Genomic DNA, 55,307 nt, shown 5'->3' on the forward strand with positions numbered 1-55,307 from the left:
AGGGCGATCACCACCCAGGAAGGTGCCGAATGAACCGCGACGACGCTGTCGCACTCGATCAGGCCGACCCGCTCGCTCCGCTGCGGGACCTCTTCGACCTGCCGGAGAAGACGATCTACCTCGACGGCAACTCGCTCGGCGCGCTCCCCCGCGCCACAGCCGGACGGGTGGCCGAGGTGGTCACCCAGGAGTGGGGGCAGGGGCTGATCGAGTCCTGGAACACCGCCTCCTGGATCACCCTCCCCCAGCGCGTCGGAGACAAGATCGCCCGGCTCGTCGGCGCAGGTGACGGCGAGGTCGTGGTCGCCGACTCGACCTCCCTCAACGTCTACAAGGTGCTCGCCTCGGCGCTCTCGATCGCCGCCGTCGACTCGCCGGAGCGCCGGGTCGTGGTCAGCGAGCGCAGCAACTTCCCGACCGACCTCTACATCGCCTCCTCGCTGTGCCGCGAGCGTGGCTACGAGCTGGTGCTGGTCGACTCGCCCGACGAGATCGAGGGGCTGCTCGACCGGACCGCGGTGCTGATGCTGACCGAGGTCAACTACCGCACCGGCTACCTGCACTCGATGGCCTCGGTGACAGCAGCCGCCCACGAGCACGGTGTGCTCGCCGTCTGGGACCTGTGCCACTCGGCCGGCGCGGTGCCGGTCGACCTCCGCGGCGCCGACGCCGACTTCGCGATCGGCTGCGGCTACAAGTTCCTCAACGGCGGCCCCGGCTCGCCGGCCTTCCTATGGGTCAACCCCCGCCACGTCGACCGCTTCGAGCAGCCACTGTCGGGCTGGATGGGCCACGCGGCACCCTTCGAGATGTCGCCGGGCTACCGGCCCGCGGAGGGGGTCTCGCGCTACCTGTCCGGCACCCCCGCCGTCATCGGCATCTCCGCCCTGGAGTGCGGGGTCGACACCCTGCTCGCCGCCGAGACCTACGGCGGTCTCGAGGCGCTCCGGGAGAAGTCGCTCGCGCTGACCCGGCTCTTCGCCGACCTCGTCTCCTCGCGGCTGCCCGGTTTCACGATCGAGTCGCCGCTCGACGACGCGCAGCGCGGCAGCCAGCTGTCCCTGAGCGTCGGAGACGACGGTGCGTACGCGATCGTGCAGGCGCTCATCGAACGCGGAGTCGTCGGTGACTTCCGCGCCGGCGAGCCCGACATCCTGCGCTTCGGCGTCACCCCGCTCTACACCCGCTACGTCGACGTATGGGATGCCGTCGACCACCTGGTCTCGGTGATGGACAACGACGAATGGCGCGACGAGCGCTTCTGGACCCGAGGAGCAGTCACATGAGCAGCACGCAGGACCTTCCGATGGACTACTCCGACTACCTCCACCTGCCGGAGGTGCTCGGCGCGCAGCACCCGCTCTCGGGCGACCACAACGAGATGCTCTTCATCGTGCAGCACCAGGCGATGGAGCTGTGGATGAAGCTCGCGCTGCACGAGCTGACCGAGGCGCAGCGGCTCCTCGCCGAGGATGCGGTTCGCCCGGCGTTCAAGGGGCTGGCCCGGGTCTCGAGGATCATGGAGCAGCTCGTGCACGCCTGGGACGTCCTCTCGACGCTGACCCCGACCGAGTACGACAAGTTCCGCCCCTACCTGGCCACCGGCTCGGGCTTCCAGTCGTGGCAGTACCGCTGCATCGAGTTCGCACTCGGCAACAAGGCCGCCTACACGCTCCGCGTGCACGAGGGACGGCCGCACGAGCAGGACGTGCTGGCGGCGTACGGTCGGCCCTCGCTCTACGACGAGTCGCTACGGCTGCTGGCCCGGCGCGGCTTCGACATCCCCGCCGACCATCTCGACAGGGACTGGAAGCAGGAGTACGCCGCCTCCGACGCCGTCGAGGCGGCCTGGGGAGAGGTCTACCGCGATCCGGAGAAGCATTGGGACCTCTACGAGCTCGGCGAGGAGCTCACCGACCTGGAGACCGCCTTCAGGGTCTGGCGGTTCCGGCACGTGACCACCGTCGAGCGGATCATCGGGTTCAAGGTCGGCACCGGCGGGACCAGCGGTGTCTCCTACCTTCGCAAGCAGCTCGACATCATCCTGTTCCCGGAGCTGTGGGGGATGCGTACGGGGCTTTGAGTCGGGACGGATGCTCACCGAGGTACCTCGGTCAGCATCCCGCCCGACCTCAGCGCGCGAGCTTGCCCCGGAGCCGCTCGGCGAGACGTACGGAGGCCTCGATCTCGACCTTGCGGATCGAGACCGACTCGATGTTGATGCCGAACGGCACCCCGAGCTGGCGGCAGAAGGACATCAGCTCGATGGCCGTCGCCTCGGCCTGCTCGAGCGAGGCGTCGAGGGTGTCGGTGGCGTGGCGCAGCTCGTTCTCGATCCAGCGCGGTACGTCGACGCCGAGCCAGCGGAGGAACTCGAGGGTCTTCATCGAGCCGCACACGGAGAAGGTGAACACGATCGGGACCGGCGCCAGGCCGCGGGTCTCGCACTCGTAGCGGTAGTCGGAGACGAGGTTCTTGGCGGCGTTGACGTCGTAGACGACCTGGGTGACGAAGTAGGAGCAGCCGGCCTCCTGCTTGGCGATCAGGCGCAGGTGCTCGTCGCCCTTGGCCGTGTGGCGCTCGGGGATCGCGACGGCGCCGAGGAGCAGGTCGGGGTTGGTCTGGGTCCGGATCTCGTGGGCGCGGCGCAGGCTGGTGGCGACGCGCTTCTCACCCGAGGAGGCACCGACGAAGACCGAGAGCGCCTTGGCCGGATCCTGGGTCTTGACCCAGTCGCGCAGCGTCGGCTCGTCGTACTTGCCGGTGGCCCGGTAGACGACGGCCGGCACGTCGAGACCGGCGAGGTTGCGCTCGAGGAAGTCGGCGGGATCGAGGGTGCGTACGAACGGGAACGGCCGCTCCTCGGGGTTGCGGTCGGACTCGTCGTCGATGTCGTAGAGGATCAGTCCGTCGACATCGAGGGGCCGGATCCGCTCGAGCGTGATCTCCGCGATCTGCTGCACCCGCTCGGGCGCCGTCGTCACTCTCGGCGGGGTGACGGCGAAGAGCAGAATCTCACCGGCCCGGTCATTGATGCGCTGCTGCAGATCCACGGCCTCAACGCTAGCCGAGTACGTGGGGACCCGGCGCGTGCGTCCAATCACACGCCGGGTCGGCGTCCTCAGTAGACGCTGGGCCCCGAGACCGGGTCGCCGTAGGTGTCCGGCTTGATCTTGAACAGCTCGGCACGACGCTTGATCGTCTCGGCACGGGCCAGGCGCGGCTTGTCGCTGCCGTCGCGGATCACGCGGCCGCCCTCCTCGAACTTGTGGAGGAAGTCGTAGGCCCAGGTCACGTCCGACGGGGACGGGCTGAACGACTCGTTGATCACCGCGGGCTGCTCGAGGTCGAGGCAGAGCTTGCCGGTCATGCCCATCGAGACGCCGTCGGCACCCTGCTCGCGGAGCAGCGGGTGGCTGCTGCCGACCGTCGGGCCGTCGATCGGGCCGGGCAGGTTGCCGATCCGCGAGCCGAGGACGAGCTTGGTCCGCGGGTAGGCCATGGCGAGCGGGTCGTTCTCCGCACCCGTGTCGCGGCGGTAGTCACCGGAGCCGAAGGCGAGCCGGTAGGCACCACGGGCGCGCGCGATCGTCGCGGCGTCCTCGATCCCGAGCGCCGACTCGAGCAGCGGGATCACCGGGGTCGAGCCGCCGAGCCGCTGGAAGGTGTCGGTCACTTGGTCGGGCGACTCGGTCTTCGCGAGCATCACCCCGGCGAGCGTCTCGATCCCGGCCAGCGCCGCGAGGTCCTCGCTCCAGTCCTCGGTGGTCCAGTCGTTGATGCGTACCCACGCCCGGCCGCCGCCCTTGAGCCAGCTGGTCACGTTCTCGCGCGCCTGCGACTTGAGCGAGGTGTCGATCGCGTCCTCCATGTCGAGGATGATCTGGTCGGCTCGGCTCAGCTGGGCGTCGTCGAAGATCTCGGTACGCATCGCGGAGACCAGCAGCCATGACCTGGCGTTGTGCCCCTCGACTCGGTTGGCTTCGCGCACCTCGCGCTTCTCGGCGATCTGGGTCGTGCTCATCGTTCGCGTATCTCCCTACTGGCGTCCTGGGCTGGGCGCAATTGGACGGTAAACCAACGCGCTGGTGACTCGCGAGTAGGCAGTCGGCAGCCTGGGCCGCGTGAGACATAACCCACATCAGGCCTCGGGCTCGCCGGCCAGGTCCGGCATCGGCTGGATGAGCTGGTAGACCGAGTAGAGCTCGAGGTCGTCGTCAGAGGACTCCCTGCCGACCTCTCGATAGCGGGCGACGACCTGGTTCAGCTCGCGCTGGAGCCGCTCGGCGTCGTCCTGGGTCAACCGCAGGGACGACTCGGAGACGATCCGCTTGGCCGGGTCGTCCTCGCGGGCGATCTGGAAGGCCTGGTCGACCAGGTGGTGGCCCCAGGCGACGGAGCTGCGCTGGAACACCGTGTACGCGGCCTCGCCCCCGGGCTGCTCGACCATCTCCCGGGGGCTGAGGGTGATGTCCTCGTCGACCAGCCTCCAGACCCGGTCGCGCTTGTCGCGGCCGGCATCGGGGGCGACCTCGACCAGGCCGTACTTCGCCAGCTGGCGCAGGTGGAAGCTGGCCTGGTTGGCGGGGATGCCGGTGCGCTTCGCGATGTCGGCGGCACGGAGAGAACCGGCCGCAGAGAGCTCGTGCAGCACGCGGTTGCGGGTCGGGTGGGCGATCGCGCGCAGGATCCGCGGGTCGTCGTACGTGGCCATGACCTCACCCTAGCCGAATCCCGCACCACTTAGTGCGCAAGAACTATTGCGCAATATATGTTGCGCACCTTACGGTGCGGGTATGCCCTCCTACCGCGAGCTCGCCCGCAACCACGACTTCACCGCTCTCTGGATCGGCGCCACCGTCGCCGAGCTCGGGACCCGGGTGAGCCTCTTCGCGATGCCCCTGGTCGCCTACGCGATGACCGGATCGGCGTTCTGGGCGGCGACGGCCGAGGCCGCCCACCTCGTCGGCATGGTCGGCATGCTGCTGCCCGCCGGAGTGATCGCCGACCGGCGCCACCGGCTGCGGATCATGCGGCTCGCCCACGGGTCGGGAGCGGTGCTGTACGCATCGCTCGCGGTCGCCGGGCTGCTCGGATCGCTCACTCTCCCCCACCTGCTCCTCGTCGCCCTGCTCACCGGAGTTCTCAACGGGCTCTTCCTCCCCGCCGAGAACTCGGCGATCAGATCGGTGGTCAGAGCCGAGGACCTGCCCACGGCGCTCTCCCAGCAGCAAGCGCGTCAGCACATCGCGGGCCTGCTCGGCGGGCCGCTGGGCGGCGTACTGCTCGGGTTCTCCCGATGGGCACCGTTCGCCGGGAACGCGATCGCCTACGCCGCCGGCTGGCTGCTGCTCGCCCGGGTCCGCGCCGACCTATCGGCGCCTCCGGTCGAGGAGCAGGACTCCCGACCCAAGCCGCTGGCCGATCTGCTCGCAGGCCTGGGCTACAGCTGGCGGCAGCCGTTCCTGCGTACGCTGCTCTTCTTCAGCCCTGCCGCCAACCTGGCCATCAACGCCCTCTTCTTCATCGCCCTGCTGCGGCTGATCGAGGCCGGATTCCCGGCCTGGCAGATCGGGCTGGCGGAGGCGGCGATCGGCGGCTGCGGCATCCTCGGGGCCATCGCCGCGCCCTGGCTGATCGACCGCCTGCCGACCGGCCGGCTGACGATCCTCGTCGCCTGGAGCTTCGTGCCGCTCTCGATCCCGCTGGCCTTCTGGACACACCCCGCGGTCATGGCCCTGGCCGCGTCGGCGGGACTCTTCCTCAACCCGGCGGGCAACGCCGGGATCGCCGCCTACCGGATGGCGACCACGCCGCAGGAGCTGATCGGGCGGGTCCAGGCGGCCGCGCAGTTCGTGGCGATGCTCTCGATCCCGCTCGCGCCCGCCCTGGCCGGGGCGCTGCTCGCCGTCACCGACGGCGCGACCGCGGTCCTGGTGGTGACGGCGATGACCGCCGCGGCAGCCCTGATCCCGACTCTCGCCCGGTCGGTCCGGTCGATCCCGCGTCCGGCGAGCTGGCAGCACCACCACGCGAACGAAGACAAGCCGCCTCACACCAGTGATTCAGAGCACAAAAGCGAGATGTTGCTCGGCTAGTCTTCCTGAGTCCCCCAACGCAATGTTTGCTGCTCGGAAGCAAAGGATCCCCTCCCATGTTCACAAGGGCCTTCTTGGCGTTGGCACTCCTGGCCGGAGCGTTCGTCGCGGTGCTGTCCCCCGGACCCGCTCACGCCATGACCGACTCGTGGGCCCAGTGGGCGCCCGTCTCCGGGACGTCGAACGACTACTCCACGATGATGACCCAGCGGTCGGCGGGCTTCCCGGCGGCGCAGATGGCCAGCGACTCGCGGGCCAACGTCGCCCTCCCCAGCGGCGCGAGCACGTTCCTCGACGCCAGCACGCCGCCGGGTGCGAAGTACGGCTCGAGCCGCGGCTCGGCCTACATCAACCTGCGCCCGAAGGCCGACACCCCGAGCGGCGCCTCGACCACCACGTACGCCTTCGACAACCCGACGCCCGACACCGGCTGGGCGTTCGTGCTCGGTGACATCGACTCCGACCAGGTCCAGATCCGGGCGACCGACGAGAACGGCGACCCCGTCTCGGCCGCGGAGATCACCTCGTGGTTCCAGGGGTCGTTCAACTACGCCGGCGAGGCCGACCAGCCGATCTGGAACGCGGCCACCTCGACGCTGACCGGCAACCCCACCGCCACCGACACCAACGGCGCCACCGGCTGGTTCGAGCCCGACATCCGGCTCACCAGCCTGACCTTCGTCTTCACCCGTCGCGCCGGCTTCCCGGTCTACCAGACCTGGTTCGTCAGCCGGGCGCGGCCGATCGGCGGCACCGTCGCCGACGTGTCGACCTCCGGGTCCTGCCCGGTCGAGGGCTCGGTGCTCACCCTCGTCTCGCCGTCCGGAGAGACGCTGGCGACCGCCAGCCCGGCGCCCGACGGCACCTACTCCTTCGGCGAGTTCGCGACCCAGGACGGCTACACCGTCCGGCTGAGCCACCCCGACGGCTGCGTGACGGTCGGGCAGACCGAGGCGAGCGTCAGCAACCGAGGCAACGACGAGGATCCCCCCTCGCGGGCCGACTTCGAGGTCCGCCAGGTGATCCCGCACGTGATCAGCGGCACCGTACGCGACGACGCCGGTACGCCGGTGCCGGGCGCGACCGTGACCCTCACCCGACCCGATGGTTCCACCGCGACCACGACGACCGAGGCGGACGGCAGCTACCTCTTCGACGACAACACGGTCGGCACGGGCTACTCGGTGACCCTCACCGTCCCCGACGGCTACACCCCGGGCCCCGACGGCACGACCCGCACCGACATCACCGTCATCGACAGCCCGGTCACCGACCAGGACTTCGTGGTGAACCAGCTGGCCAGCGTATCCGGCACCGTGACCGGCGGCGGCAAGGGTCTCGGCGGCGTCCAGGTGCGCCTGATCCCCACCGCTGGCGGGGACCCGATCACCACCGTCACCGACGGTGACGGCAACTACCTGCTCGACGGGGTGCCGCCGGGCGACTACACCGCCGAGATCGACGCACCCGAGGGCTACACGGGCGCCACTACGCGACCCGTGACCGTGGCCACGAGCGACGTGACCGGGGTCGACTTCGACCTGACCCGCCCCGGCGCGATCGGCGGGCGGGTCACCGACGCCTCCAGCGGCGACCCGGTCGCCGGTGTCACCGTCACCATCGAGGGCCCCGGCGGTCCGGTCACCGCCACCACCAACGCGGCGGGCGACTACTTCGTCGAAGGCCTCCCGCCGGGCGACTACACCGTCACCGTCACAGCTCCCGAGGGGACGCAGGTCGTGGGCGAGACGTCGCGTGCGGTCACGATCACCTCGGCCGGCGAGACCGAGGGCGGCCAGGACTTCCGGATCGATGAGGTCGCCTCGCCGAGCCCGACCCCGGACCCGAGCCCGACGCCGACACCGGACCCGACGCCGACCCCCGATCCGACCCCGGCGCCGGAGCCGGAGCCCAACGACATGCCGATCCCGGGCGGAGACGAGAATCCGTCGGCGGCCCCGAACCCGGGACCGCCGACGGAAATCTCACCTCAGAGCTCGCTGCCGGATACCGGCGGACCGACGTGGGTGTTCGCCGCGCTCGGCATCTCGCTCCTGCTCGCCGGCACGGTGCTCACCGTGACAGCGCGTCGCGCGTCCCGAATGCGAGGTTGACCTCCTCGTTGACCACCGAGGTCGCCCAGATCTCCCACCGCAGTGGGTGATCCAGGATGGCCTCGGGGAACCGCTCGCGGATCGCGGTCGGGAAGTACGCCACCAGGCGCTTCGTCATCTCGGGATCCGCGGCGGGGTCGGGAACTCCCTCGGCGACCAGCTCGCGCCGGCGCTCGATCTTGGTCCAGGCGAGCACGACGGCGAGCTCGGGGGCGGTGAGCCCCTCCCCCGCCTCCAGGCGGCGCGCGACCTCGGTCGCGGAGGGCAGGCCCTCCACGTCGCGGTCGAGCAGTCCGGCCGTGACCCACTCCGCGATCTGAGCCTCGTGAGCCTCCAGGAGCTGCGGGGCCGAGGCCACCGCGCGGGTCAGGGTCACGTTGTGGGCCTCGTTGTCGGCCAGCACCAGGGCGGCGACCTCGTCGGTCATCTCCTCGAGGAGCTCGTCACGCGCGGCGAGCGTCAGCGAGCCCGCGCGTACCTCTCGTTCCAGCAGGATCTTGAGGTTGACCTCGTGGTCGGAGGTGTCGACACCGGCGGAGTTGTCGATCGCGTCGGTGTTGATCAGCCCACCCTTGCGGGCGAACTCGACGCGGCCGGCCTGGGTGATCCCCAGGTTGCCGCCCTCACCGACGACCCGCACCCGCAGCTCGGCGGCGTCCACCCGGACCCCGTCGTTGGCGTGGTCACCGGCGTCGGCGTCGGTCTCGCCGGACGCCTTGACGTACGTCCCGATCCCGCCGTTCCACAGCAGGTCGACCGGAGCGCGCAGGATCGCGCTGATCAGCTCCTGCGGGGTGAGCCGCTTGACGTCGGTCGCCAGACCGAGCGCCTGCCGCACCTCGGGGCTGATCGGCACCCACTTCAGCTGCCGCGACCACACGCCGCCGCCCGCCGAGATCAGTGAGGTGTCGTAGGACTCCCAGGTCGACCGGGGCATCTCGAAGAGCCGCTTGCGTTCCTGGAATCCCACCGTCGCGTCGGGCGTGGGGTCGATGAAGACGTGCCGGTGGTCGAAGGCGGCCACGAGCCGGATGCGGTCCGAGCGCAGCATGCCGTTGCCGAAGACGTCACCGGACATGTCCCCGACGCCGACCGCGGTGATCTCGTCGGTCTGCGGGTCGATCCCGAGTCGCTTGAAGTGGTGCTGCACCGAGACCCAGGCGCCACGCGAGGTGATGCCCATGGCCTTGTGGTCATAGCCCGCAGAGCCGCCGGAGGCGAACGCGTCGCCGAGCCAGAAGTCGTACTCCGCCGCGACCGAGTTGGCCAGGTCGGAGAACGTCGCGGTGCCCTTGTCGGCGGCGACGACGAGGTAGGAGTCGTCACCGTCGTGGCGCACCACGTCGGCCGGCGGCACGATCTCGCCGTCCACCCGGTTGTCGGTGACGTCGAGGAGACCACGCAGGAACGTGACGTAGGCGTCCGGACCGGCCACGCCCTTGGGGACGAAGCCGCCCTTCGCGCCGCCCGGCACGATCACGGTGTTCTTGACCTGCTGCGCCTTCGCCAGCCCCAGCACCTCGGTGCGGAAGTCGTCGCGCCGGTCGCTCCATCTCAACCCGCCACGGGCCACGGCGTCGAAGCGCAGGTGCACGCCCTCGACGTCGGGCGAGTAGACGAAGATCTCGTACGCCGGGCGCGGCAGCGGCAGGTCGGGCAGCTGCTGCGGGTCGAACTTGAAGGCAAGGTAGTTCCGGCCGCGGTAGTAGTTCGTCCGCGTCGTCGCCTGGATCGTGGTGACGTAGCTGCGCAGGATCCGGTCCTGGTCCAGGCTCGCCACGTCGTCGAGGGCCTCGATGATCGCCTCGGCCCGCTTGGCCTCGTCACGCGCGGTGAGCGAGGGGTCGAAACGGGTCTCGAACAGCTCCACGATCTGCCGTGCGATGCCCGGGTTGGTGCACAGCGCGTTGCCGATCGAGAAGAACGAGTTCGGGGTGCCGGCCTGGCGCAGGTAGCGGCCGTAGGCACGCAGCATGGAGACCTGACCGTGGTCGAGGCCCGCCAGGACGAGTGCGTTCAGCCCGTCGATCTCGCTGCGACCGGACCACGCCTGGTGCAGGGCTGCGACCAGTTGGGTGGGCGCGCCGACCGGGGTGCCGGCGTAGGCGAGACCGAAGTCGTAGATGAACCACTCCTCCGAGCCCGAGGTGCCGACACCCTCGATGTCGTAGGGCCGCTCGTCGGTGACCTCGAAGCCGAACGAGGACAGGATCGGGAGCATCAGGGACAGCGAGAGCGGTCCGCCGGTGCGGTAGATCTTGATCCGGAACCCGCCGGCGCTCTCCGGGTCCTTGTAGAAGGAGAAGTCGACCGCCTCGCCCTGGTGCGAGAGCATCTCGAGCCGGGTCAGGTCGGCGGCGCCGGTGTCGGCGTCGAAGTCCTCCTTGTAGGCCTCCGGGAAGGCGTCGAGCACGTGCGAGAGCCGGGCCGCGCCGTCCTCGCCGGCGTGGGCGATGACCGCGCTGACCAGGTCGTCGCGCCAGCTCCGCGCTGCCTTGCGCAGCCGCGACTCGAGGCTGTCGACCAGCCCCGGGGTGTCCAGGGCCTTCCCCAGCGACTCGGTGGTGCCGTGGACCACGAAGTGCACCCGGGCGGTGGTCGACTCGCTGATGCGTACGGTGAACTCCAGGTCGGTGCCACCGAGGACGTCGAGCAGCACCTTCGAGAACCGCTCGCGGACAGTCGTGTTGTAGCGGTCACGCGGCAGCGAGACGAGCACCGAGACATAGCGCCCGTACGTGTCGGGCCGGACGGCCACCCTCAGGATGCGACGCTCGATGGCCCCCAGCGCGGCCTCGGCGAGGTCCATCAGCTCCTCGGTGGAGGCGTGGAAGAGCTCCTCGCGCGGGTAGGACTCCATCGCGTCGAGCATCGCCTTGCCGGTGTGGCTGCGGGCGTCGTAGCCGGTGTGGTCGAGGACCGCGGCGACCTTGCCGCGTACGACCGGGATCCGGGTCACCGACTGCCGGGCCGCCTTCGTCGTGAAGAGGCCGAGGAAACGGTGCTCGCCGATCACCTCACCGGCGCCGTTGAAGATCTTGATGCCGACGTGGTCGAGGTAGGCGGGCTCACCGACGGTCGAGCGGGAGTTGGCCTTGGCCAGGACGAGCATGACCTTGTCGCGGGCGTGGGCGGCGACCTTGGGCGGCATCTTGCCGTGGTCGGCGGCCTGCGGCGGGTCGGCGCGCAGGATGCCCAGGCCGGTGCCGGAACGACCGCGCAGGTAGTCGCCGTCGAGGCGGTACTCGCGGTAGCCGGTCAGCAGGAAGTGATCCTCGGCCAGCCAGGCCAGCAGCTCGGCGGCCTCGGCGGCCTCCTCGCGCGGCACGCTGTTGGGCGGGGTGTAGCGCAGACCGGCCGCGATCTCCGCCAGGCGGCGGTGCAGTCTCGGCTCGTCCTCGACGACCTCGCGTACGTCCTCGAGGACTCCCTCGAGTCCCGCGACGATCTCCTTGGCCGCGTCGGGGGCGAGGCGGTCGATCTCGATGTGCATCCAGGACTCGCGGATGTCTCCTTCGTTCACCCCCTCGAGCGCACCGGTCACGTCACGGGCGACATCGATGACGGGGTGGACGACGAGATGTACGTCGAGGCCACGACGGTAGAGCTCGGTCTTGACCGAGTCCACGAGATAGGGCATGTCGTCGACGACGATCTCGACGACGCTGCGGCCTCCGGCGGACCAACCGTCTGCGGCGGTGGTCGGGGTGAGGATGCGCACGGCGGCGGTGCCCTGCGGTCGGTTCACCGCCAGTGCCAGATGCGATCCCACCGCGCCCGCGAGGTCGGTCTCGCTGCGGCCGGTGAGCTCCTCGGGGGCTACGTGGCGGAAGTAGGTGGTGCTCGGCAGGCGGAACTGCTGGACGTTCTGCAGAGCTTGGACAGGTTTGATATGCGTCTCCGTTGACACACCTGTCACGGTATCCCGCGCCGACACCGAGTAGGCGGCTGGATCCGAAGGAATCGCCGATGTGAGTCATAGGCTCACCGACCACCTGCCGGCCCGGGGGTAAAGAGCATACTCCCAGAATGTGTCGGTTCTCTCGGTCGCTCCGCTGGTGACTCTGGCGGGACTAGGCGTCATGATGGGTTCTTATGAGCAAAGAGCTGTCGATCGACCTGGTTTACGACGCGCCGATCGCAGCCGTCTCCGGGATGCTCGCCGACACGGCGTTCCGCGAGCAGGTCTGCGACGCCCAGCACGCGCTGTCCAAGAGCGTGGCGATCACCGGGTCGACGGTGAGCATCCGCTACGCCCAGGCGGTCACCGGAGTGCCCGGGTTCGCGAAGAAGTTCGTCGGCGACACCATCGAGGTCCACCAGGACGAGATCTGGTCGGCCGACTTCACCTCCGGCGACCTCAAGCTCACCCTGCCGGGCAAGCCGGGCTCGCTCTCCGGCATCGCGCGGCTGGCCGAGAACGGCACGAAGACCATCGAGACGGTCACCCTGACCGCTACCGTGAATGTGCCCCTGATCAGCGGAAAGCTCGAGGATCTGATCCTCTCGATCTTCAAGAAGGCGCTCGAGAAGGAGCATGAGGTAGGCACCCGCTGGCTCGCTGTCCGAGCCTCCTGATCCACCGTCCCAACCCGCAGAAGAGCCCCAAAGGATTCGGCAATGACGACGACCCTTCAGTACGAGCTCGTCTACGACGCCCGCATGGGCGAGGTGTCCGCGATGCTCGCTGATCCGGGCTTCCGCGAGCGGGTCGCCGACGCCCAGGGAGCGCTCCGTCGCCGGGTGACCATCGGCGGTGCCCCGCGGGAGGTCCGGATCGACCGGGTGCAGTCGACCGTCGGCGTACCCTCCTTCGCGAAGCGCATCGTCTCCGGCGATGTCACCGTCCGTCAGAGCGAGGTCTGGTCCTCCGACACCGTCGCCGTCGTCGACATCACCGTCCCCGGCGGCCTGGCCACCCTGCGCGGCAACATCTCGCTGTCCGAGTCCGACGGACGCACCACCGAGAGCGTGCGACTGAACATCAAGGTGCCCGTGCCGCTGGTCGGCGCCAAGCTCGAGGAGTACGTCGAGGAGCTGATGCTCAAGGCCTTCGACCTCGAGCAGGCGGTCGGCGCCGCGTACCTCTCGCGATAAATTCTCCTCGGTCCGATGCAACCGGATCGAAAAGTTAACCGTCCCAATATGTGGCCGGCAATAAATTGCCGGTACTCGGGCCTCGGATCAGGAGGGATTCGGGCCACTCACTAGGGGGCATCTCGATGGTCAAACCTCGTACTCGCACGCGGCAGCTGGTCTCGGCCGGCATCGGGCTGGTGGCAGCCGCGCTCGTCGTCACCACGACGGTGACGGCGAACTCCGGTCCCGCGAGCGGCAGCACCGGCAAGGGAACACTGAAGCTCGTCGCCGCCTCGGACACCGTCGAGGTGGAGGCATGGGGCGGGGAGGCGTACGTCCAGCCGTCGGTCTGGCTGGCCGCCTATGACGCAGCCTTCGAGTTCCGCGCGACCCAGTCGTCCTACGACAAGCCGGTCAAGCTGACCAAGACCGTCATCCGGGGCAAGAAACGCACCACCACGACCGCGCCGGCCGCGATCGTCGACAGCATGAAGGGCTTCAAGAACGGCCTCCGGGTCACGCTCAAGAACAAGGCCGGCAAGGTGATCCTCGACGAGAAGCGCCCGCTGTGCCCCGGCGGCTACGACCGGCAGCGGGTGCAGACCGACGGCGCCACCGGCCCGGTCTACCCCGAGTTCTGCGGCGGCAACTGGTTCACCAAGGGGATTCTCTACGGGATCGAGCGCGGCATGGCGGTCCCGACCGTCTCCGACCTCGGCTTCCAGACCAAGGGCGAGACCGAGCTCATCATGACGATGAGCATCGACAAGCCGGTCGCCGACTTCCTCGGGTTGCCGAAGTCCAACCGCACCGCCAAGCAGAACCTGGTCATCGTCGACCAGTGCCCCGACGGCAACTGCGAAGGGGAAGGCGAGGAGGGCGTCGGCATGGGCGCCATGGCGGCCGACGGAGCCCACGGAGCCCACGACGACCAGGGCGCCCGCACCGTGGTGCCGCGAGAGAGCCTCGAAGGCGGCGAGAACGGCCGCGGCCGACTCCCGCTGGGCGGCGCCCGCGGCGAGATCAAGCCGGGCAAGCCCAAGAAGGACACCCTGCCCGACCTCATCTCGCTGCCCGCGTGGCAGATCTCGACCGAGGTCGACGAGGGCGGCACCGACCGCCTCAACTTCGCCGCCAACGAGTGGAACGCCGGCCCCGGACCGATGATCGTGGAGGGCTTCCGCCGTGGCACCGCACCGGTGATGGACGCCTACCAGATGTTCTATCGCGACGGTGAGCAGGTCGGGGTCAAGAGGACCGGCACCATGGAGTTCCACGAGGCCCCCGAGCACAACCACTGGCACTTCCTCGACTTCGCCAAGTACGAGCTGGTCGACGCCAAGGACAAGGTCGTCTCGACCAGCGGCAAGCAGTCCTGGTGCCTGGCGCCCACCGACCCGGTGGACCTGACCGTGCCGGGCGCGACGCTGCGACCGGGTCAGACCGGCCTGGAGTCGGCCTGTGGCGCCAAGTCCGCGCTCTGGCTGCGGGAGAGCATGCCGACGGGCTGGGGCGACACCTACGACCAGTCCCAGACCCAGGCCTTCGACCTGAGCAAGGTCAAGAACGGCACCTACCGGATCAAGGTCACCGTCAACCCCGACGGCAACCTCTACGAGCGGACCCGGTCGAACAACGTCAGCCACCGCACCGTGATCATCGGCGGCAAGGCCGGTGCCCGCACCGTCAAGGTGCCGCCCTACCAGGGCGTCGACACCGAGACGTGGTGGAACGAGGAGGAGTGAGCTAGCCGATCAGCTGAGGGATCTCCTGGGTCGCGAACCAGCCCAGGTCCTCGTCGGGGTCCGCGTCGGCCGGGCGATCAGCCAGGTCGGCGTGGACCGCGGCGACGAGCTTGAGCGGAACCACCTGGCTCTCCAGATGGTGGGCCAGCGCCGCAGGGGCGTCCACGACGACCACGACCCGGCGTCCGGGGCCCGCCAGGAGCGCCGCCGAGTCGTCGGCGGCGCTCATCAGCGCTGCGTACTCGGCCTCTTCGCTGTCGTCGGGGGACACGTAGCCGTCGGCGGTGCCGGGCAGCTCGCCCTTGGCGTACCAGTCAGCGAGGAGCGCGAGCGTGGCGGGTACGTAGATGCGGGTCACGGTGGGATTCTGCCTCACTCGCCGGAGTTCTTGACCACGCGCAGGCCTCGGGGCGCCCGGAACCGGCGCCCCGAGACGGTGTCGCGCAGCTCGTCGAGGGCCTCGCTGATGCACTGCCCGACCAGCGACGCATCGGGCACCAGGTCGCGGTCGGCGGTGATCGCGAAGAAGACCTGGCCGTCGTAGGAGGTCACCCCGATCGCGAGAGTGTGCCCCTCGGCCAGCGGGTGGATCGGGTAGGAGGCCACCAGCCGGGAGCCGGCCGCATAGCGCGGTTCCTGCGGGCCGGGCACGTTGCAGACCGAGAGCAGGTAGTCGTGCTCGCTCTCGGCGGCCACCCGCGAGCCGACCACGTGGAAGGTCGCCGGGGCGAAGCCGCTGATCCCGGCCAGCCGCTGCGCACTGACCGTGCGGGCGTTGGCGTTGTGCTGCTCGAAGGAGTAGGACACCTGGTGGAGCCGGACCACAGGCGACGGCTCCGCGACCGGGAGCACCACGAAGTGGGGCGCCACCGCGGAGCCGAGCTGGGTCGGGTCGAGCTCCTCGTCGATCACCGAGACCGGCACCAGCGCCGGCACCTGACGTACGCCGGCCAGGGACTGCTGCCGGGTCATCAGCCAGGCGCGCAGACCGCCGGTGACGGCAGCCAGGATGACGTCGTTGACGGTGCCGCCGTGGGTGTCCCGGATGCGGCGGAAGTCGGCCAGGTCGGCCTCGAGCGTGACCACGAGCCGCTGCTGGGACAGCGTCCCGTTGAGCGGCGTCGGCCGCTCCGGAGCCCGGCGGGTGAGCGCCCGGGCGATGCCGGCACCCGCGTTCTGGACGTCCCTGGCCACACCGGTGACCCGGCCCAGGGCGAAGCCGCCCAGGCTGCGCGCCGTGCCGGTCAGGCCGCTGACCGAGGTGACCGCGTCGAAGACCGCGCCCGCGACCAGGCGCGCGCTCGACTGCGCCTCCGGCGGCTTCCACAGGTCGGGCACCACCGGCCCGACCTCGGGCTTGTCGTCGAGCAGCAGCTGGACCAGGTCGACGGTCTCGGCGCCGTCCACCAGCGCCTGATGGGTCTTGGTGACGAGCGCGACCCGGTCGCCGGCCAGCCCCTCGATGACGTACAGCTCCCACAGTGGCCGGGAGCGGTCCAGGGGCCGGGAGACGATCCTGCCGGCGAGGTCGAGGAGCTGATCCATCGAGCCCGGGCGGGGCAGCGCGGAGCGGCGTACGTGATAGGTGAGGTCGAAGCGGTCGTCGTCGGCCCAGACAGGGTAGGCGATGCGGCCGGGCACGACCCGGACCCGTTGGCGGTAGCGGGGCACGAAAGCGAGCCGGTCCTCGACGTGCTCGAGGAAGGCGCCGTAGTCGAAGCCCTCGGCCTTCGGTTCGATGAGCTCGATGCTCGCCACCTGGTGCGGGACGGAGAGCGTCTCCCCGTCCAGAAAGCCCACTTCCCGTGCCCTCAGCCTGTCGCTCATGCCCTCTCAGCCCCCTCTTTGGTTCATGTGCGATTGTGGCAGAAGCCAGCTTGAACTTAGCCCACGAAACGGGGGAGTAATGCGCCTCACGGCCCGGATCATCGCGGTCGTGGCAGCAATCTGCGGGATCGCGTCCATAGCGACAGCCTGCGGAAACAACGTCGCCACCGAGCCCAGCAACGACAGCGACCCGGTGGTCGTCGAGATCAACTTCTCCGGTGACTCGGTCGACCCGCACGGGACCCAGATCGACGTACCCGTCGGCCATGCTGTCGAGCTCGACGTGACCGCCGACGCGGCCGGCGAGATCCACGTGCACTCCGACCCGGAGCAGTCCGCCGCCTACGGCGTGGGCACCACCCGGATCAGCCTGGGCGCGTTCGAGATCCCCGGTCAGTACGAGGTCGAGTCACACACTCTCGGCAAGACCATCGTCACCCTCGAGGTCCAGTGATCCTCACCCACGGCGTGGGCGGTCGACAGGACCTCCCACTACCGCTCGAGTACGTCATCGCGGGCGCGGTCCTCGCCCTCCTCGTCTCCTTCGGGCTGCTGGTGCTGACCACCAAGCGCGCCGCCGAGGGCCAAGTGGTTGGCGTACGGAACCCACGCGGCTGGCCGCTGCCGCGTCTCGGGCGTGTCGTCGACTCCCCCGCCTGGACCGCGCTGTGGCGCGTCGTCGGGCTGCTGATCTTCGCCTACTTCGTGCTGGTCGCCTTCGCCGGCTCCGACAACGCCAACAACCCCATCTTCGGGATGACGTACGTCTGGCTGTGGGTCGGCCTCGTCCCGTTCTCCCTCCTCTTCGGACGGGTCTGGAGGGCGATCAGCCCGGCCCGCACGATCGTGGCCGGACTGACGTGGCTGCGCGGTGCCGGCGATCCGCCGCTGCGCCTGCCCGAGCGTCTCGGCTACTGGCCGGCGGCGTTCGCCCTGCTCGCCTTCGCCTGGCTCGAGCTGGTCTACCCGGAGAACAACTACCTCGGCCCCGTACGTCTCTGGCTGGCCGTCTACCTGGCCGTGATGATCCTCGGCGGCGTGCTCTTCGGCGAGGAGTTCCTGGAGCGCTGCGACCCGTTCGAGGTCTACTCGTCGCTGACCGCGCGCCTGTCGGTGTGGGGACGCACGCCGGCCGGCAACCTGGTCCTGCGGACCCCGCTCGGCAACCTGGACACGCTGCGGCCGACCCCGGGCCTGGTCGCCGTCGTCTCCGTCCTCTTCGGCACCATCGTCTACGACTCCTACCGGGAGTCGCCGCCGTGGCTCCAGCTCGTGCAGAACCCGGAGATCTCGGGCAGCACCGCCTACCTGATCAGCAACGTCGCACTGATCGCGTTCCCGCTGCTCGTGGCCGGGTTCTACTGCGCCGGGACGATGATGACCGGCGTCGGCGACGTGCCGCGCCGGGCCCTGCCCGGTGAGCTGGCGCCGTCGCTGGTGCCGATCATCGTCGGCTACGTCGTGGCCCACTACCTCAGCTACTTCTGGGAGAGCGGGCTGGCAACGCTGCGCAACGCCTCGGATCCGTTCGGAAACGGAAGCGACTGGTTCGGAACCGCGGACATGCCGGTCTCCTACTTCTTCGCCTTCCACGCCACGCTGCTGGCCGTCATCAAGGTGGCCGCGGTGATCACCGGACACGTGCTGGGCGTCTGGTCGGCCCACATCCGCGCGCTCCAGGTGCTCCCGCCGCAGCACCTGGTGACCGGGCAGATCCCGCTTCTGCTCACGATGGTCGGCTTCACTGTCGGTGGGTTGTATCTGCTGTTCGCTGCATAGCGCCTCTGCTTCACGGTTCACCCACCACGCATCCACAAAGCAGCGCAACAGTACCTAATGCGGACTAACAGGTTGGCGCGATGGTTTACGGCCGCTTGCAGAGTCTGGGAGACTGATACTTATGTCTGGTACCCCCCGCTTCCTGACTCTTGCCGACGTCGCCGAGGTGCTCAACACCTCGAGCGCACAGGTCTATGCCCTTGTCCGCCGTGGTGAGCTTCCCGCTATCAAGATCGGCGGTCGCGGCCAGTGGCGCGTTGAGTCCAGCGTCCTCGAGAAGTTCATCGATGACATGTACTCGCAGACCAAGGCCTTCGTGGCCGACCACCCGTTCGTCGAGGCCGAGGCCCCCGCGCCCGCGGCCACGCCGGACGCTTCTTGAGTCAAAGCACCCTCAACCCCCACAACTAAACCTTCCCCACAACAACGCGAAGAGCTGCCAGGCATCGTGCCGAGCAGCTCTTCGCGTCTTTTCTGGCCGGTCAGGCGAGGTTCTCGGTCTGCGCCTCCAGCTTGATCTTGAGCTCGTGACGGGCGCCGTTGCGCATCACCGTGAACTCGATCGTCTCCCCCGGCTGGTGAGCACGGATGGCGACGATCATCCCGATCCCGTCGGTCACGGTGACGCCTCCCACCTTGGTGACCCGGTCGCCGTCCTTGAGCCCACCGGCGGCGGCCGGAGAGCCGGCTTCGACCACCGAGATCAGCGCTCCGTTGTGATCGGCGGCCTGCACGTCGACGGAGGCTCCCACGATCGGGTAGGTCGCCTTGCCGGTCTTCAGGATCTGCGCGGCGGTCACCTTGACCTGGTCGATCGGGATCGCGAAGCCGACGCCGATGCTGCCGCTCTCTCCGCCCTCTCCCCCACCGGCCGTCGCGATGGCCGAGTTGACCCCGATGACCTGGCCGACGAGATTGACCAGCGGACCACCGGAGTTGCCGGGGTTGATCGCCGCGTCGGTCTGGACGGCGTTGATGTAGGAGGTGTCGTCCTCGGTCTGCCCGGTGCTCACCGGGCGCTGGAGCGCGCTGACGATGCCCGAGGTCACCGTGGAGCTGAGGCCGAGCGGCGACCCGATGGCGACGACACCCTCACCGATCCTCAGCCGTGACGTGCTGCCGAGCGAGGCCGGCTCGAGCTCCTTGACCTCGGGAACGTCGAGGACGGCCAGGTCGTAGACGGCGCTGCGCCCGACCACGTCGGCCTTGTAGCGGCGACCCTTGTGGTCGACCACCTCGATGCTGCCCTTGGCCTTGGCCGCGTCGGCGACCACGTGGTTGTTGGTCACCACGTGGCCGTTCCGGTCGAAGACGAAGCCGGAGCCGGTCGCGGCGTCCTCGACGCCCTGATACTCGGCGAAGATCTGGACCGTCGAGGGCAGCAGCGTCGCGGCCACCTTCACGATGCTGGCGTCGTCGCCCTCCAGGGGCGCGTCGGTCTCGATCGAGCCCGGGTCGAGCCCACCGCCGGCCAGGCTGGACATGTCGTCCTGGTCCTCGAGCACGCCGCCCGCATAGCCTCCCAGCACGCCGAGCAGGAACGCGACGGCAGCCGCGAGCGCCCAGATCGGGCCGGGGATACGGCGTCGCGGCGAGGAGTCGGTCCGGGGTGAGGGCGGTGGCGCAGGCGGAGCGTCGAACCCGGGCAGCGATCCACCCGGCGGTGGCGGCACCATGGGCGGCAGCGGAGCGGTGTCGGCCGCCGGTGCCGGCGCGGCGGCGGGTGCGGGCATGCCCGGCAACGGCACCTCGGCCGTGTCCCGCTCGTCGTCGACAAGGTCATCAGGGGACGGCTGCCCGGCCGGGGGCACGTCGGACGGTGGTGCCCAACGGGAGATCGGCCGAGACTGGTCGTCTTGTGGTTCCTGCGTCACGATACCCATTCTTCCCACTCGCCCCAACAATCGGCAGCCCGGGTCTCGTGTCGCGTCGCCCGGGCGGCGCTCAGCGGCGTACGTGGGCGACGACGGGAGCGCCCGGGGTGCCCGGGACCTGGGTGACCGCGGTGATCGGGAGATTCCTGGGGACCGGCGCGTCGGCCGGCGCGGCGGCGAAGGTGAACATGCCGAAGACGGCGGCGCTGACGGCACCGCCACCGGCGGCGACCATCACCAACGTACGCCGCATCGACCGGGGGTCGGAGTAGGCCTCGTCGAGGTCATCGGCCGGCCACATCGAGGCGGCCAGGGCGCCGCCACGGAGCGAGCCCTTCAGGTCGGCAGGCGCGGTGACTCCGGGGTCGACGCTGAGGCCGGCCAGGCGTCGCTTGAGCCAGCCCTCACGCTCCACGGCGCGGCGGCAGGCGCAGCACTGGTGCACGTGCGCCCAGGCGCGCTCCTCCTCCACTGCGGGGAGCTGTCCGTCGAGAAGGGCGCTGGTACGCGCGCCGAGGTGGTTGCCGAGAAGACTCATGAAGCCCCGCCCCACAACACCTTGGGCCCGGAGTGACGCAGTCGTCCGCCGCGCGGGGCGCGGTGGGCGAGGGCGTCACGGAGCATCGCCCGGCCGCGGTGGATTCGCGAGCGGACGGTGCCGAGCTTGGCACCGAGGATCTCGGAGATCTCCTCATAGGAGAGCCCCTCCACGTCACAGAGCACGACCGCGGCCCGGAAGTCGGGTGGCAGCGTGGCCAGCGCGCGCTCGATGTCGTCGTCGAAGCGCTGGTCGGTGTAGGCCACGTCCGGCGTCGGGCCGCTGCTCGTCAAGCGCGAGGCGCGCTCGTCGGAGAGGGCATCGAAGCGGATCCGCTGCTTACGACGGGCCTGGTCGAGGAAGAGGTTGGTGGTGATCCGGTGCAGCCAGCCCTCGAAGGTGCCGGGGCTGTAGGTGTCGAGAGAGCGGAAGACGCGTACGAAGACCTCTTGGGTGAGGTCCTCCGCGTCGTGGCGGTTGCCGGTGAGACGGTAAGCGAGCCGGTAGACCCGGTCGGAGTGCTTCTCCACGATCTCGTCCCACGTCGGAACACCCGGCTCTACGGTCGGGGTCTGCGTGGGCTCCGCGGTCATGGTGCTCCTGTCGTCTGTCTCGCTGATCGCTGACATCTCCTACGTTAGATCGCCTGGGACCGGAAGGGCTGAGAGTTGCCTGTGAGGCTCCTATTTTTCCTCTTCCCGTGCTCTTCCAACGCACAAGGTGGATCAGGCGTTCCCGCACCGTTGCGCGAAACAGGTTAGGTTTTACGGTGTGACCAGCCCTGTTTCGACCGCAAGTTGGACCTACGCCGACGAGTTCGTCGCGGAGGACGACCTCCTCGCAGCCGCCCGATCCCGGGCCGAGGAGGTCGGCGTCGCGCCGATCGGACCGGGCGGCGGTGCCACGCTGCGCTTCCTCGCCGCAGTGCTCGACGCCAAGAACGTCGTCGAGGTCGGCACCGGCACCGGCGTCTCAGGTCTGTGGCTGCTGCGCGGCATGCGACCAGACGGGGTCCTGACCACCGTCGACATCGAGACCGAGCACCAGCGGCTGGCCCGGCAGAGCTTCACCGAGGCCGGCTTCGGCCAGCGGCAGGCCCGGTGCATCGCCGGCGCCGCCCTGGACGTACTCCCCCGTCTCACGGACAACCACTACGACCTGGTGTTCGTGGACGGCGACAAGACCGAATACTCCGCCTATCTCAAGGAAGCGCTGCGTCTGCTCCGTCCCGGCGGCGTCGTGGCCTTCGACAACGCGCTGTGGCACGACCGCGTGGCGGACCCGTCCGTACGCGACGAGGAGACTGCGACCATCCGCGAGCTCAACCAGCAGGTCGCCGACAATGACGGCCTGATCCCGCTGTTGCTCCCGGTGGGCGACGGCCTGCTGCTGGCCAGAAAGATCTAGCCCAAGCGTCACGTACGTCGGCCGAGACGGCACCGCAGTGCCATCTCGGCCGACGTACGTGACGTCTCGTCAGGAGGGGACGGCGGCGAGCGGGTCCGGGCTCGCCAGCCAGGTGAGGAGGACCCGGGCACCGAAACCGGTGGGGCCGGGAGTGAGCTCGTGGACGTCGGCGTACGCGTCACCGCAGGCGACGTCGATGTGGGCCCACGGGATGCCACCGGTGAAGTGGTGCAGGAAGAGCGCGGCGGTGATGGCGCCGGGCCCACCGGGGGCGTTGTCGGCGTCGGCGACCTTCGAGGAGAGCTTGTCCTCGTAGTCGGCGACCAACGGCATCCGCCACAGCGTCTCGCCGGAGACCTCCGACGCCTCGGCCAGCCGCGAGGCCAGCGCCTCGTCGTCGGCGAAGTAGCCGGCCATCGTCTGCCCGAGCGCCACCCGCATCGCACCGGTGAGGGTGGCGATGTCGACCAGGGCGGCGGGCTTGAGCTTGTCCGCGGCGTACGCCATCGCGTCAGCAAGCACGAGCCTGCCCTCCGCGTCGGTGTTGGTGACCTCGGAGGTGCGGCCGCCGTAGTGGGTCACCACGTCGCCGGGACGCATCGCCGAACCGGAGATGGAGTTCTCTGCCGCGGCGATGAGTCCGACGACCTTGACCGGGCAGCCGATCTCGGCCAGCGCCGCCATCACGGCGAGCACCACCGCGCCGCCGGTCATGTCCCGCTTCATGTTGAGCATGCCCTCGCTGGGCTTGATGTTGAGCCCACCGGTGTCGAAGGTGATGCCCTTGCCGACCAGCACCACCGTCGGCGTCTTCCTCGACGAGCTCAGCCGTCCGGCCTTGCGGGGGCTGTAGTCGAGCCGGATCAGCCTCGGCGGAGTCACCGAGCCCTGACCGACCGCGACGATGCCTCCGAAGCCGTCCTTCTCGAGCTCGTCCTCGTCCCAGACCGTGATCTGCAGGCCCTTCTCGGCCGCGAGCGCTTCGGCCTGCTCCGCGAGCCAGACCGGGTTCTTCACGTTGCTCGGGACCGAGGAGAAGAACCGCGCGCGCCAGCCGGCGCGCGCGATCGCCTGAGCCCGGTCCAACGCTGCCGCCTGGTCGTCGCCGAGGTCGGCCAGGGTGATCGTCTCCACCGGCTTCCACGGCGCACCCTCGGAGCGCCAGTGGAAGAGGAAGGACCCCAGCGTCGCGCCGGCCACGAACGGCTCCAACCCGACCTCCGGGTCGGCCGCCGGAATGGTCGTGACCACATCGGACCGATCCCGCACGGCGCGAGCCAGCGCGGCCCCTGCCCTGCGGAAGTCGTCGCGACGCTGCGCGCCGACACCGATCAGGAGGATCTGTCGCAGGGTGCCCGAGCCGGTGACGGCGTACGTCGTCACCTCACCGGCACTGCCGGTGGCACCTTCGAACTCGAGGTGACCCAGCAGATCGTGCTGGTCGCCGAGGTCGGCGGCCCCGGGACCGATGGTCAACACATCGTCGCCCGGGATGACCGGCAGCGCGATGATCTCGGCATCGAGGCTCTCCGGGCCGAGCGGATTGAGCGTGAAGGTGGGCGGTCCGACCTGCGACGGCAGAGCCGGTGACGGCAGCGTTGTGGTCATCTACGCGTTCAGCCCAAGACCTTTGATCTCTTCGCCGAGCGCGGCGGCCTCTTCGGCATTCAGTTCGACGACCAACCGGCCACCACCCTCGAGCGGGACGCGCATCACGATGCCCCGACCCTCCTTGGTGACCTCCAGCGGACCGTCTCCCGTCCGCGGCTTCATCGCCGCCATGCGGCACCTTCTTCCGTGTCTCGCGTGTCGGCGCTCACCTGCCGGATGGCCTCGGAGCGCGCATTGCACGTCCATTATCCCTCATCAGGTCCGCAGACCTGACGGCAAGGTGGGAGTTTCGGCGGGTTGACCTGCCTTCGAACCTGTCAGATGACCGAGGTTCCGTAGGCCCAGGTCAGCCAGATCGCGAGGATCACCAGCGTGATGTGCACCACGATGGCCGCACCGGAGGACTCGTAGAACGCTCCGCCGCGGTCGCGACGATCGCCTCCGACGGACCGGTCATAGGCATCGTCGTAGCGCTCGTCGTAGTGCTGGTCGTAGCGCTGGTCGTAGCGCTGGTCGTAGCGCTCCTCATAGCCGCGGTCATAGGCATCGTCGTGGTCGTAGCCCTGCGCGTACGCCTGGTCGTAGCCCTGCTCGTAGCCCGCATAGGCAGGCTCGTCGCGATGTCCGGAGGTCGTCGAAGGGTAGCCCTGCTCCCGCTGACGTCGACGCGGCTGGGCCTCGGGCGCGGGCGGGGTCTGGGCCGGGGGCTCGGCCCGTTCCCGGTCGCGGTCCCGCGGACCGTAGGACTCGAAGGAGTAGGGGTCGTACGTCTCGGGCTGCTGCCCCGGACGGCGGCCTGACGGCCGGCCCGGCGCCTGCGGTGCAGGCGCGGGCGCGGGCTGGGGTGCCGGTCGGGAGTCGGGCCGAGGCGCCGGGCGCGGCGCGCGCGGCGGGCTCGACTGCTGCTGGCCCGGGTGGTCGGAGTAGCTGCTGTCGCGCCGGTAGCGGCGGTCGGCGAACTCGTCGTGGCTGTCGTTGCGGCGGTCGTCGTAGCGATCGTCGTAGCCACGCGAGCGGCGCTGCGGCGGCTCCTGGCGGCGGCCCCACGGGTCCTGGCCGCTGCGGCCCGGGTCGCCCTGCCCCGGCTGGGGCTGCTCGGGCGCGGGACGCGGTGCCGGACGCTGGGGGTCCGGACGCTGGGGGTCCGGCCGCTGAGGAGCCGGACGCTCGCGCATCGGCTGCTCCGGGGCTCGCCGCTCCGGTGCGGGTCGCGCGGGCGCCGGGCGGTCCTGCCGCGGCCGGGCAGGAGCCTCCGGGGCTGGAGGCTGGGGCACGGGCTGGTGACGTACGGGCTGCTGGGGAGCCGGCGGCTGAGGTGCGGCCGCCCGCCGCGGAGACCGCTGCGGTGCGGGCTGGGGTTGCGGCGCCGGCGGGGGCGGAGTCTGTCGCCCGGCCACGCGGCGACCGATCTGCCCGTCCCGCGTCGGAGCCGGAGCTGGGGCTGGGGCTGGGGCTGGGGCAGGGGGCGGGGCAGGCGCGGGGTTCCGCTCGACCGGCGCCATCACGGCGGTCTCGTCGACGCCCGATGCGGCTCGCCGGGGCTCGGGCCGGCGAGGCGCCGGGCGTCCCTGCTGAGCGACGGGTTGAGCGACGTGCGGGGCGACGGGCGGGGCGACGGGCGGGGCGACGGGCGGGGCGACGGGCGGGGCGACGGGTTGAGGAACAGGCTGCTGAGCCGGTCGGCGCGGGTCCGCGTAGCCCTCCCGGCCGTCGGGCTCGGCATAGTCGTCGTAGCCGGCCTGGTCGTAACCGGTCTCGTCGTAGCCGTAGCCGTCCTCCGCGTACTCCTCGTCGTAGCCGTCGTAGCCGTCGTCGTAATCGTTGCCGTAGCCGTAGTCGTCGTGGCCGGCAGCACCGGCACGGTTCTCCTTGAGCCGACGCAGCAGCAGGTAGATGCCGGCGATCGCGGCGAGCCAGATCCCGAAGAGGCCGATCACACCCGGGACGTCGCCGCCGAGGAAGAACGACGACGGCGAGACGAGGAAGAGGACCCAGACCAGGAGGCCGGCTGCACCGGCGTACAGGTGGATCTTGGGTGGCAGGCCCGGCTCCCGCGGCTGCAGGAGATGGGGCTTGAGGTAGGTGAGCGCAACGATCACCGCGACCAGTGCGGTCACGGCGTAGACGAGTACGGCGGCGAAGCTCACGGCAGCGATTCTGTCCTAGACGTCGGGCGAGCCCGAATCGGGCTCGGGCGTTGGTGATGTGAGTCCCCCGACTCCGACCTCGGCATCGGTATCCCCGGCCGCGGTCGACTCACGCCATTCTGCCTCCTCGGCAAGGCGGGCGATCAGAGCGTCCACCTCGTCCATCCGGTAGCCGCGGATGGCCACCGAGAAACGTACGTCACGCAGGTCTGCCGCCTCCAGGACGCGGTCGCGGGGCACCAGAGCATCCGGCTGGTCGCCGTACTCCTCTCCCATCGGCGCGCCCGTCCCGGCGGCTACGAGGGCGACTCCTCCGAGAGCCAGCACGATGAGTGCCGCGAAGATCCAACCCATCGCCTCAGTCACGCGCCTTCAACATCAGCTCGACCGCCTCGTCCACGTCGTCGGTGAGGGTGATCATGTCCAGGTCGCTCTGCTTGATCCGGCCGTCGGCCAGCATGGTCTCGCGCATCCAGTCGAGCAGGCCCTGCCAGTGCTCCACGCCCATCAGCACGATCGGGAACTGGGTGATCTTCTTGGTCTGGGAGAGCGTCATCGCCTCGAAGAGCTCGTCCATGGTGCCGAGTCCGCCGGGCATGACGACGTAGCCCTGGGAGTACTTCACGAACATCATCTTCCGCACGAAGAAGTAGCGGAAGTTGAGCCCGAAGCTGACGTAGTCGTTGAGCCTGGCCTCGAAGGGCAGCTCGATGCCGAGCCCGATCGACTCGCCACCGGCCTCGAGAGCGCCCTTGTTGGCGGCCTCCATCGTGCCCGGGCCACCGCCGGTGATCACCACGAAACCGGCCTCGGCCAGACCCCGGCCGATCGCCTCGGCCTGGGCGTAGGTCGGGTGGTCCTTGGGCGTGCGCGCCGATCCGAAGACGCTGATCGCCGGGCCGATCTCGGAGAGGTCGTTGAACCCCTCGACGAACTCGGCCTGGATCTTCATGACCCGCCACGGGTCGGTGTGGACCCAGTCGCCGTGGCCGGAGCTGTCCAGCAGTCGCTGGTCGGTGGTGCTGCCGGCGGGGCGCCCCTTGGTGGGGCGTGGGCCGGAGCCGCTGCGTCGGGTCATGCGGTCAACCAATCACGAAGGGCCTGCTCGCAGGTGGTGATCTCGGAGATCCGCACGTGCTCGTCGGCCTTGTGGGCGAACATCGGGTCACCTGGACCATAGTTGACCGCCGGTATGCCGAGGACCGTGAACCGCGCCACATCGGTCCAGCCGAACTTGGGTCCGACCTCGCCGCCGACGGCGGCGACGAAGTCCTTCGCGGCCGGACGGTCCAGGCCCGGCAGCGCACCCGGGGCCGAGTCGGTCAGGGTGAGGTCGTAGCCCTGGAAGAAGTCGGTCACGAACGCCAGCGCCTCCTCCTCGCTCCGGTCCGGCGCGAAGCGGTAGTTGACCGTCACGACGCACTCGTCGGGGATCACGTTGCCCGCCACTCCACCCTTGACGAAGACCGCGTTCAGACCCTCGTGATACTCCAGCCCGTCGATGACCGGCTTGCGCGGGACGTACGCCTCCAGGCGGCGCAGCACCTCGCCGGCCTTGTGGATGGCGTTGACGCCGCGCCAGGCGCGGGCGCTGTGGGAGCGCTCGCCGGTGGTGCGTACCTCGACCCGAAGGGTGCCCTGGCAGCCTGCCTCGACACCGGCGTTCGAGGGCTCCATCAGGATCGCGAAGTCCCCGGCGAGGAGGTCGGGCTCGCTGGCCGCGAGCTTGCCGAGGCCGTTGTGGACGGCCTCGATCTCCTCGGCGTCGTAGAAGACGTACGTCACGTCGCGGTTGGGCGTCAGGAGGGTGGCGGCGAGCTTGAGGATGACCGCGTCACCGGACTTCATGTCGCACGCGCCGAGGCCGTGCAGAATGCCGGTGGCCTCGTCCAGGCGGCTCGGGAAGTTGCCGTTGACCGGCACCGTGTCGAGGTGGCCGACGATGACCACGCGCTCGGGAAGCCCAAGGTCGGTGCGCGCCACGATCGAGTTGCCGCGCCGCTCGACGACGAGGTGGTCGTACGCGGTCAGCGCCCGCTCCACGGCGTCGGCCAGCTGGAGCTCGTCGAGGCTCACCGAGTTGATGTCCATCAGCTGCCGGGTCAGCGTCACCACGTCGGTCGTCAGGTCGATCTCGGGAGTGTCAGGACTGGTCGTCACAGGCGCTAGTCAACCAGCCCTTCATGAGACTCCGCCCGGGGACCTCGACTCGCACGCTAAATTCTCTAGTTAGCAACTCGACTTAATGGAGAGAGGGGTGTCGATGACCGCCGTGCGCCGTGCCCGCCTCTTCGACGAGTCCAGCCCGTTGCCACTCGCCGGCGGCGGCACACTCGCACCGGTCGACGTCGCCTACGCCACCTACGGCGAGCTGTCACCCGCCCGCGACAACGTCGTCTTCGTCGCCCACGCCCTCACCGGCGACGCCGAGGCGGCGACGTGGTGGCCGACGATGGTGGGACCCGGGCGCCCGGTCGACACGGACCGGTTCTTCGTGGTCTGCGCCAACCTCCTCGGCGGCTGCCGGGGCACCACCGGGCCGTCATCGACCGATCCCACCACCGGCCGCGCCTGGGGCCTCTCGTTCCCTCAGATCGGCGTCGCGGACCTGGTCACCGTCCACCGCCGACTACTGTTCCACCTCGGCATCGAGAGGCTCTACGCCGCCGTCGGCGGATCGCTCGGCGGCATGCAGGTCCTGCAGTGGGCCGCCGACGCGCCCGGCCAGATCGAGCGGGCGGTCCTGATGGCCGCCTCCGCCCGACTGAGCGCCCAGAACATCGCGCTCTCGAACGTCGCCCGGCAGGCGATCCTGCGCGACCCCGACTTCCGCGACGGGCGCTATCCGGACCACGGCGTCGTCCCCGCGAACGGGCTCGCGGTGGCGCGGATGCTCGGCCATGTCACCTACCTCTCCGAGCCGGGGCTGGAGGCGAAGTTCGGCCGTTCCCGGCGCGACGGTTCGGCGCCGGGGTTCGGGATCGACTTCGAGATCGAGAGCTACCTCGACCACCAGGCGAGCTCCTTCGTCGACCGCTTCGACGCGCTCTCCTACCTCTACCTCTCCCGCCTCCTCGACTACTTCGACCCGTTCGCCGCGCCGGGGTTCGCCGAGGCGATCCGGGACACCCGGTTCCAGGTCATCTCCTTCGACTCCGACTGGCGTTTCGCCACGTCCCACTCGGTCCTGATCGAGGAGGAGCTGCGCCGCGCCGGCGTCGACGTCGAGCGCCACGAGATCGCCTCGACCTGGGGCCACGACTCGTTCCTGCTCGACCCGCCCGGCTACCTCGACCTCGTCCGAACCTTCCTAGGAGCTTCATGACAGACCATGCCTACGGCTTCAACACCCGTGCGATCCACGCCGGCAACATCCCCGATGCCGCCCAAGGTGCCCGGGCGCTGCCGATCTACCAGACGGCGTCGTTCGTCTTCGACGACACCGCCGATGCGGCGGCCCGCTTCGCGCTGCAGAAGTACGGCAACATCTACACCCGCGTCGGCAACCCGACCGTGGCTGCGTTCGAGGAACGGCTCGCCTCGCTCGAGGGCGGGATCGGGGCGGTCGCCACCGCATCGGGCCTCTCTGCGGAGTTCGTCACCTTCGCCTCCCTCGCCGGCGCCGGCGACCACATCGTCGCCTCGGCCCAGCTCTACGGCGGCTCGGTCACCCAGCTCGACGTCACCCTGCGCCGCTTCGGTGTGTCGACCACCTTCGTGTCCTCCTCCGACCCCGAGGCGTACGCAGCCGCCATCCGCCCCGAGACCAAGCTCGTCTTCGCCGAGACCGTCGCGAACCCGTCGGGCGACATCGCCGACCTGGCGGGGCTGGCCGACGTCGCGCACGCGCACGGGGTGCCGTTCGTGGTCGACTCGACGATCCCGACGCCGTACCTGTCGCGGCCGATCGAGTGGGGCGCCGACATCGTGGTGCACTCGGCGACCAAGTTCCTCGGCGGGCACGGGACCACGCTCGGCGGGGTCGTCGTCGAGTCGGGCCGCTTCACCTACTCCCCCGAACGCTTCCCGCTCTTCCACGAGCCGGTCGAGCACTACGGCGGGCTGTCGTGGTGGGGCAACTTCGGCGAGTACGCCTTCCTCACCCGGCTCCGCGCCGAGCACCTGCGCAACGTCGGCGCGACCCTGTCGCCTCAGTCAGCGTGGCAGCTCGCCCTCGGCGTCGAGACCCTGGCCCTGCGGGTCCAGCGGCACGTGGAGAACGCGCGGGTGGTGGCCGAGTGGCTGGACGCCGACGATCGGGTCGAGCAGGTCCGCTGGGCCGGACTGCCTTCGCACCCGCACCATGCACGGGCGCAGAAGTATCTGCCCCAGGGGCCCGGCAGCGTCTTCTCCTTCGACGTCCGGGGCGGTCGCGCCGCCGGCGAGCGGTTCATCGAGTCCGTCGAGCTCGCCAGCCATCTGGCCAACATCGGCGACGCCAAGACCCTGGTGATCCACCCCGCCTCCACCACCCACCGCCAGCTCAGCGAGTCGCGGCTGGTCGAGGCCGGGGTCTCCCCCGGCCTGGTGCGGATCAGCGTCGGCATCGAGGACGCCGACGACATCATCCACGACCTCGACCAGGCGCTGACCGCCGCGACGAAGGAGATCTGATGGCCGTTCCACGGATTCCCCACGAGCCGACCGCACGCGAGCGGCAAGGACTGCTCCGGGCAGCGAGATCGATCGCGATCGTCGGCTTCTCCCCCAACACCGCTCGGTCGAGCTACTACGTGGCCACCTACCTCACCCAGGACACCGACTACCGGCTCTACTTCATCAACCCGAACGCCGCGGGCCGCGAGGTTCTCGGACACACCGTCCACGCCTCGTTGGGCGATCTCCCGGAGACCCCCGACATCGTCGACGTCTTCCGCAGGGCAAGCGACCTGCCCGCGGTGGTCGAGGAGGTCGTCGCGCTCGGCTCGCCGGCGGTCTGGTTCCAGCTGGGGCTGACCAACGACGAGGCGGCGGGCGCGGCACGCGCGGCCGGAGCGACGGTCGTCCAGAACCGCTGCCTCAAGATCGAGCACGCCCGTTTCCACGGCGGCCTGCACCTGGCCGGGTTCGACACCGGCGTGATCTCGGCACGCAAGACACAGCGCTGATCTATTTAGTTGACTAAATTACTGGGCTATAACTGGTTCATCACCTACCTCAGGAGACTCAGATGACCGAAACCACCGTCGACAACGGCGTCAACGTCGAGGCCCTCCTCGGCGCGCGGGCCGCGCTGCAGGAGACCCCGGAGGCCGCCAGGTTCACCTGGCGCGCCACCAACACCTGGGTCAAGGGCACCCACTCCAGGAGCAAGGTCGAGGGCTTCTTCGGCCTCGGCGAGGAGCAGGAGACCCAGCGCTCCTTCGAGTCCGACGGCGACCACCCGCCCCAGTTCGCCGCCGACAACCAGGGCCCCACGCCGGTCGAGACCGTCCTGGTCGCGCTCGGCGGCTGCCTGACCGCAGGCGTCGCCGCCGTCGCCCAGCAGCGCGGCATCCAGCTCAACTCCGTCACCGCGACCATCGAGGGCGACCACGACATCCGCGGCATCCTGGGTGCCGACGCGGACGTACGCAACGGCTTCACCGGCGTACGCGTGAACTACTCGATCGACGCCGACGCCTCCCCCGAGGACGTGGAGGCGCTGGTCGCACAGTCGCAGAAGCGCTCGGCCGTCTTCGACATCCTCACCAACCCGACCGCGGTCAGCGTCTCGGTCGCATGAGCAACGGTGTCCCGTCTCGCCGCACCACCGTTGCGGTGATCGGGGCGGGGCACAGTGGCCTCGCAGTGAGCCACCGGCTCAGCGCCGAGGGGATCGACCATGTCGTCCTCGAGCGCGGGCAGGTCGCTCACTCGTGGCGCACCCAGCGTTGGGACTCGCTCCGCCTGCTGACCCCGGGCTGGATGAACCGGCTGCCCGGGCTCGCCGACCCGCTGCTCGGCCCCGCCGAGGCCGACGAGTTCCTCACCGCCGCCCAGGTCGCCTCGCTGGTCACCGGCTATGCCGACCTGATCGCGGCGCCGGTGCACGACAACGTCGAGGTCCACCGCCTCTCCCCCGGCCCGAGCGGCTTCCTGGTCGAGACCACCGCCGGTCCGTGGTCGGCGGAGCAGGTCGTGCTCGCCACCGGATCCGTACGCGGCGTCCTGCCCGCCCTCGCCGCCGAGCTCCCGCCCGGACTGCCCTCGGTGCACGCCATCGACTATCGCCGACCCTCTCAGCTCCCGCCCGGCGGCGTACTGGTCGTCGGGGCGGCCGCCAGTGGCGTACAGATCGCGGCGGAGCTGCAGGCCTCCGGACGGCCGGTGACCCTGGCCGTCGGCGAGCACGTCCGAGTGCCGCGCCGTTACCGCGGGCGCGACATCTTCGCCTGGATCGAGGAGGCCGGCATCCTCGACGAGCGCTGGGACGAGCTCGACGACATCACCCGCGCCCGACGGCTCTCCTCCTTCCAGCTCGTCGGCGGCACCACCACGCTCGACCTCAACACGCTGCAGGAAGCGGGGGTCCGCGTCGTCGGCAAGCTCGCCGGACTGCGCGACGGTTCCGCGCTCTTCTCGGGTTCGCTGACGAACATGGCGGCTCTCGCCGACCTCAAGGCCAACCGGCTGCTGGCCGGCATCGACCAGGCAGTCGGCGGCTCCGGCGAGCGCCTCGAGCCGACCCGCGTACCCGAGCCGCTGCTGTCGCTCTCGCTGACCTCCGGCGAGATCGGCTCCGTCGTCTGGGCGACCGGCATCAAGCCCGACCACCGCTTCCTCGACGCCGACGTCTTCGACCACAAGGGCGCGATCCGCCACGACGGCGGGGTCACCGACCTGCCCGGCCTCTACGTCACCGGACTCCCGGTCCTGCGGCGCCGACGCTCCACCTACATCGACGGCGCCCGCGACGACTCCGCCGACCTGGTCGCCCATCTCGCCGAGTCGGCTCGTCCTCACCGAAACCGATGCCGAGTCGGCTCGTCCTAACCCAAACCGATGCCGAGTCGGCTCGTCCTGACCCAAACCGACGCCGAGTCGGCTCGTCCTGACCCAAACCGACGCCGAGTCGGCTCGTCCTAACCCAAACCGACGCCGAGTCGGCTCGTCCTAGCCCAAACCGACGCCGAGTCGGCTTGTCCTAACGAGCCGACTCGGCGGGCTCTACGGTCAGAACGAGCCGACTCGACGGGCTCTACGGTCAGAACGAGCCGACTCGACGGGCTCTGCGGTCAGAACGAGCCGGGTCGGCGGACCTGGTCACGGCTCCGGCTGGCGAGCGACGTGCGCGAGGACGCCGTCGATGATCCGGGCCAGGCCGTAGTCGAGCTCGCGCGCGGGGTCGGTGGCCGCCTGGTAGGCCTCGCCGGCGGCGGTGCCGACCCGGTTGGCCAGCGGATAGTGGCTGCCCGCCATGACCTCGCTCAGCGTGTCGTAGTTGGCCTCCCACCACTCCGCCTCGGTCATCCTGGTGACCTGCTCGGCGCGGCGCTTCATGAGCTCGCTGCGCGCGATGTTGCCCGCGAAGCCGATCAGCACGGCGACGGTCTGGTCCATCTCCAGGTCGGAGAGCCCGAGACCGTCGACCGCCTGCAGCTGCCACTCGTAGCGGTCGCTCATGTTGGGCCCGAGCCAGGGGCGTACGTCCTGCACCTCGAGCAGCCACGGATGGGCCCGGAGCTCGTCGTGGGTGAGGTTGGCGACCAGCTCGAGGCGCTTGCGCGGGTCCGCGGGCAGCTCCGGCAGCTCGGCGCGGCCGGTCACCTGGTCGGCCATGAGCACCAGCAGCGCGTCCCGGTTGGGCACGTAGGAGTAGAGCGTCATCGCCCCCAGGCCGAAACGCTGGGCGATCGCGCGCATCGTCACGGCGGCCAGGCCCTCGGCGTCGGCGAGGTCGATCGCGGCGTCGACGATCTCGTCGACACTCACCTTCTGCTTCGGGCCCCGTTTCGACCTCGGCTCCTCGCGCACCCCGCCCCGATGGCGCCACAGCAGGCGCAGGGAGGGATCCGACTGGTCTGACTGGTCCGGCACGTCGCTCATCGTAACCTCATCCGAAATAATTTCGTACGTCGTACGGAACAAATGCTACAGTCACTCCGTTGAGATCTTCGTACAGCGTACGAAATTGGAGGAACGTGTATGCCGAACGATGCGAACTCGCCGCTCTCCGCAGCGGCAGCGAAGCCGGTGCCGCCGCGCTGGCTCAAGCCGATGAACAAGGTCTTCATGACCCTGTCGAAGACCGGGATCGGGATGAAGGAGCTGCCCGTGCTCACCGTGCCGGGCCGCACGAGCGGCAAGCCCCGCAGCACCCCGCTCTCCGTACTGGACCTGAACGGCGGGCGCTACCTGCTCGAAGGCTTCCCGGGCGCCGACTGGGCCCGCAACGTACGTGCCGCCTCCGGCCGCGCCAACCTCCGGATCGGGAGGAGCACGGAGGATGTGCGCCTCGTGGAGGTGGAGGGGGACGAGGCACTGACGGTGCTCCGGGTCTGGCCCGACCGGATGGCCGACGGGGCGAAGATCATGCTCGACGCCGGGGTGGTCACGGACCTGACGCCAGAGGCGTTCGAGGCGGTCGCCGGCCGCTGCGGCGTGTTCCGGATCGAGGTGGCGCGATGAGTCCGCTCTCCGCCCACGGCGTGCGCAAGCGCTACCGCGACACCCAGGCGATCGACGGCCTCGACCTCGAGGTCGCCGCCGGCACCGTGCACGCCCTGCTGGGGCCCAACGGCGCCGGCAAGTCGACCGCGGTGAACGTCTTCGCGACCCTGACCCGGCCCGACGCCGGTGAGGTGCACGTCGGCGGCCACGATGTCGTACGCCACCCCGCCCGGGTCCGCTCCACGATCGGCCTGGTCGGGCAGAGCGCCGCCCTCGACGAGGCCCTCCACGGCCGGGAGAACCTGGTCATGTTCGGCCGCCTCCACGGCCTCTCGAAGGCCGATGCCGTACGCCGCGCCGGCGACCTCCTCGACGCCTTCGGCCTCACCGAGGCCGGCGACCGGAAGGTCTCGGGCTACTCCGGCGGGATGCGGCGCCGGCTCGACATCGCCGCCGGCCTGGTCACCCGGCCGCGGATCCTCTTCCTCGACGAGCCGACCACCGGGCTGGACCCGCGCGGCCGCCACGAGGTCTGGGAGATGGTGCGGCAGGTGGTCGCCGACGGGACCACGGTGCTGCTGACCACGCAGTACCTCGACGAGGCCGACCAGCTGGCCGGCATGGTGACCGTGCTGGGCGAGGGCCGGGTGATCGCCTCGGGCACCCCGGCATCGCTCAAGGACGAGCTCGGCGGCGACCGGGTGATCCTCACCGCACTCGATCCCGAGCACCTCGACCGGATGGCGTCGGCCCTGGGGCCGGCGGCCACCGTCTCCACGGAGCTGCTGGAGGTCACGGTCGAGGCCGGCGCCTCGGGCGGCGGCGCGACCCTGGTCGAGGTCGTACGCACCCTGGACGCCGCCAGGGTCAGCGTCGACGACGTGCTCCTGAGACGACCGACCCTCGACGAGGTGTTCCTGCACGTGACCAGCCCCGACCACCGACGTACCTCTGAAGGAGCCGCCTGATGTCCGCTCTCGCCGCGACCCTGCGCCAGTCGTGGGTGATCACGCTTCGTGACCTCAAGCACTGGCAACGCGAACCCTGGGGAATCGTCTTCGGCATCCTGTTCGCGATCATGATGCTGCTGGTCTTCGGCTACCTGTTCGGCGGCGCGATCCAGATGCCGGGCGGCGGTGACTACCTGCACTACCTGCTACCGGGCGTGCTCGCGCTGACCATGATGTTCGGCATCGACGGCACCATGGCGGTCGTCACCGAGGACACCAAACGCGGCGTCACCGCGAGGTTCAGGTCGCTGCCGATCTCGAGCCTGGCGGTGCCCGCGGGCCGGGCGGTGGCCGACCTCGCCAACTCCGCGCTCCAACTGGCCGTGCTGATGGTTGGCGGCTTGCTCATCGGATGGCGCGTCGACGCCTCGCTGGGGTCGGCGCTCACTGCGGTCGGGCTGCTGCTGTGGCTGCGCCTGGCGATGCTGTGGCTCGGCATCTTCCTCGGCCTGACCCTGCGGATGGAAGGTGCGCTCACGATGGTGCAGGTGCTGGTGTGGCCCTTGGGGTTCACGTCGAACCTGTTCGTTCCCGCCGAGACCATGCCCGACTGGCTGGGTTTCCTGGCCTCTTGGAACCCGGTCTCCGCCACCGCCGCGGCGTGCCGCGACCTGTTCGGCAACCCCACCGGCATGACCGAGGGTGTGCTCGCCGACCACGCGATGCTCTTGGCACTGGCCTGGCCCGCTGTGCTGATGGCGATCTTCGTCCCGCTCTCGACCCGCGCCTTCCGGCGTCTGGGCTGAGAGTCTGGGCTGAGAGTCTGGGCTGAGAAAGCAGAACGGGCCCGGGAAGACGATGCCTTCCCGGGCCCGTTGACGGGTGGGTGAGGGTCAAGCGGTGGCCGGTTCGAGGCCGTCGGTCTCGTCCGTGGCCTTCTCCTTCGCCGGTGCGAGTGCCCGGGTCAGCGACCCGATCGCGAAGGCGACGAACAGCAGCACGACGCCCAGGCCCGCGACCAGACCCGAGAGCCCGAAGGCGGTGACCGCGGTCAGCAGCGAGGCACGCACGAACGACGACTCCGCCGCGACCGCGCGGATCGGGTCCTCCTGGTCGAGCTCGGCGTACGTCTTGCCCTTGGTGATCCCCAGGGCGTGCTTCTCGACGGTGGCCGCCTGGACGTAGGCCGAGAACGGGCCGTCGACGATGTCTCCGGCGAGGAAGGAGGCGTCGTCGGCGACGGTGATCTCCTGCGCCTTCAGCTGGGTGTGCGCCAGGTAGTAGGTGGCGGCGCCACTGGCGATGAACAGGAGGCCGAACAGCCCGATCAGGGGGCTCAGCAATTTCGCGATCCGAGGTTTGCGGGTCATGCCGACAAAGGCTCACCGGCCTTACCTTGGATGGGAAGCCCCGGAGGGTGTGATCTTCGTCGTGCGGAAACTTTTTTCGCGGGAGCTGTCGGATCGGTGTCGAGCCGTTCGTGGAGTGAGTGAGAAGCGGCCGTACGAGCCGCGACACACCACCACCAGCGAGAGGCACCATCATGAGCACCAGCACCTACACCCAGGCCACGACCACCTCCAGCGGCCAGTTCGCTGAGCGGATGCCGGTCTGGTTCGTCAGCGTCGCCGCCGTCCTTGCCGGCGCCCTGGTCACCGGCGTCTACGAGTTCTTCGCCCGCGCGGTCGGCGTACCGTTCAACGTCGCGCTTCCGGGCACCGGCGTCGATCCCGCCGCGATCCCCGCGACCGGGCTCGCCTGGGCCGTCGCCGAGCTCGGCCTGATCGGCATCATCACCGCCGTCTGCCTGGACCGCTTCGCCAAGCGTCCGCGCTCGACCTGGAAGCGCACCGCCTGGACCCTGACGGCGCTCTCGCTGGTGCCCAGCCTGATCGCCGTCACCGACTCCTACGCCACCAACATCATGCTGGTGATCTCCCACCTCGTCGCCGCGGTCGTGATCATTCCCGTCATCGCCGCCCGGCTCGCGGAGCGCAACCCGCGTCGCGGCTGAGAGCCGGGCCGCCGGGGTAGTCCGGTAGCGAACTGCCTAAATACTCACGAGTAATAGGCAGGTCGCTACCGGACTACCCCGCTTTTCGCGCCACGATCAGCTCGCCGACCCCGGGCATCGGCGTCGTCTCTACCACGAAGCCGGCGTCGGTCAGGTCGGCGAACAGGGCCGGTCGGGGGTGGGTGCGGTAGTACATGACGAACTTCGGCCGCCACACCGCGTTGCGCACCCGCATCGCCAGGTCGAAGCCGGTGAGCAGCCAGTAGGCCGGGTGGGTCGGTCCCGGCGCGCGGCTGACCGGCAGCGCGAACACCCCACCGGGCCGCAGCGCCCGGAAGATGCCGTCGAACAGCGGCGGCCGCTCCTCCGGCAGGAAGTGTCCCAACGCCCCGAAGCTCACCACCAGGTCGTACGCAGCCTCGAACGGCAGCGCTCGAGCATCCGCCCGCACCAGGTCGGCGCCGGGGTGAGCGGCGCCGGCCTGCTCCAGCATCCCGGCACTGAAGTCGACCCCGGTCGGCGGCTCAGAGGTCGCCTCCTTGAGCAGCTCCAGCCCCGCCCCCGTGCCCGTGCACACATCGAGGCCCCGCTCGAACGGCCCGTGCTCCCGCAGCGCAGTGATCGTCGCGGCGAGCATCCAGTCCGGCGTCCGGAACGGCGTCGCGTCGAACTTCGGCGCCAGCAGGTCGTAGCCATGCTCCACCGACGACAACGCCTGGACCGCGAGCTCCTTGAGCGTAGGACCCTCCACGCCCTCAACGATAGGGGGCGCCCGCCCGCCATGCCGTCGCTACGACGAAACCCTAGGAGGGTGAGTCACGCCAGGCGTGTCTCACCCTCCTAGGGTTCCCGAACGACCACGCAGTCGTCGCCGCACGACACCGGAGTGCCCGCCCACCCGCGGGACGCCAGGACCCTCGCGATCCTCTGTGCGGTCCGGCACGGCGTATCGAAGGCCTGGTGCCAGCGAAGCCGCGCGGTGACCGTGCCCGTGGCGGCGAGGTCGTCGAGCACCCGGTCCGCGTCGCGCGCCTGGGTGCGCCACGTGTCATGGCCCAACGCCCCGTCGAGCTCCACGACCAGCCCGTACGCCGCGTACTCCACGTCGCGGAACTGATTGCCCTCAGGTGTCGTCCGCACTGCCTGCCGCTCGGCCCGTGGCAGTCCGTGGGCTCGCTCGACCCTGGTGAGGTAGCCGTGCTCGAGCACAGAGTTGGTGCCGGAATCCAGGTCGTAGATGATCTCCGCGATCCACGCCCGGCGACGTAGCGACGGGAAACGACTCAGCGCCCTACGGAGCGAGGCTGGGGTGACATAGGGCCGACCGACGATGCCGGCCAGGCCTGCGATCGCGTCGATCTCCGAGCTCGCCTCGTGCGCCACCATCAACGCATTGTCCTCGAGCTTCAGTCGCGGCGGGACTCCGCCATGGCCATGGGTCTCGAGATTGGTGAGACGGTGGATCACGAGTCCCGGCTGCGGCATGACTCGCCGAGTCTGGTCGATCGCGACATGGATCGGGTCGGGGACCATCCCTGGCTGGAGCGGCCGCTCCGTGCGTGGCGCCTCGACGCTCGGACCGCAAACGTAGGCGGGCCCGGCATAGAGCACGGCGGCCCAGGCGCGCTGGTGCCAGGTGAGCGGACCGGTGTGGTCGACGTACACCCGCGGATGCACTCGCACAACCTCCTTGCGCCGCTGCATCCTGATCAGATCAGCGCGCGTCACACCGCCGGCCGCGAGCTGCGCATGACTGAGCACACCGTCCTGCTGGCGTCGCTGCGCCTCCATCAGCCGCGCCGCGTGCTCCCGATCACCTCTGGACTCCGAGTCATCCACTCCACAGTTATCCCATGCGATGCCCTGAGATCCGGGTCCTCAGGCTCGCCGTCCCATCCCCAGGAGATGGTTGGAGAGATCCTGCACAACCGGTTGCCCGCCCACAGCCCGCGCCAGGGTCAGGGCGGCCTGACGGATGTCTTCATCCACCTCGGTCAACTGCTCCAACGCCAAGCCGGCGGGCCCTTCCACACCGACGACCTCGACCTGTAGAAGTCCTGCATCGGTCAGTTCCAGCGCCAGTTCGGCACCAGTGTGAAAGTGTCCGCCCGGGAATCGTCCGCTCTCGGGCGGCGTTCCTTGCTCGATCAGACTCTCCCAGCCGGTCGGCAAGGTGATTCCGTCGGAGACGGCTGACAGTCGTGCCAGTCTCGGGATCGCCGCGGCGAAGACCCATCCGCCGGACCTCAGCACCCTGATCGCCTCGTGCAGCGCCTTCAGTCGCTCCTCGCGCTTGGCCAGGTGGTAGAGCGGTCCGAGTACCAGCACCACATCGATGCTGTTGTCCTCGAAGGGCAGCGCCCGCGCATCGCCGACAACAGCATCGAAGGTGCCGTACGCCCGAGCCTTTTCGACCTGCTCGATGACCGGGTCGAGGAGTATGACCTGGTGACCGGCATCTGCCAACGCCGCAGCATGGATCCCGGTCGCACCACCGACATCGGCAATGCGTGAACCCAATCGGATCCGTTCGGCGATGAGTTCCTGCGTACGTTCGAACTCCAGACTCCCCTGAGCAGACCTCCCGGTCAGCCGAGCCGCCTCGTTCCAGCCCGACCGTCCGTAGTAGGCCTGAATCCGCCGATCGATGTCCTTCTGGCTGACCACGACCGCACACTACCGAGGCGTGACCCCCCACCAGCCGAGACCTAAGGAGGGTGAGTCACGCCAGGCGTGACTCACCCTCCTAGGGTTCACAGATCCTCAGGCCTTGGTGACCGCGATGGTCGCCTTCTCGCCATCGCCGAGGTCGACCGGGTTGCCCTCGAGGGAGTCGACCACGTCGTACGTCGTGGCGAGGGTCTCGCGGGCGATGAGGTCGGCGTGGGTGGTGGCGGCCTCGCGGACCGTCGAGGAGCCGGCCACCGAGAGGGTGATGCGGTCCTCGACGTTGAGGCCGGAGTCCTTGCGGGCCTGCTGGACCGCGCGGATCAGGTCGCGGGCGAGGCCCTCGGCGGCGAGCTCGGGGGTGACGACCGTGTCCAGGACGATGAAGCCGGCAGGCAGCATGGTGACTGCGATGTCGTCGGAGGCGGCGCCGGCGACGGTCTCCAGGGTGTATTCGCCCTCGACCAGCGCCAGGCCACCGGCGATGACCTCACCGGACTCGGAGACCGACCAGTCACCGGACTTCGAGCCCTTGATGGCCTTCTGGACGTCCTTGCCCAGGCGCGGGCCGGCGGCGCGGGCGTTGACGGCGAGCTTCTGCTCGATGCCGTACGTCCCGGCCTCCTCCGAGTCGGCGGCGAGCAGCCGTACGGACTTGACGTTGACCTCGTCGGCGACGATCTCCTCGAAACCCGCGATGTCGGCGCCGACGACGGTCAGGCCACCGAGCGGCAGTCGGTTGCGGAGCTTGCGCGCCTTGCGCAGGGCGGAGGTCGAGGAGCAGACCGCACGGACCGCGTCCATCCGCGCCACCAGGTCGTCATCAGCAGGAAGAGACTCGACGACGGGGTAGTCGGCCAGGTGCACCGAACGCCCGCCGGTCAGACCGCGCCAGATCTCCTCGGTGGTCAGCGGCAGCAGCGGCGCGACCAGGCGAGTCACCGTCTCCAGCACCGTGTAGAGGGTGTCGAAGGCGGCCTTGTCCTCGTTCCAGAACCGCTCCCGGCTACGCCGGATGTACCAGTTCGTGAGCACGTCGATGAACCGCTGGGTCGCCTCGCACGCCTCGGCGACGTAGTAGCTGTCCATGGCCGTGCTCATCTCGGCGACGTAGTCGCGCAGCTTGGCCAGGACGTAGCGGTCCAGCGGGTCCGTGGACGCCGTCGAGCCGGTGGTCTCCAGGTCGGCCGCGTTGGCGTAGAGCTGGAAGAAGTACCAGCTGTTCCACAGCGGGATCATCACCTGGCGTACGGAGTCCCGGATGCCCTGCTCGGTGACGACCAGGTTGCCGCCGCGCAGGATCGGCGAGGACATCAGGAACCAGCGCATCGCATCGGCGCCGTCGCGGTCGAAGACCTCGTTGACATCCGGGTAGTTGCGAAGCGACTTGGACATCTTCTGGCCGTCCGAGCCCAGCACGATGCCGTGGCTGATGCAGCTCGAGAACGCCGGGCGGTCGAAGAGCGCGGTCGCCAGGATGTGCAGGGTGTAGAACCAGCCGCGGGTCTGGCCGATGTACTCCACGATGAAGTCGCCCGGGAAGTGGTGCTCGAACCACTCCTCGTTCTCGAACGGGACGTGGTTCTGGGCGAACGACATCGAACCCGAGTCGAACCAGACATCGAGTACGTCGGAGACCCGGCGCATCATCGACTTGCCGGTCGGGTCGTCCGGGTTGGGGCGGACCAGGTCGTCGATGTAGGGACGGTGCAGGTCCGGGTTGCCCTCGGCGTCCTTCGGGAGGGTGCCGAAGTCACGCTCCAGCTCAGCGAACGAGCCGTAGGCGTCGAGGCGCGGGTAGGTCGGGTCGTCCGACTTCCACACCGGCACCGGCGAGCCCCAGAAGCGGTTGCGGGTGATCGACCAGTCGCGGGCGTTCTCCAGCCACTTGCCGAACTGGCCGTCCTGGATGTGCTCGGGCACCCAGCGGATCTGCTGGTTGAGCTCGAGCATCCGGTCCTTGATCTTGGTGACCTCGACGAACCAGCTCGATACACCCTTGTAGATCAGCGGCTGCCGGCACCGCCAGCAGTGCGGGTAGGAGTGGTTGTAGGACTCGCGGCGCAGCAGGATCGTGCCCGGCGAGACCGATCCCCCGGCCTCGCCGCGGGTGACCGCCTTGAGGTGGTCCATGATCTGCAGGTTGGCGTCGAAGACGAGCATTCCGGCGTACTCGTTGACCGGCGCGGTGAACCTGCCGTCCTTGCCGACCGGCATCACCGCCTCGATGTTCTCCCGGTCGGTGACCTCCTTGTCGACCTCACCGAACGCACCGGCGGTGTGCACGACACCGGTGCCGTCCGTGGTCGTGACCGCGTCGTCGGCCGCCACCACGCGGAAGGCGTTCTCGCGCCCGGCGTAGTAGGAGAACGGCGGGGTGTAGGCGCGCCCGAGCAGCTCGGCACCCTTGTATCGTCCGAGGATCGTCGGCTCGTCGGCGTCGCCCTTATCGGGCAGAGTGAGCTCCTTCTTGTACGCCGCGAGCCGAGCCTCCGCGAGGACGTACTTGGCCACCTCGTCGGTGCCCGGGACCGGGCCCTCCACGACGACGTAGTCGATCTCGGAGCCCACCATGACGGCGAGGTTGGACGGCAGGGTCCACGGCGTGGTCGTCCAGATCAGGATGTGGGCGCCGTCGAGGACCTCGTCCTCACCGGTCGCCTCGAGCGCGTAGCCCACGGTGACCGCGGGGTCCTGGCGGTCCTTGTAGACGTCGTCGTCCATCCGCAGCTCGTGGTTGGACAGCGGGGTCTCGTCCTGCCAGCAGTAGGGCAGGACGCGGAAGCCCTCGTAGACCAGGCCCTTGTCGTAGAGCGTCTTGAACGCCCAGATCACCGACTCCATGTAGTCGGGATTGAGGGTCTTGTAGTCGTTGTCGAAGTCCACCCAGCGCGCCTGACGGGTGACGTAGTCGCGCCACTCGCCGGTGTACTTCAGCACCGACGCGCGGCTGGCCGCGTTGAACTTGTCGATGCCCATCTCGACGATCTCGTCGGTCGTCTTCAGACCGAGCTGGCGCATCGCCTCGAGCTCGGCGGGCAGGCCGTGGGTGTCCCACCCGAAGCGCCGCTCGACGCGCTTGCCGCGCATCGTCTGGTAGCGCGGGACGATGTCCTTCACGTAGCCGGTCAGCAGGTGGCCGTAGTGCGGCAGGCCGTTGGCGAACGGCGGGCCGTCGTAGAAGACGAACTCGTTCTCGCCGTTCGTGCCGGCGTCGCGGTTGTCGATGCTCGCCTGGAACGTCCCGTCCTTCTTCCAGTAGTCGAGAATCTGCGTCTCGATCTCCGGGAATCGTGGGCTGGCCGGGACAGTGGCTGAGCTGACCTTGGGATAGGCCATCGGCGGCATCTCCTGCTGGGTGGTAGTGGGTTGTTGTCACCACAGGGACGATCTTGCGACCGCGGTACCACCCTGCTTACCCATGCCTGGGCCACTTCGTTTCGGCTGTGACGGGCCACTCCCGCCGGGTTCTACTGAGGCCCTGCCGAAGCTGGACCGGTTCTTCCCGGAGCTCGCCGCTGATAACGGCTCAAATGCTGGTAAGGAAAGAGTACGCCGCCCGATGCCCGCCGCGCGAACCCGATCACACCGCGCGCCACATCCGCACGTGCGGACCGATCTCGGGGTCGTCCCACGGCTCACCGATCTCCTGGAAACCGGCCCGCTCGTAGAACGGCACCGCCGGCGTACGCGCGTTGCACCAGACCAGCCCACCGCCCTCGGTCGCGACATGGTCCAGCGCCGCCTGCAGCACCTCGGCTCCGACACCCTGCCCGCGCCACCCGTCCGCCGTCGCCATCCCCCGGATCCGCCACCCCCTCCCGGGGTGTCCTGGCAGGTCGGGGCATGGTTCCGGGAACAGCCCGACGCACCCGATCAGGTTCCCGTCCGCATCCAGCGCCGCGTAGGTCGCGACGTCGGGACCGTCGTCCCCCGGCACCTTCGCCGCCTCCGGCGGCCCACCGTTGCGCAGCACCTTCGCTCGCAACGGGTACGTCTCCTCAACCGCCACCCGGCGCACCGTCATCACGCCGCGACCCTAGCCGCGCCAGCAGCCGGGTGGGGCGGCGGCGGGCGAGGAAGTGGGCGAGCTCGTCGAGGTGGTCGGTGTTGATCCAGTCGACGCCGGCATCGAGCTGGACCTGCCAGATCCGGCGGCGGTTGTGGCGGACGGCGGCGGGGGCGCCCCACAGGCGGACGGGCCAGCCGGCGGCATGGGCGCGCCGGACCATCTCGCGCAGCCGGCGCCGGGCCAGGAACGGACCGATGCCGCGCCAGGTGAAGTGGTCGATCCAGTTGGCGCTGACCATGCCGACGAGGCCGGCGGGCAGGTCGACGTCGAGGTCGTCGAGGGTGGCGTCGTAGAACGTCCGCCGCAGCGGTGCCGCGGCCATCTCCATCCGGTCACGCTCACCGGAGACGATCACGGTGACCGGCCCGACCTCGACCGCTCCGTCGCTACTGAGGCTGAACAGGGACTCGTACGCGGCGAGCTGCCGCTCCAGCACCCGCCAGGCCTCCGCGCCGCCGGACTTCACGTCGACGAGCAGCTGGAAGGTCCCGTCCCAGGACGGATGCACTGAGCCGTCGTTGGCGGTCACGAGAGCGGCGAGCGGATCGAGGTAGAGGTCTTGCAGCGTACGGCTCATGTCCGGTTCGAAGTGGCCGAGGTAGAGCTCGTCGTCGGCGAGCCAGACGTCGGCCTCGACAGAGGTGAAGCGGTGGCCGAGCGCCTCCAGGAGCGGGCGTTCGTGCTCGTAGTCGTTGTGCGCATGGGCGTGCGCGAGCGGGCCGAGGACGTTGAGGACGCCCGATCCCGCGGCACGTGCGGGGGCGGTCCGGAAGAGGCCGACGAGCACCGAGAACGGGAGCAGGAGGAGCGAGCTGAGGCGCGAGATCCACAAACGCATCCGCGTACCCTAGGGGCACCTGGCAGGATGCGCGCATGAGCCTGATTCGCTATGAGTACGCCGACGGTTGCGCGCGCATCACGATGACCAACTCGGACCGGGGCAACGTCTTCTCCCCGAAGGCGGGCGAGGAGCTGCTGGCGGCGATCCTGCGGGCGAAGGCGGACTCGGCGCGGGTGATCGTGCTCGCAGCGGAGGGGAAGTACTTCTCGGTCGGCGGCGACCTGGCCGGGTTCGCGGCCGCCGACGATCTCGGGCCCTACATCCTCGAGCTGGCCGAGGGCGCGAACCGGATGATCACCGAGCTGGTCCGCTGCGACGCGATCGTGGTCAGCGCCGTCCAGGGCACCGCCGCCGGGGTCGGCTTCCCGCTGGCCGCGGCCGCCGACATCGTGATCGCGGCCGACCGGGCCAAGTTCAGCCTCGCCTATGCGAAGGTCGGCCTCTCGGTCGACGGGGGCGGTTCGCTCCTCGTGCACACCCTGGGCCTGCACCGGGTGCTCCGGCTGACCCTGCTGGGCGACATGCTCTCCGCGACCGAGGCGCTCGAAGCCGGGCTGGTCGCCCGCGTCGTACCCGCCGACGAGCTCGCCGCCACGGTCGACGAGGTCGTCGCGACCCTGCTCTCCGGCTCCCCCGAGGCGCTGGCCCGCACCAAGCACCTGATCCGCGACGTCGCCGACCCCCACCCCGAGTCCGCGCTGCGCCGCGAGGCGCAGTCCATCTCCGCCCTCGGCGGCTCGGCCTCGGGCCGCGAGGGCATCAACGCGTTCCTGGAGAAGCGGCCGCCCAGCTTCGGCGCCTGAAATCGCTGGCTGAAATCGCTGGCCGAAAGGCGCTCGTTCCGCGAGGGTGAGCCCATGAGCAGTGAACAGCGGCAGGTGGGTTTCGGCGGCATCTGGCTCCCTGATGGCGAGGATCCGCGCCATCAGGACGAGCAGGCCGTCGGCGAGCTGGCGACCTACCGCGACTACCTGCGCCACTACCGGCTCACCCTCGAGCTCAAGGGCCAGGACCTGACCCCGGAGCAGCTCGCCCGCCGAAGCGTGCCGCCGAGCACGATGAGCCTGCTCGGGCTGGTCAGGCACATGGCGAAGGTGGAGCACGGCTGGTTCCAGCGCGCCTTCCAGGGGCGGCTCGACGAGCCGCGGCCCTACTGGAGCGCCGATGCATCCGACGTCGACTTCGACGGCGTCGAGCCGACCCAGGCCTGCGTGGACGAGGCGTACGCAGCCTGGAAGGAACAGATCGCGCGGGCCGACGCGTGGCTCGACACCCAGACCGACGAGTCGATGGGCGATGTCGTCGTCTACAACAGCGACGGCGAGACCTCCTCCGTGCGCGACATCCTGGTCCACATGATCGAGGAGTACGCCCGCCACGCGGGTCACGCCGACCTGCTGCGCGAGGTCATCGACGGGCGTACCGGGCAGTAGCCCCTCCCCCGCCCCACAGGCGGTTTCCTGAGACTAGGCTGAGACAGCGGTCACAACGACCGTACCGCGCTGAATCAGAGGGAGACCATGTCGACGTCGACCGCCAACCCCACCAGCTCGGGCCCAGGGTCCGGGCCCAACGTGCCCCGTAGTTGGAGGGCCATCGCCATCTGGACCGCCGTCGCTGTAGTCGGCGCCGTCTGCTGGGCCGTGCTCGCCCTGTCCCGAGGCGAGGACGTCTCGGCGCTGTGGATCCTGTTCGCCGCGCTGGCCTCGTACGCGATCGCCTACCGGTACTACTCGAAGTTCATCGCCAACAAGGTGCTGAAGGTCGATGACACCCGGGCCACCCCGGCCGAGCGGTTGGAGAACGGGCAGGACTTCGACGTCACCGACCGGCGAGTGCTCTTCGGGCACCACTTCGCCGCGATCGCCGGCGCGGGCCCGCTGGTCGGCCCGGTGCTGGCCGCGCAGATGGGTTACCTGCCGGGCACGATCTGGATCATCGTCGGCGTCATCTTCGCCGGTGCCGTCCAGGACATGGTCGTGATGTTCTTCTCGATGCGCCGCGACGGCAAGAGCCTCGGTCAGATGGTGCGTGAGGAGATCGGCACCGTCGCCGGCGTGGCCGCGCTGATCGCCGTCTTCGCGATCATGATCATCATCTTGGCCGTGCTCGCGCTGGTCGTCGTCAATGCGCTCGCGGACTCGCCCTGGGGTGTCTTCTCGATCGGCCTCACCATCCCGATCGCGCTCTTCATGGGCTTCTACCTTCGCTACCTGCGCCCCGGCCGCGTCAGCGAGGTGACCGTCATCGGGGTCGCGCTGCTGCTGCTGGCCATCATCGGTGGCGGCTACGTCGAAGAGATGGGCCTGGACGGCGCCCTCACCCTCTCCCACGAGACCCTGGTGATCTGCCTGGTCGTCTACGGCTTCATCGCCTCGATCCTCCCGGTGTGGATGCTGCTCACCCCGCGTGACTACCTCTCCACCTTCATGAAGGTGGGCGTGATCGTGCTGCTGGCCGTCGGTCTGGTCCTCGCGGCCCCGACGCTGCAGAACGAGGCGGTCACCGACTTCGCCACCTCCGGCGAGGGTCCGGTCTTCGCCGGCAAGCTGTTCCCGTTCGTCTTCATCACCATCGCCTGCGGCGCCCTCTCCGGCTTCCACGCGCTCATCGCCTCCGGCACCACGCCGAAGATGGTCGCCAAGGAGAGCCAGGTCCGGATGATCGGCTACGGCGGCATGCTGATGGAGTCGTTCGTGGCGATCTCGGCCCTCATCGCGGCCTCGGTCATCGACCAGGGCATCTACTTCTCGATGAACGCCGCCGCCGGCGCGACCGGCGGCACCCCGGAGACCGCGGCCGCCTTCGTCAACGGGCTCGGCTTCACGATCACCCCGGCCGACCTCGAGGCAGCCGCGGCCAGTGTGGAGGAGACGATCATCTCCCGCACCGGTGGCGCCCCGACCCTGGCGTTCGGGATGTCGCTGATCTTCACCGAGGCGTTCGGCGGCGGCCTGGCCGCCTTCTGGTACCACTTCGCGATCATGTTCGAGGCGCTCTTCATCCTGACCGCCGTCGACGCAGGCACCCGGGTCGGCCGCTTCATGCTCCAGGACACGATCGGCAACGTCTGGAAGCGCTACGCCGACACCTCCTGGCGGCCGGCGGCCTGGTCGGCCTCCGCACTGGTCGTACTGGCCTGGGGCTACATGCTCTGGATCGGCGTCGGAGACCCACTCGGCGGGATCAACCAGCTGTTCCCGCTCTTCGGCATCGCCAACCAGCTGCTCGCCGCGATCGCCCTGACCCTGGCCACGGTGCTGATGTTCAAGCACGGTCTGGCCAAGTACGCCTGGGTGCCCGGCATCCCGCTGATCTGGGACCTCATCGTCACCATGACGGCGAGCTGGGAGAAGGTGTTCAGCGACAACCCCGCGATCGGCTACTTCGCCCAGGCCTCGGCCGCGCGCGAGGCACGCGACGCCGGTGAGCTCTACGGGGTCGCGAAGACCCCCGCGGACGTCGACCAGATCATCTACAACTCGACCCAGAGCGGCATCCTGCAGGCAGCGTTCGCGCTGCTGGTGATCGTGATCGTCGCCGGTGCCGCGGTGACGGTGATCAAGGCGATCCGCGCCGGAGGGCTGCCGACCACCGAGATCCCGAAGGTCGAGTCGGAGATCGTCGCGCCCTCCGACTTCTTCGCCACCAAGGAGGAGAAGGAAGCCGTACGCGAGTGGGAGGCCTCCCAGAAGGCGTCGGTCTGATGAGTGTGCTCGCCGATCGTCTCTCCGACCGCTTCTCCGGCGCCTGGCGGCTGCTCCGCCAGGCGACCGGGGAGGCGAAGTGGGACGAGTACGTCGCCCGGTGCGAGCGCGACGGCGTCGAGCCGATGAGCCGGCGTGCGTTCGAGCGGCACCGGGCCGACGAGAAGGAGCACAACCCGCAGGCCCGCTGCTGCTAGCGGTTCCGGCGGGCTAGCGGGGGCTGTCGGCGGCGAAGGCGGCGTCGAGCCAGGCGTACACCTGCGAGTCACCTCGGGTGACGAGCAGGACCACCTGTTTCTCGGCGTCGCCGACCGGCTTACCGTTGATCCAGCTCCGGACGATGTCGGAGGCGGCACGGCGTACGACCTCCACGCCCTTGGCCATCGCCCACTCCGGCGCCGGATGACCCTTGCTGGTCGCCACACCGGGGATCTCCAGGGTCCAGGTTCCGTCCTCGGCCTGGATCAGGCGGGGCGTCGGCGGCGCGCTCTTCTTGCTCACCCACTCATGTTCGCACGTCGAGACTGTCGATAAGGGACCACTCAGGCTCGGCCACTAGACTGCGCCCCGTGACGAATGCAGCTTGGGCCTTCGGCCTCGTGACGTACGCCGCCGACAACTCTGTTCTGGACGTGTGGTTCCCCGCGCCGCAGCTGGGCGACAAGCCCGCCGACGCGACCGCGCCGGCCGAGCTGACCGCGCTCGAGGGCACCGACGAGGTGCGTCAGGTGACCACCAAGGTCACGCTCGTCGAGGTCAAGGACCTCGACACGGCGCCCGTGACCACCGAGGACGTCTGGCTGCGACTCCACCTCCTCTCCCACCGCCTCGTGCAGCCGCACGGGCAGAACCTCGACGGCATCTTCGGCCTGCTCACCAACGTCGTGTGGACCAGCGCCGGCCCGTGCGCGGTCGAGGGCTTCGAGCTCACCCGCGCCCGGCTGCGCGCCGCGGGCCAGCACGTCACCGTCTACGGCGTGGACAAGTTCCCGCGGATGGTCGACTACGTCGTGCCTTCGGGGATCCGCATCGGCGACGCCGACCGCGTCCGCCTCGGCGCCCACCTCGCCGCCGGCACCACCGTGATGCACGAGGGCTTCGTCAACTTCAACGCCGGCACCCTCGGCGCCTCGATGGTCGAGGGCCGGATCTCCGGCGGTGTCGTCGTCGGCGACGGCTCCGACGTCGGTGGCGGCGCCTCGATCATGGGCACCCTCTCCGGTGGCGGCAAGGCCGTCATCTCCATCGGCCAGCGCTGCCTGCTCGGTGCCAACTCGGGCATCGGCATCTCCCTGGGTGACGACGCGGTCGTCGAGGCCGGGTGCTACGTCACGTTCGGGACCAAGGTGACGCTCCCCGACGGCACCGTGACGAAGGCCGGCGAGCTCTCCGGCGCCTCCAACATCCTCTTCCGTCGCAACTCGGTCAGCGGCGCCATCGAGGCCGTTCCGTGGAAGGGCGAGGGCATCGAGCTCAACGCCGCCCTCCACGCCAACTGACTCTCACCGAAGAGCAGAGTGCCGAGTTGAAGAAGCTTCTCACCGCCCTGGTGGTGCTCAGCGTGGTCGCCGGCGGCATCTACTGGGTCGTCCAGGCCGCCACGGACAAGCTGGACTCGATCCTGCCCGACCTGCAGCAGTGCACGGCGGTCGCGGGCGAGTACGAAGCGCGCTTCGACCCCGAGCAGATGGGCAACGCCGCCGTGATCACGGCGCTCGGGCTCAAGCGCGGCCTGCCCGCGCGGGCGGCCACGATCGCGATCGCGACCGCGATCCAGGAGTCGAAGCTCTACAACATCAGCCACGGTGACCGCGACTCGCTCGGCCTCTTCCAGCAGCGCCCGTCGATGGGCTGGGGCACCGAGGAGCAGGTCCAGGACCCCGTCTACGCCACCAACAAGTTCTACGACGCGCTGGTGAAGATCGAGGGCTACGAGGACATGGTGGTCACCGAGGCGGCACAGGAGGTGCAGCGCTCGGCCTATCCCGAGGCGTACGCCGACCACGAGGGCGAGGGCCGCGCGATCGCCTCCGCGATCAGCGGCTACTCCCCCGCCGCGCTGACCTGCCGGATCGACGAGCCCGAGGCCGGCTCCGGCAAGCCCCAGGCGACCAAGACCGAGGTCAACCAGCTGCTCGGCCAGATGGTCGGTCGCGCCCGGGTCGACGGCACCACCGTGGTCATCCCCGTCGACGCCGGCGAGACCGGCCAGCGCAACGGCTGGGCAGTCGCCCACTACGTACTCGCCCGGGCCAGCGAGTTCGGCGCCTCCGCCATCGCCTACGACGGCCGCACGTGGTCCGCCGGCAAGGACGAGGAGTGGGCCGACACCCCCGAGGTCTCCGGCAAGCAGATCCTCGTCACCCTCGCCTGAGACCCCCTGCCGAGGCGTCAGTTAGGTCGGCCGAAGCGTCACTTACGTCGGCCGAGCTGGCAACCATGTGCCAACTCGGCCGACGTAAGTGACGCCTCGCCATGCATACCGATGGGTCGCTCGCACCGATCGAGGCGTCAGGTACGTCGTGCGAGATGGCAATCGAATGCTTACTCGGCCGACGTACCTGACGTCTCGGCCGACGTACTTGACGTCTCAGCCAACCTGCCTGACGTCTCGGCCGACCTGCCTGACGCCTCGGCTTCAGTCGGCTACGTCGACGTGGACGTGGTCGCGGTGCTCGAGGATGGCCTGGTCGCCGCCGCGGGGCGGGACATCGTAGTCGCGCCAGCCGGCGGCGGAGCGGCGCTTGGTCCAGATGCGGTCGTCGAAGATGACGGTCTCGATGTCGAGGCGGTCGGCGTTGGCGACGAGGTACTGCGCCAGGGACCAGCCCTTGATGTTGTTGCGGGCGTTGATCGGTCGGAAGAAGTAGTCGACGGCGCGGCCCTCGTAGTGGGCAGAGCCGACCATGTGGCCGGTGGTCACTCCGCCGGGCTGGAAACCGCCTTCGGGTACGTCCCCGAAGGCCTTGCGTACGTCACCACGCACCGTCTCCGCACGCGAGGTGAGCCCGGCGGCACTGAGCTGGTCCGAGACCTCGTCGGCACCGCCCTTGACCACGCACGAGAACGCCTCGGGGGTGTTCCCGGTCAGCGCCGAGGCGAGGGCCCGCGCCTCGGGCTCGGCGTCGCGGTAGCCGTCGCGCGAGCCGTCGCTGATCTGCTGGGCGACGCCGGGTACTGACTGCTGGCGGTAGTCGGCGACCCCGGAGAGCCGGTCGTAGAGTCCGGCCGCCTTCGCCGCATCCCGCTCGAGCGAGTGGTCGGCGATCTCGACAGCGAGCACCACCGAGGCGGCGCGGGCGGGAAGCCCGCGGCGTACGGCGATGGCGGCGATCGCCGAGGCCCGCTCGGCCTCGTCGATGGAGAGGTCGTAGGTCGTGTCCTCGGCGGTGACGGTGCAGGCCTCACGGGAGAGGACCGGGATGCCGCTGACCCCGACACCGAGGAGGCGGAGGCCGGCGAAGACCAGTGCTACGACGATGACGACGCCGAGGACGATGAGGTGCTTGCGTACCGGACGGAGCTGCTTGCGGGCTTCCCGTGCCGACTTCCGCAGCGCCTCGCGCGCCGGCTCCGGAAGCCTCGGCCCCTGAGGACCCGAAGGACCCGGAGGACTCGGAGGCGGGATGGTCGGCGGGCCCGTCGGGGTCCCCGGCTGTGCGCTCACTCCACCAATCTTCACGTATGGGGCAAACCCCGGCCGGCTACGCCGTGAGGCGGGCGACGGCCGCGTCGACGCGCTCGTCGGTGGCGGTGAAGGCGATGCGTACGTGCTGGCTGCCGGCGCGGCCGTAGAAGATACCGGGAGCGGCCAGGATGCCGCGCTCAGCGAGCCATTCGACGGTGGCCCAGCAGTCCTCGTCACGAGTGGACCACAGATACAACGAAGCCTCGGAGTGGTCGATGCGGAAGCCGGCCGACTCCAGCGCCACCTTGAGCTTGGCGCGCCGCGCGGCGTAGCGGGCGTGCTGCTCCTTGGCGTGCTGGTCATCACCGAGCGCGGTGACCATGGCGACCTGCTGCGGTCCGGGCATCATCAGGCCGAGGTTCTTGCGGACTTCGAGGAGCTCGCCGAGGACCGAGGCGTCACCTGCCACGAAGGCCTCGCGGTAGCCCGCGAGGTTGGAGCGCTTCGAGAGCGAGTGGACGGCGAGGATGCCGTCGTAGGAGCCGCCGCAGACGTCGGGGTGCAGGATCGAGACCGGCGAGGCCTCCCAGGCGCACTCGATGTAGCACTCGTCGGAGATCAGCAGCGTGCCGCGCTCGCGCGCCCACTCCACCGTCTTGCGCAGGTGCTCGACCGGAAGCACGCGACCCGAAGGATTGGAGGGCGAGTTGATCCAGAGGATCCTCGGGGCCTTCGGCCCCAGCGCGACCAGCGAGTCGGTGGCGACGGTGTCGGCGCCGACGAGAGCCGCGGAGACCTCGTAGGTCGGGTAGGCGAGCTCCGGGTAGGCGATCAGGTCACCCTGGCCGATGCCCAGGTGCAGCGGCAGCGATCCGATCAGCTCCTTGGAGCCGATCACCGGCAGCACGTTGTCCAACCCCAGTCCCGAGACCCCGTGGTTGCGCGCGAGCCAGTCGATCGCGGCCTGACGCACCGCCGGCGTACCGATCGTGGTCGGATATCCGGGTGAGTCGGCCGCCTCGGCGAGCGCCTTCTGGATCACCGGCGGCGTCGGGTCGACCGGGGTGCCGATCGAGAGGTCGACCAGCCCGCCGCCGTGCGCGGACGCCTTCTCCTTGAACGGCGCGAGCTTGTCCCAGGGGAAGTCAGGCAGCCGCTGCGAGACTGGGATCGAGGCCGGCATCAGTCCTGGTTCTGCGGGGGCAGCGCGGCGACGAACGGGTGGTCCTTGTCGATCTCACCCATGCGGGCGGCACCACCGGGCGAACCGAGGTCGTCGAAGAACTTGACGTTGGCGTCGTAGTACTCCTTCCACTCCTCCGGGGTGTCGTCCTCGTAGAAGATCGCCTCGGGCGGGCACACCGGCTCGCAGGCGCCGCAGTCGACACACTCGTCGGGGTGGATGTAGAGCATCCGCTTGCCCTCGTAGATGCAGTCCACCGGACATTCGTCGACGCAAGCCTTGTCCTTCACGTCAACACAGGGCTGGGCGATGACGTACGTCATTCGGGGCTCCTCCAAGCGGGGTATCACTAAAGTCAGAGGGGCACTGCTGGCCCTTCAGGGGACAGCCTAGTATCCCCACGTGCCTGCTCATCTCCTGGGACCACATGTCGTCGGCAAGCGGATCGTCATCCGCCGCCTCGTCACCGGCGAGACCGGCCCCACCGGCGGTCCCGCCTTCACCGACATCCTCGGAGTCTGTACGTCCTGGGCCGACGGAACCGCGGTCATCGAGCGTGAGTCCGGCGAGCGGGTCAGCGTGCCCGTCGCCGAGATCGTCTCCGGCAAACCGGTGCCGCCGCGGCCGAACGTACGCCTGCGGATCGGGGTGCGCGAGGGCGAGCTGCTCAGTGCCGCGATCTTTCCCGGCACCACCTCGGAGCCGTTGGGCGAGTGGGTGCTCTTCGACCACGAGGTCTCGGTCCGCCGGCGCCCCAACTCGGCGCTCGCGATCGGCGATCCCGGCCTCGAGCTGGATGCGGCGATCGACCGGGTCGAGAGCTACTACCGGGACCGCCACAAGCGCCCACGGGTGAAGATCGAGGTCGGTTCGGCGGTCGAGGAGACCGTGGTCGCGCGCGGCTGGGTCGAGGACGTGACCGTCGGGTTCCAGCTCGCCGGGCTCGCCGCCACCCGCCGCATCCTGCCCCCGCCCGTCGAGGACGCCCGCGTCGAGGTCCAGACGAACGACGCACAGGTGCTGATCACTCTCGGCGACACCGCCCGGATCATGGGCACGATGGAACGCGACTGGCTGGCCATCCACGACCTCGAGGTCGCCGAGTCACACCGCCGCCAGGGCCTCGCCACCAAGGCCCTCGCCACCCTGCTCGAGTGGGGCGCCGAACGCGGCGCCCGCGCCGCCTGGCTGCACGTCGAGACCACCAACGGCCCCGGCCTCGCCCTCTACGAGGGCCTCGGCTTCACCGAGCACCACCGCTGCCGCTACTACGCCTCGCCCACACCCTGACCGAGGTTGACCAACCCGCTTGACCAACATGGTTGACCAACCAGGCTGACCAACTTATGGTGGCCACATGGACGCAGCACGTCTGGTGAAGGTGCAGGAAGCGAAGACACACCTGTCGAGCCTCCTGGCCAAGGTAGAGGCGGG

The 55,307-nt window shown here is 69.7% G+C and carries 56 protein-coding genes (2 of these 56 running past the window's edge); 29 read left to right on the forward strand and 27 right to left on the reverse strand.

Features of this window, described 5'->3' with window-relative positions; genetic code table 11:
- The 3 genes in view from kynB to kynA are tightly spaced (each overlapping or abutting the next) and all read left to right on the forward strand, a layout consistent with a single transcriptional unit that may run on beyond the window.
- Window positions 1-33 carry the 3' end of an arylformamidase gene (kynB, locus tag ACIRON_RS05970; RefSeq protein ID WP_402990224.1) on the forward strand. It extends 615 nt beyond the left edge of the window, so 33 of the gene's 648 nt are visible here — the last part of the coding sequence; its start codon lies off the left edge, out of view; the stop codon is at window positions 31-33.
- Window positions 30-1,286 carry a kynureninase gene (kynU, locus tag ACIRON_RS05975; RefSeq protein ID WP_402990227.1) on the forward strand — a complete coding sequence of 419 codons (1,257 nt, stop codon included), beginning with the start codon at window positions 30-32 and terminating at the stop codon, window positions 1,284-1,286. Before kynB ends, kynU begins: the two co-directional genes overlap by 4 nt.
- A complete protein-coding gene (gene kynA, locus ACIRON_RS05980; protein WP_402990230.1) occupies window positions 1,283-2,083 on the forward strand; it encodes a tryptophan 2,3-dioxygenase in 801 nt (266 codons plus the stop codon). Before kynU ends, kynA begins: the two co-directional genes overlap by 4 nt.
- Window positions 2,084-2,132: 49 nt before the next feature.
- Here kynA and ACIRON_RS05985 read toward each other — a convergent pair whose 3' ends face one another.
- The 3 genes from ACIRON_RS05985 to ACIRON_RS05995 form a co-directional block, all read right to left on the reverse strand.
- On the reverse strand, window positions 2,133-3,053 hold the full coding sequence (locus ACIRON_RS05985) for a methylenetetrahydrofolate reductase (RefSeq protein ID WP_402990233.1): 921 nt from the start codon (window positions 3,051-3,053) through the stop codon (window positions 2,133-2,135).
- 68 nt (window positions 3,054-3,121) lie between these two features.
- Window positions 3,122-4,024: an HpcH/HpaI aldolase/citrate lyase family protein gene (locus tag ACIRON_RS05990; RefSeq protein ID WP_402990236.1), complete on the reverse strand. Its 903-nt coding sequence runs from the start codon at window positions 4,022-4,024 to the stop codon at window positions 3,122-3,124.
- Between the two features lie 117 nt (window positions 4,025-4,141).
- Window positions 4,142-4,714 carry an ArsR/SmtB family transcription factor gene (locus ACIRON_RS05995; protein WP_402990238.1) on the reverse strand — a complete coding sequence of 191 codons (573 nt, stop codon included), beginning with the start codon at window positions 4,712-4,714 and terminating at the stop codon, window positions 4,142-4,144.
- Between the two features lie 82 nt (window positions 4,715-4,796).
- Here ACIRON_RS05995 and ACIRON_RS06000 point away from each other — a divergent pair, with 82 nt between their 5' ends.
- Window positions 4,797-6,098 (forward strand): MFS transporter, encoded by a 1,302-nt coding sequence (locus ACIRON_RS06000; protein WP_402990241.1) that lies wholly within the window; start codon window positions 4,797-4,799, stop codon window positions 6,096-6,098.
- Window positions 6,099-6,154: 56 nt separating this feature from the next.
- A complete protein-coding gene (locus ACIRON_RS06005) occupies window positions 6,155-8,212 on the forward strand; it encodes a collagen binding domain-containing protein (protein WP_402990243.1) in 2,058 nt (685 codons plus the stop codon).
- Here the strand turns inward: ACIRON_RS06005 and ACIRON_RS06010 are convergent.
- On the reverse strand, window positions 8,172-12,122 hold the full coding sequence (locus ACIRON_RS06010) for an NAD-glutamate dehydrogenase (RefSeq protein ID WP_402990246.1): 3,951 nt from the start codon (window positions 12,120-12,122) through the stop codon (window positions 8,172-8,174). The genes ACIRON_RS06005 and ACIRON_RS06010 overlap by 41 nt on opposite strands.
- 185 nt (window positions 12,123-12,307) lie before the next feature.
- On the opposite strand from ACIRON_RS06010, the gene ACIRON_RS06015 reads away from it, so the two are divergent.
- The 3 genes from ACIRON_RS06015 (at window position 12,308) to ACIRON_RS06025 (ending at window position 15,036) form a co-directional block, all read left to right on the forward strand.
- A complete protein-coding gene (locus tag ACIRON_RS06015) occupies window positions 12,308-12,790 on the forward strand; it encodes a DUF2505 domain-containing protein (RefSeq protein WP_402990248.1) in 483 nt (160 codons plus the stop codon).
- 42 nt (window positions 12,791-12,832) lie between these two features.
- Complete coding sequence (locus ACIRON_RS06020) at window positions 12,833-13,309, forward strand: DUF2505 domain-containing protein (RefSeq protein ID WP_091049078.1); 477 nt, start codon at window positions 12,833-12,835, stop codon at window positions 13,307-13,309.
- Window positions 13,310-13,434: 125 nt separating this feature from the next.
- Window positions 13,435-15,036, forward strand: a complete 1,602-nt coding sequence (locus tag ACIRON_RS06025; RefSeq protein WP_402990251.1) for a lysyl oxidase family protein — start codon at window positions 13,435-13,437, stop codon at window positions 15,034-15,036.
- Window position 15,037: 1 nt separating this feature from the next.
- Here ACIRON_RS06025 and ACIRON_RS06030 read toward each other — a convergent pair whose 3' ends face one another.
- Window positions 15,038-15,394, reverse strand: coding sequence for a DUF6912 family protein (locus ACIRON_RS06030; protein ID WP_402990254.1), 357 nt, complete (start codon window positions 15,392-15,394; stop codon window positions 15,038-15,040).
- A gap of 14 nt (window positions 15,395-15,408) precedes the next feature.
- Window positions 15,409-16,863 carry a wax ester/triacylglycerol synthase family O-acyltransferase gene (locus tag ACIRON_RS06035; RefSeq protein ID WP_402990257.1) on the reverse strand — a complete coding sequence of 485 codons (1,455 nt, stop codon included), beginning with the start codon at window positions 16,861-16,863 and terminating at the stop codon, window positions 15,409-15,411.
- Between the two features lie 79 nt (window positions 16,864-16,942).
- Here ACIRON_RS06035 and ACIRON_RS06040 point away from each other — a divergent pair, with 79 nt between their 5' ends.
- The 3 genes from ACIRON_RS06040 to ACIRON_RS06050 all read left to right on the forward strand — a co-directional run bounded on the left by ACIRON_RS06040 (window position 16,943) and on the right by ACIRON_RS06050 (window position 19,024).
- The gene (locus tag ACIRON_RS06040; RefSeq protein WP_091049068.1) at window positions 16,943-17,317 is read left to right on the forward strand and encodes a hypothetical protein; all 375 of its coding nucleotides are present in this window, start codon (window positions 16,943-16,945) and stop codon (window positions 17,315-17,317) included.
- Entirely contained in the window at window positions 17,314-18,642 is a 1,329-nt protein-coding gene (locus tag ACIRON_RS06045; RefSeq protein ID WP_402990260.1) for a hypothetical protein, read from the forward strand. Before ACIRON_RS06040 ends, ACIRON_RS06045 begins: the two co-directional genes overlap by 4 nt.
- Window positions 18,643-18,763: 121 nt before the next feature.
- On the forward strand, window positions 18,764-19,024 hold the full coding sequence (locus ACIRON_RS06050; protein WP_091049065.1) for a helix-turn-helix domain-containing protein: 261 nt from the start codon (window positions 18,764-18,766) through the stop codon (window positions 19,022-19,024).
- Between the two features lie 100 nt (window positions 19,025-19,124).
- Here ACIRON_RS06050 and ACIRON_RS06055 read toward each other — a convergent pair whose 3' ends face one another.
- The 3 genes from ACIRON_RS06055 to sigE form a co-directional block, all read right to left on the reverse strand.
- Window positions 19,125-20,516, reverse strand: coding sequence for a S1C family serine protease (locus ACIRON_RS06055; protein ID WP_402990263.1), 1,392 nt, complete (start codon window positions 20,514-20,516; stop codon window positions 19,125-19,127).
- Between the two features lie 70 nt (window positions 20,517-20,586).
- Complete coding sequence (locus tag ACIRON_RS06060; RefSeq protein ID WP_402990266.1) at window positions 20,587-21,054, reverse strand: hypothetical protein; 468 nt, start codon at window positions 21,052-21,054, stop codon at window positions 20,587-20,589.
- The gene (sigE, locus tag ACIRON_RS06065; protein WP_218131415.1) at window positions 21,051-21,647 is read right to left on the reverse strand and encodes an RNA polymerase sigma factor SigE; all 597 of its coding nucleotides are present in this window, start codon (window positions 21,645-21,647) and stop codon (window positions 21,051-21,053) included. The genes ACIRON_RS06060 and sigE overlap by 4 nt, the downstream gene beginning before the upstream one ends.
- 178 nt (window positions 21,648-21,825) lie before the next feature.
- Here sigE and ACIRON_RS06070 point away from each other — a divergent pair, with 178 nt between their 5' ends.
- Window positions 21,826-22,461 (forward strand): O-methyltransferase, encoded by a 636-nt coding sequence (locus ACIRON_RS06070; protein ID WP_402990270.1) that lies wholly within the window; start codon window positions 21,826-21,828, stop codon window positions 22,459-22,461.
- Window positions 22,462-22,530: 69 nt separating this feature from the next.
- On the opposite strand, the gene ACIRON_RS06075 is transcribed toward ACIRON_RS06070, so the two are convergent.
- The 6 genes from ACIRON_RS06075 to dapE all read right to left on the reverse strand — a co-directional run bounded on the left by ACIRON_RS06075 (window position 22,531) and on the right by dapE (window position 28,379).
- A complete protein-coding gene (locus tag ACIRON_RS06075) occupies window positions 22,531-24,069 on the reverse strand; it encodes a leucyl aminopeptidase (RefSeq protein WP_402990273.1) in 1,539 nt (512 codons plus the stop codon).
- Window positions 24,070-24,243, reverse strand: coding sequence for a DUF3117 domain-containing protein (locus ACIRON_RS06080; RefSeq protein WP_008358749.1), 174 nt, complete (start codon window positions 24,241-24,243; stop codon window positions 24,070-24,072).
- A 146-nt stretch (window positions 24,244-24,389) separates the two neighbouring features.
- Entirely contained in the window at window positions 24,390-26,219 is a 1,830-nt protein-coding gene (locus ACIRON_RS06085) for a hypothetical protein (RefSeq protein ID WP_402990277.1), read from the reverse strand.
- Between the two features lie 15 nt (window positions 26,220-26,234).
- Window positions 26,235-26,585: a DivIVA domain-containing protein gene (locus tag ACIRON_RS06090; RefSeq protein ID WP_402990280.1), complete on the reverse strand. Its 351-nt coding sequence runs from the start codon at window positions 26,583-26,585 to the stop codon at window positions 26,235-26,237.
- Window positions 26,578-27,297, reverse strand: coding sequence for a TIGR00730 family Rossman fold protein (locus tag ACIRON_RS06095; protein WP_091049046.1), 720 nt, complete (start codon window positions 27,295-27,297; stop codon window positions 26,578-26,580). Before ACIRON_RS06095 ends, ACIRON_RS06090 begins: the two co-directional genes overlap by 8 nt.
- Entirely contained in the window at window positions 27,294-28,379 is a 1,086-nt protein-coding gene (dapE, locus tag ACIRON_RS06100) for a succinyl-diaminopimelate desuccinylase (protein ID WP_402990283.1), read from the reverse strand. Before dapE ends, ACIRON_RS06095 begins: the two co-directional genes overlap by 4 nt.
- A 103-nt stretch (window positions 28,380-28,482) precedes the next feature.
- Between dapE and ACIRON_RS06105 the strand changes: the two genes are divergently transcribed.
- From ACIRON_RS06105 to ACIRON_RS06125, 5 genes are all read left to right on the forward strand, one after another.
- Complete coding sequence (locus ACIRON_RS06105; RefSeq protein WP_402990286.1) at window positions 28,483-29,544, forward strand: homoserine O-acetyltransferase; 1,062 nt, start codon at window positions 28,483-28,485, stop codon at window positions 29,542-29,544.
- On the forward strand, window positions 29,541-30,833 hold the full coding sequence (locus ACIRON_RS06110; RefSeq protein WP_402990289.1) for an O-acetylhomoserine aminocarboxypropyltransferase/cysteine synthase family protein: 1,293 nt from the start codon (window positions 29,541-29,543) through the stop codon (window positions 30,831-30,833). Before ACIRON_RS06105 ends, ACIRON_RS06110 begins: the two co-directional genes overlap by 4 nt.
- The gene (locus ACIRON_RS06115; RefSeq protein ID WP_402990292.1) at window positions 30,833-31,327 is read left to right on the forward strand and encodes a CoA-binding protein; all 495 of its coding nucleotides are present in this window, start codon (window positions 30,833-30,835) and stop codon (window positions 31,325-31,327) included. The genes ACIRON_RS06110 and ACIRON_RS06115 overlap by 1 nt, the downstream gene beginning before the upstream one ends.
- Window positions 31,328-31,389: 62 nt before the next feature.
- Window positions 31,390-31,944 (forward strand): OsmC family protein, encoded by a 555-nt coding sequence (locus tag ACIRON_RS06120; RefSeq protein WP_402990295.1) that lies wholly within the window; start codon window positions 31,390-31,392, stop codon window positions 31,942-31,944.
- Window positions 31,941-33,194, forward strand: a complete 1,254-nt coding sequence (locus ACIRON_RS06125) for an NAD(P)-binding domain-containing protein (RefSeq protein WP_402990298.1) — start codon at window positions 31,941-31,943, stop codon at window positions 33,192-33,194. Before ACIRON_RS06120 ends, ACIRON_RS06125 begins: the two co-directional genes overlap by 4 nt.
- Before the next feature lie 270 nt (window positions 33,195-33,464).
- Here ACIRON_RS06125 and ACIRON_RS06130 read toward each other — a convergent pair whose 3' ends face one another.
- On the reverse strand, window positions 33,465-34,238 hold the full coding sequence (locus ACIRON_RS06130; protein WP_402990301.1) for a TetR/AcrR family transcriptional regulator: 774 nt from the start codon (window positions 34,236-34,238) through the stop codon (window positions 33,465-33,467).
- A 108-nt stretch (window positions 34,239-34,346) separates the two neighbouring features.
- On the opposite strand from ACIRON_RS06130, the gene ACIRON_RS06135 reads away from it, so the two are divergent.
- From ACIRON_RS06135 to ACIRON_RS06145, 3 genes are read left to right on the forward strand one after another with little or no spacing between them, the layout of a single operon-like run.
- Window positions 34,347-34,829: a nitroreductase/quinone reductase family protein gene (locus ACIRON_RS06135; protein WP_402990304.1), complete on the forward strand. Its 483-nt coding sequence runs from the start codon at window positions 34,347-34,349 to the stop codon at window positions 34,827-34,829.
- Entirely contained in the window at window positions 34,826-35,779 is a 954-nt protein-coding gene (locus tag ACIRON_RS06140; protein WP_402990307.1) for an ATP-binding cassette domain-containing protein, read from the forward strand. The genes ACIRON_RS06135 and ACIRON_RS06140 overlap by 4 nt, the downstream gene beginning before the upstream one ends.
- Window positions 35,779-36,567: an ABC transporter permease gene (locus ACIRON_RS06145; protein WP_402990310.1), complete on the forward strand. Its 789-nt coding sequence runs from the start codon at window positions 35,779-35,781 to the stop codon at window positions 36,565-36,567. Before ACIRON_RS06140 ends, ACIRON_RS06145 begins: the two co-directional genes overlap by 1 nt.
- Before the next feature lie 87 nt (window positions 36,568-36,654).
- Here ACIRON_RS06145 and ACIRON_RS06150 read toward each other — a convergent pair whose 3' ends face one another.
- Entirely contained in the window at window positions 36,655-37,131 is a 477-nt protein-coding gene (locus ACIRON_RS06150; RefSeq protein ID WP_402990312.1) for an aromatic ring-opening dioxygenase LigA, read from the reverse strand.
- A 173-nt stretch (window positions 37,132-37,304) separates the two neighbouring features.
- On the opposite strand from ACIRON_RS06150, the gene ACIRON_RS06155 reads away from it, so the two are divergent.
- Entirely contained in the window at window positions 37,305-37,775 is a 471-nt protein-coding gene (locus ACIRON_RS06155; protein WP_402990315.1) for a DUF6069 family protein, read from the forward strand.
- Window positions 37,776-37,848: 73 nt separating this feature from the next.
- Here the strand turns inward: ACIRON_RS06155 and ACIRON_RS06160 are convergent, their stop codons facing one another.
- The 6 genes from ACIRON_RS06160 to ACIRON_RS06185 all read right to left on the reverse strand — a co-directional run bounded on the left by ACIRON_RS06160 (window position 37,849) and on the right by ACIRON_RS06185 (window position 45,352).
- Window positions 37,849-38,526, reverse strand: a complete 678-nt coding sequence (locus ACIRON_RS06160; RefSeq protein ID WP_402990317.1) for a class I SAM-dependent methyltransferase — start codon at window positions 38,524-38,526, stop codon at window positions 37,849-37,851.
- 89 nt (window positions 38,527-38,615) lie between these two features.
- Complete coding sequence (locus ACIRON_RS06165; protein ID WP_402990320.1) at window positions 38,616-39,614, reverse strand: hypothetical protein; 999 nt, start codon at window positions 39,612-39,614, stop codon at window positions 38,616-38,618.
- Window positions 39,615-39,653: 39 nt separating this feature from the next.
- Window positions 39,654-40,442 carry a methyltransferase domain-containing protein gene (locus tag ACIRON_RS06170; RefSeq protein WP_402990323.1) on the reverse strand — a complete coding sequence of 263 codons (789 nt, stop codon included), beginning with the start codon at window positions 40,440-40,442 and terminating at the stop codon, window positions 39,654-39,656.
- Between the two features lie 96 nt (window positions 40,443-40,538).
- A complete protein-coding gene (gene ileS, locus ACIRON_RS06175) occupies window positions 40,539-43,781 on the reverse strand; it encodes an isoleucine--tRNA ligase (RefSeq protein WP_402990326.1) in 3,243 nt (1,080 codons plus the stop codon).
- 244 nt (window positions 43,782-44,025) lie between these two features.
- Complete coding sequence (locus ACIRON_RS06180; protein WP_402991183.1) at window positions 44,026-44,469, reverse strand: GNAT family N-acetyltransferase; 444 nt, start codon at window positions 44,467-44,469, stop codon at window positions 44,026-44,028.
- Window positions 44,444-45,352, reverse strand: coding sequence for a hypothetical protein (locus ACIRON_RS06185; protein WP_402990329.1), 909 nt, complete (start codon window positions 45,350-45,352; stop codon window positions 44,444-44,446). Before ACIRON_RS06185 ends, ACIRON_RS06180 begins: the two co-directional genes overlap by 26 nt.
- 35 nt (window positions 45,353-45,387) lie before the next feature.
- On the opposite strand from ACIRON_RS06185, the gene ACIRON_RS06190 reads away from it, so the two are divergent.
- The 4 genes from ACIRON_RS06190 to ACIRON_RS06205 all read left to right on the forward strand — a co-directional run bounded on the left by ACIRON_RS06190 (window position 45,388) and on the right by ACIRON_RS06205 (window position 49,259).
- The gene (locus tag ACIRON_RS06190) at window positions 45,388-46,158 is read left to right on the forward strand and encodes an enoyl-CoA hydratase/isomerase family protein (RefSeq protein WP_402990332.1); all 771 of its coding nucleotides are present in this window, start codon (window positions 45,388-45,390) and stop codon (window positions 46,156-46,158) included.
- Window positions 46,159-46,212: 54 nt separating this feature from the next.
- A complete protein-coding gene (locus ACIRON_RS06195; RefSeq protein WP_402990335.1) occupies window positions 46,213-46,788 on the forward strand; it encodes a DinB family protein in 576 nt (191 codons plus the stop codon).
- A gap of 141 nt (window positions 46,789-46,929) precedes the next feature.
- Window positions 46,930-49,062, forward strand: coding sequence for a carbon starvation CstA family protein (locus ACIRON_RS06200; RefSeq protein WP_402990338.1), 2,133 nt, complete (start codon window positions 46,930-46,932; stop codon window positions 49,060-49,062).
- Window positions 49,062-49,259 (forward strand): YbdD/YjiX family protein, encoded by a 198-nt coding sequence (locus ACIRON_RS06205; protein WP_402990341.1) that lies wholly within the window; start codon window positions 49,062-49,064, stop codon window positions 49,257-49,259. The genes ACIRON_RS06200 and ACIRON_RS06205 overlap by 1 nt, the downstream gene beginning before the upstream one ends.
- A gap of 13 nt (window positions 49,260-49,272) precedes the next feature.
- Here ACIRON_RS06205 and ACIRON_RS06210 read toward each other — a convergent pair whose 3' ends face one another.
- Window positions 49,273-49,563, reverse strand: a complete 291-nt coding sequence (locus ACIRON_RS06210; RefSeq protein WP_402990344.1) for a hypothetical protein — start codon at window positions 49,561-49,563, stop codon at window positions 49,273-49,275.
- A gap of 68 nt (window positions 49,564-49,631) precedes the next feature.
- On the opposite strand from ACIRON_RS06210, the gene dapD reads away from it, so the two are divergent.
- Window positions 49,632-50,561 carry a 2,3,4,5-tetrahydropyridine-2,6-dicarboxylate N-succinyltransferase gene (gene dapD / locus ACIRON_RS06215; RefSeq protein WP_091049002.1) on the forward strand — a complete coding sequence of 310 codons (930 nt, stop codon included), beginning with the start codon at window positions 49,632-49,634 and terminating at the stop codon, window positions 50,559-50,561.
- A gap of 26 nt (window positions 50,562-50,587) precedes the next feature.
- A complete protein-coding gene (locus ACIRON_RS06220) occupies window positions 50,588-51,436 on the forward strand; it encodes a hypothetical protein (protein WP_402990348.1) in 849 nt (282 codons plus the stop codon).
- Between the two features lie 264 nt (window positions 51,437-51,700).
- Here the strand turns inward: ACIRON_RS06220 and ACIRON_RS06225 are convergent, their stop codons facing one another.
- From ACIRON_RS06225 to fdxA, 3 genes are read right to left on the reverse strand one after another with little or no spacing between them, the layout of a single operon-like run.
- Window positions 51,701-52,729: a hypothetical protein gene (locus ACIRON_RS06225; protein ID WP_402990351.1), complete on the reverse strand. Its 1,029-nt coding sequence runs from the start codon at window positions 52,727-52,729 to the stop codon at window positions 51,701-51,703.
- A 37-nt stretch (window positions 52,730-52,766) separates the two neighbouring features.
- A complete protein-coding gene (gene dapC, locus ACIRON_RS06230) occupies window positions 52,767-53,873 on the reverse strand; it encodes a succinyldiaminopimelate transaminase (protein WP_402990354.1) in 1,107 nt (368 codons plus the stop codon).
- Window positions 53,873-54,196 carry a ferredoxin gene (gene fdxA, locus ACIRON_RS06235; protein ID WP_008358813.1) on the reverse strand — a complete coding sequence of 108 codons (324 nt, stop codon included), beginning with the start codon at window positions 54,194-54,196 and terminating at the stop codon, window positions 53,873-53,875. The genes dapC and fdxA overlap by 1 nt, the downstream gene beginning before the upstream one ends.
- A 79-nt stretch (window positions 54,197-54,275) precedes the next feature.
- On the opposite strand from fdxA, the gene ACIRON_RS06240 reads away from it, so the two are divergent.
- Together ACIRON_RS06240 and ACIRON_RS06245 are read left to right on the forward strand one after the other, a co-directional pair.
- Complete coding sequence (locus ACIRON_RS06240) at window positions 54,276-55,163, forward strand: GNAT family N-acetyltransferase (protein WP_402990357.1); 888 nt, start codon at window positions 54,276-54,278, stop codon at window positions 55,161-55,163.
- 67 nt (window positions 55,164-55,230) lie between these two features.
- Window positions 55,231-55,307: the start of a type II toxin-antitoxin system Phd/YefM family antitoxin gene (locus tag ACIRON_RS06245; protein ID WP_402990360.1), read on the forward strand. It continues 175 nt past the right edge of the window; the window shows 77 of its 252 coding nt (coding positions 1-77); its start codon is at window positions 55,231-55,233; its stop codon lies off the right edge, out of view.

Source organism: Nocardioides sp. NPDC101246 (genome assembly GCF_044767415.1).
In the GTDB taxonomy this organism is placed as follows: domain Bacteria; phylum Actinomycetota; class Actinomycetes; order Propionibacteriales; family Nocardioidaceae; genus Nocardioides.

Excerpts from the sequence above, each read along its gene's own strand:
- ACIRON_RS06205 (WP_402990341.1), top strand. The coding sequence starts at position 49,062 with ATGAGTGTGCTCGCCGATCGTCTCTCCGACCGCTTCTCCGGCGCCTGG.
- dapC (WP_402990354.1), bottom strand. The coding sequence starts at position 53,873 with ATGCCGGCCTCGATCCCAGTCTCGCAGCGGCTGCCTGACTTCCCCTGG.
- ACIRON_RS06005 (WP_402990243.1), top strand. The coding sequence starts at position 6,155 with ATGTTCACAAGGGCCTTCTTGGCGTTGGCACTCCTGGCCGGAGCGTTC.
- ACIRON_RS06140 (WP_402990307.1), top strand. The coding sequence starts at position 34,826 with ATGAGTCCGCTCTCCGCCCACGGCGTGCGCAAGCGCTACCGCGACACC.
- sigE (WP_218131415.1), bottom strand. The coding sequence starts at position 21,647 with ATGACCGCGGAGCCCACGCAGACCCCGACCGTAGAGCCGGGTGTTCCG.
- ACIRON_RS06095 (WP_091049046.1), bottom strand. The coding sequence starts at position 27,297 with ATGACCCGACGCAGCGGCTCCGGCCCACGCCCCACCAAGGGGCGCCCC.
- ACIRON_RS06105 (WP_402990286.1), top strand. The coding sequence starts at position 28,483 with ATGACCGCCGTGCGCCGTGCCCGCCTCTTCGACGAGTCCAGCCCGTTG.
- ACIRON_RS05990 (WP_402990236.1), bottom strand. The coding sequence starts at position 4,024 with ATGAGCACGACCCAGATCGCCGAGAAGCGCGAGGTGCGCGAAGCCAAC.
- ACIRON_RS06080 (WP_008358749.1), bottom strand. The coding sequence starts at position 24,243 with ATGGCGGCGATGAAGCCGCGGACGGGAGACGGTCCGCTGGAGGTCACC.
- ACIRON_RS06115 (WP_402990292.1), top strand. The coding sequence starts at position 30,833 with ATGGCCGTTCCACGGATTCCCCACGAGCCGACCGCACGCGAGCGGCAA.
- ACIRON_RS06035 (WP_402990257.1), bottom strand. The coding sequence starts at position 16,863 with ATGAGCGACAGGCTGAGGGCACGGGAAGTGGGCTTTCTGGACGGGGAG.
- ACIRON_RS05995 (WP_402990238.1), bottom strand. The coding sequence starts at position 4,714 with ATGGCCACGTACGACGACCCGCGGATCCTGCGCGCGATCGCCCACCCG.
- ACIRON_RS06180 (WP_402991183.1), bottom strand. The coding sequence starts at position 44,469 with ATGACGGTGCGCCGGGTGGCGGTTGAGGAGACGTACCCGTTGCGAGCG.
- ACIRON_RS06040 (WP_091049068.1), top strand. The coding sequence starts at position 16,943 with ATGCGCCTCACGGCCCGGATCATCGCGGTCGTGGCAGCAATCTGCGGG.
- ACIRON_RS06110 (WP_402990289.1), top strand. The coding sequence starts at position 29,541 with ATGACAGACCATGCCTACGGCTTCAACACCCGTGCGATCCACGCCGGC.
- ACIRON_RS06015 (WP_402990248.1), top strand. The coding sequence starts at position 12,308 with ATGAGCAAAGAGCTGTCGATCGACCTGGTTTACGACGCGCCGATCGCA.
- ACIRON_RS06145 (WP_402990310.1), top strand. The coding sequence starts at position 35,779 with ATGTCCGCTCTCGCCGCGACCCTGCGCCAGTCGTGGGTGATCACGCTT.
- ACIRON_RS06120 (WP_402990295.1), top strand. The coding sequence starts at position 31,390 with ATGACCGAAACCACCGTCGACAACGGCGTCAACGTCGAGGCCCTCCTC.
- ACIRON_RS06185 (WP_402990329.1), bottom strand. The coding sequence starts at position 45,352 with ATGCGTTTGTGGATCTCGCGCCTCAGCTCGCTCCTCCTGCTCCCGTTC.
- ACIRON_RS06155 (WP_402990315.1), top strand. The coding sequence starts at position 37,305 with ATGAGCACCAGCACCTACACCCAGGCCACGACCACCTCCAGCGGCCAG.
- kynA (WP_402990230.1), top strand. The coding sequence starts at position 1,283 with ATGAGCAGCACGCAGGACCTTCCGATGGACTACTCCGACTACCTCCAC.
- ACIRON_RS06075 (WP_402990273.1), bottom strand. The coding sequence starts at position 24,069 with ATGACCACAACGCTGCCGTCACCGGCTCTGCCGTCGCAGGTCGGACCG.
- kynU (WP_402990227.1), top strand. The coding sequence starts at position 30 with ATGAACCGCGACGACGCTGTCGCACTCGATCAGGCCGACCCGCTCGCT.
- ACIRON_RS06050 (WP_091049065.1), top strand. The coding sequence starts at position 18,764 with ATGTCTGGTACCCCCCGCTTCCTGACTCTTGCCGACGTCGCCGAGGTG.
- ACIRON_RS06025 (WP_402990251.1), top strand. The coding sequence starts at position 13,435 with ATGGTCAAACCTCGTACTCGCACGCGGCAGCTGGTCTCGGCCGGCATC.
- fdxA (WP_008358813.1), bottom strand. The coding sequence starts at position 54,196 with ATGACGTACGTCATCGCCCAGCCCTGTGTTGACGTGAAGGACAAGGCT.
- ileS (WP_402990326.1), bottom strand. The coding sequence starts at position 43,781 with ATGGCCTATCCCAAGGTCAGCTCAGCCACTGTCCCGGCCAGCCCACGA.
- ACIRON_RS06000 (WP_402990241.1), top strand. The coding sequence starts at position 4,797 with ATGCCCTCCTACCGCGAGCTCGCCCGCAACCACGACTTCACCGCTCTC.
- ACIRON_RS06190 (WP_402990332.1), top strand. The coding sequence starts at position 45,388 with ATGAGCCTGATTCGCTATGAGTACGCCGACGGTTGCGCGCGCATCACG.
- ACIRON_RS06020 (WP_091049078.1), top strand. The coding sequence starts at position 12,833 with ATGACGACGACCCTTCAGTACGAGCTCGTCTACGACGCCCGCATGGGC.
- ACIRON_RS06060 (WP_402990266.1), bottom strand. The coding sequence starts at position 21,054 with ATGAGTCTTCTCGGCAACCACCTCGGCGCGCGTACCAGCGCCCTTCTC.
- ACIRON_RS06125 (WP_402990298.1), top strand. The coding sequence starts at position 31,941 with ATGAGCAACGGTGTCCCGTCTCGCCGCACCACCGTTGCGGTGATCGGG.
- ACIRON_RS06150 (WP_402990312.1), bottom strand. The coding sequence starts at position 37,131 with ATGACCCGCAAACCTCGGATCGCGAAATTGCTGAGCCCCCTGATCGGG.
- ACIRON_RS06195 (WP_402990335.1), top strand. The coding sequence starts at position 46,213 with ATGAGCAGTGAACAGCGGCAGGTGGGTTTCGGCGGCATCTGGCTCCCT.
- ACIRON_RS06135 (WP_402990304.1), top strand. The coding sequence starts at position 34,347 with ATGCCGAACGATGCGAACTCGCCGCTCTCCGCAGCGGCAGCGAAGCCG.